This window comes from Bradyrhizobium sp. JYMT SZCCT0180, assembly GCF_018130165.1.
GTDB lineage: Bacteria > Pseudomonadota > Alphaproteobacteria > Rhizobiales > Xanthobacteraceae > Bradyrhizobium.
Genome location: NZ_JAFCLZ010000003.1, coordinates 277,627 through 334,055, shown reverse-complemented (window position 1 = coordinate 334,055; position 56,429 = coordinate 277,627). Strand labels below are relative to the sequence as shown.

Annotated in this window: 51 protein-coding genes and 2 tRNA genes (2 of these 53 only partly in view); 23 read left to right on the top strand and 30 right to left on the bottom strand. The window is 62.7% G+C overall.

What is annotated here, in order from left to right; genetic code table 11:
* The 3 genes in view from JQ641_RS06665 to JQ641_RS06655 are tightly spaced (at most 10 nt apart) and all read right to left on the bottom strand, a layout consistent with a single transcriptional unit that may run on beyond the window.
* On the bottom strand, nt 1-883 hold the start of the coding sequence (locus JQ641_RS06665; protein WP_211995174.1) for an efflux RND transporter permease subunit. 2,264 nt of this gene lie to the left of the window's left edge; only the first 883 of its 3,147 coding nucleotides appear in the window; its start codon is at nt 881-883; the stop codon falls past the left edge of the window.
* A gap of 10 nt (nt 884-893) precedes the next feature.
* On the bottom strand, nt 894-2,333 hold the full coding sequence (locus tag JQ641_RS06660; protein ID WP_211995171.1) for an efflux RND transporter periplasmic adaptor subunit: 1,440 nt from the start codon (nt 2,331-2,333) through the stop codon (nt 894-896).
* Nucleotides 2,323-3,807, bottom strand: coding sequence for an efflux transporter outer membrane subunit (locus JQ641_RS06655; protein WP_211995273.1), 1,485 nt, complete (start codon nt 3,805-3,807; stop codon nt 2,323-2,325). Before JQ641_RS06655 ends, JQ641_RS06660 begins: the two co-directional genes overlap by 11 nt.
* Nucleotides 3,808-4,522: 715 nt before the next feature.
* Here JQ641_RS06655 and JQ641_RS06650 point away from each other — a divergent pair.
* Nucleotides 4,523-5,563, top strand: coding sequence for a cysteine synthase A (locus JQ641_RS06650; protein ID WP_211995169.1), 1,041 nt, complete (start codon nt 4,523-4,525; stop codon nt 5,561-5,563).
* Nucleotides 5,564-5,686: 123 nt separating this feature from the next.
* Here JQ641_RS06650 and JQ641_RS06645 read toward each other — a convergent pair whose 3' ends face one another.
* The 4 genes from JQ641_RS06645 to JQ641_RS06630 are packed head-to-tail and all read right to left on the bottom strand — an operon-like array spanning nt 5,687 to nt 10,205.
* Nucleotides 5,687-6,430, bottom strand: coding sequence for an amino acid ABC transporter ATP-binding protein (locus JQ641_RS06645; RefSeq protein WP_192735833.1), 744 nt, complete (start codon nt 6,428-6,430; stop codon nt 5,687-5,689).
* A 10-nt stretch (nt 6,431-6,440) separates the two neighbouring features.
* Nucleotides 6,441-7,964: an amino acid ABC transporter permease gene (locus JQ641_RS06640; protein ID WP_192735832.1), complete on the bottom strand. Its 1,524-nt coding sequence runs from the start codon at nt 7,962-7,964 to the stop codon at nt 6,441-6,443.
* Nucleotides 7,964-9,166, bottom strand: coding sequence for an amino acid ABC transporter permease (locus JQ641_RS06635; RefSeq protein ID WP_211995166.1), 1,203 nt, complete (start codon nt 9,164-9,166; stop codon nt 7,964-7,966). The genes JQ641_RS06640 and JQ641_RS06635 overlap by 1 nt, the downstream gene beginning before the upstream one ends.
* Nucleotides 9,167-9,188: 22 nt before the next feature.
* On the bottom strand, nt 9,189-10,205 hold the full coding sequence (locus JQ641_RS06630; RefSeq protein ID WP_211995164.1) for an amino acid ABC transporter substrate-binding protein: 1,017 nt from the start codon (nt 10,203-10,205) through the stop codon (nt 9,189-9,191).
* A gap of 861 nt (nt 10,206-11,066) precedes the next feature.
* Between JQ641_RS06630 and JQ641_RS06625 the strand changes: the two genes are divergently transcribed.
* The 4 genes from JQ641_RS06625 to JQ641_RS06610 are packed head-to-tail and all read left to right on the top strand — an operon-like array spanning nt 11,067 to nt 15,086.
* A complete protein-coding gene (locus tag JQ641_RS06625; RefSeq protein ID WP_211995162.1) occupies nt 11,067-11,516 on the top strand; it encodes an RcpC/CpaB family pilus assembly protein in 450 nt (149 codons plus the stop codon).
* Between the two features lie 17 nt (nt 11,517-11,533).
* On the top strand, nt 11,534-13,030 hold the full coding sequence (locus JQ641_RS06620; protein WP_502754932.1) for a type II and III secretion system protein family protein: 1,497 nt from the start codon (nt 11,534-11,536) through the stop codon (nt 13,028-13,030).
* A 38-nt stretch (nt 13,031-13,068) separates the two neighbouring features.
* The gene (locus JQ641_RS06615; protein ID WP_211995160.1) at nt 13,069-13,806 is read left to right on the top strand and encodes a CpaD family pilus assembly protein; all 738 of its coding nucleotides are present in this window, start codon (nt 13,069-13,071) and stop codon (nt 13,804-13,806) included.
* The gene (locus JQ641_RS06610; RefSeq protein WP_211995159.1) at nt 13,803-15,086 is read left to right on the top strand and encodes a CpaE/TadZ family protein; all 1,284 of its coding nucleotides are present in this window, start codon (nt 13,803-13,805) and stop codon (nt 15,084-15,086) included. The genes JQ641_RS06615 and JQ641_RS06610 overlap by 4 nt, the downstream gene beginning before the upstream one ends.
* Before the next feature lie 50 nt (nt 15,087-15,136).
* Here JQ641_RS06610 and JQ641_RS06605 read toward each other — a convergent pair whose 3' ends face one another.
* Together JQ641_RS06605 and JQ641_RS38645 are read right to left on the bottom strand one after the other, a co-directional pair.
* Nucleotides 15,137-15,967 (bottom strand): tetratricopeptide repeat protein, encoded by an 831-nt coding sequence (locus tag JQ641_RS06605; protein WP_211995158.1) that lies wholly within the window; start codon nt 15,965-15,967, stop codon nt 15,137-15,139.
* Between the two features lie 163 nt (nt 15,968-16,130).
* A complete protein-coding gene (locus JQ641_RS38645; protein WP_192735824.1) occupies nt 16,131-16,379 on the bottom strand; it encodes a PilZ domain-containing protein in 249 nt (82 codons plus the stop codon).
* A 314-nt stretch (nt 16,380-16,693) separates the two neighbouring features.
* Here JQ641_RS38645 and JQ641_RS06595 point away from each other — a divergent pair, with 314 nt between their 5' ends.
* Nucleotides 16,694-18,385 carry a Na/Pi cotransporter family protein gene (locus JQ641_RS06595; RefSeq protein ID WP_211995157.1) on the top strand — a complete coding sequence of 564 codons (1,692 nt, stop codon included), beginning with the start codon at nt 16,694-16,696 and terminating at the stop codon, nt 18,383-18,385.
* On the opposite strand, the gene JQ641_RS06590 is transcribed toward JQ641_RS06595, so the two are convergent.
* From JQ641_RS06590 to JQ641_RS06565, 6 genes are all read right to left on the bottom strand, one after another.
* Nucleotides 18,382-18,720, bottom strand: coding sequence for a lipid-A-disaccharide synthase N-terminal domain-containing protein (locus JQ641_RS06590; protein ID WP_192735822.1), 339 nt, complete (start codon nt 18,718-18,720; stop codon nt 18,382-18,384). The genes JQ641_RS06595 and JQ641_RS06590 overlap by 4 nt on opposite strands.
* Nucleotides 18,720-19,463, bottom strand: a complete 744-nt coding sequence (locus JQ641_RS06585; protein WP_502754931.1) for a glycosyltransferase family 2 protein — start codon at nt 19,461-19,463, stop codon at nt 18,720-18,722. The genes JQ641_RS06590 and JQ641_RS06585 overlap by 1 nt, the downstream gene beginning before the upstream one ends.
* 119 nt (nt 19,464-19,582) lie before the next feature.
* On the bottom strand, nt 19,583-20,428 hold the full coding sequence (locus tag JQ641_RS06580) for a phosphatase PAP2 family protein (RefSeq protein WP_211995153.1): 846 nt from the start codon (nt 20,426-20,428) through the stop codon (nt 19,583-19,585).
* 1 nt (nt 20,429) lies between these two features.
* Nucleotides 20,430-22,172 carry an ArnT family glycosyltransferase gene (locus JQ641_RS06575; protein WP_211995150.1) on the bottom strand — a complete coding sequence of 581 codons (1,743 nt, stop codon included), beginning with the start codon at nt 22,170-22,172 and terminating at the stop codon, nt 20,430-20,432.
* 96 nt (nt 22,173-22,268) lie between these two features.
* Nucleotides 22,269-24,380 carry a penicillin-binding protein 1C gene (pbpC, locus tag JQ641_RS06570; protein WP_349628512.1) on the bottom strand — a complete coding sequence of 704 codons (2,112 nt, stop codon included), beginning with the start codon at nt 24,378-24,380 and terminating at the stop codon, nt 22,269-22,271.
* 80 nt (nt 24,381-24,460) lie between these two features.
* A complete protein-coding gene (locus JQ641_RS06565) occupies nt 24,461-29,668 on the bottom strand; it encodes an alpha-2-macroglobulin family protein (RefSeq protein ID WP_211995145.1) in 5,208 nt (1,735 codons plus the stop codon).
* A 295-nt stretch (nt 29,669-29,963) separates the two neighbouring features.
* Between JQ641_RS06565 and JQ641_RS06560 the strand changes: the two genes are divergently transcribed.
* Nucleotides 29,964-30,040: transfer RNA gene (locus JQ641_RS06560), tRNA-Arg, on the top strand.
* A gap of 1,355 nt (nt 30,041-31,395) precedes the next feature.
* Here the strand turns inward: JQ641_RS06560 and JQ641_RS06555 are convergent.
* From JQ641_RS06555 to JQ641_RS06535, 5 genes are all read right to left on the bottom strand, one after another.
* Complete coding sequence (locus JQ641_RS06555; protein ID WP_211995142.1) at nt 31,396-31,677, bottom strand: DUF2934 domain-containing protein; 282 nt, start codon at nt 31,675-31,677, stop codon at nt 31,396-31,398.
* Between the two features lie 1,603 nt (nt 31,678-33,280).
* Nucleotides 33,281-33,457: a hypothetical protein gene (locus JQ641_RS06550; protein WP_211995141.1), complete on the bottom strand. Its 177-nt coding sequence runs from the start codon at nt 33,455-33,457 to the stop codon at nt 33,281-33,283.
* Entirely contained in the window at nt 33,454-33,669 is a 216-nt protein-coding gene (locus JQ641_RS06545) for a hypothetical protein (protein ID WP_211995139.1), read from the bottom strand. The genes JQ641_RS06550 and JQ641_RS06545 overlap by 4 nt, the downstream gene beginning before the upstream one ends.
* On the bottom strand, nt 33,666-33,959 hold the full coding sequence (locus JQ641_RS06540; RefSeq protein ID WP_211995137.1) for a hypothetical protein: 294 nt from the start codon (nt 33,957-33,959) through the stop codon (nt 33,666-33,668). The genes JQ641_RS06545 and JQ641_RS06540 overlap by 4 nt, the downstream gene beginning before the upstream one ends.
* Nucleotides 33,956-34,153, bottom strand: coding sequence for a hypothetical protein (locus JQ641_RS06535; RefSeq protein WP_211995135.1), 198 nt, complete (start codon nt 34,151-34,153; stop codon nt 33,956-33,958). The genes JQ641_RS06540 and JQ641_RS06535 overlap by 4 nt, the downstream gene beginning before the upstream one ends.
* An 81-nt stretch (nt 34,154-34,234) precedes the next feature.
* On the opposite strand from JQ641_RS06535, the gene JQ641_RS06530 reads away from it, so the two are divergent.
* From JQ641_RS06530 to JQ641_RS06515, 4 genes are all read left to right on the top strand, one after another.
* Complete coding sequence (locus tag JQ641_RS06530) at nt 34,235-34,408, top strand: hypothetical protein (protein ID WP_211995133.1); 174 nt, start codon at nt 34,235-34,237, stop codon at nt 34,406-34,408.
* 12 nt (nt 34,409-34,420) lie between these two features.
* Nucleotides 34,421-35,053, top strand: a complete 633-nt coding sequence (locus JQ641_RS06525) for a hypothetical protein (protein ID WP_211995131.1) — start codon at nt 34,421-34,423, stop codon at nt 35,051-35,053.
* A gap of 34 nt (nt 35,054-35,087) precedes the next feature.
* Nucleotides 35,088-35,155 (top strand) — tRNA-Ser (locus tag JQ641_RS06520).
* A gap of 169 nt (nt 35,156-35,324) precedes the next feature.
* Nucleotides 35,325-35,480: a hypothetical protein gene (locus tag JQ641_RS06515; protein ID WP_211995129.1), complete on the top strand. Its 156-nt coding sequence runs from the start codon at nt 35,325-35,327 to the stop codon at nt 35,478-35,480.
* A gap of 135 nt (nt 35,481-35,615) precedes the next feature.
* On the opposite strand, the gene JQ641_RS06510 is transcribed toward JQ641_RS06515, so the two are convergent.
* From JQ641_RS06510 to JQ641_RS38440, 3 genes are all read right to left on the bottom strand, one after another.
* A complete protein-coding gene (locus JQ641_RS06510; RefSeq protein ID WP_211995128.1) occupies nt 35,616-35,762 on the bottom strand; it encodes a bacteriocin in 147 nt (48 codons plus the stop codon).
* Between the two features lie 195 nt (nt 35,763-35,957).
* Nucleotides 35,958-36,161, bottom strand: coding sequence for a hypothetical protein (locus JQ641_RS06505; protein ID WP_211995127.1), 204 nt, complete (start codon nt 36,159-36,161; stop codon nt 35,958-35,960).
* 1,051 nt (nt 36,162-37,212) lie between these two features.
* A complete protein-coding gene (locus tag JQ641_RS38440; RefSeq protein ID WP_283815168.1) occupies nt 37,213-37,335 on the bottom strand; it encodes a hypothetical protein in 123 nt (40 codons plus the stop codon).
* 15 nt (nt 37,336-37,350) lie between these two features.
* Between JQ641_RS38440 and JQ641_RS06500 the strand changes: the two genes are divergently transcribed.
* From JQ641_RS06500 to dctP, 4 genes are all read left to right on the top strand, one after another.
* Nucleotides 37,351-37,695, top strand: a complete 345-nt coding sequence (locus JQ641_RS06500; protein ID WP_249150225.1) for a hypothetical protein — start codon at nt 37,351-37,353, stop codon at nt 37,693-37,695.
* 608 nt (nt 37,696-38,303) lie between these two features.
* Nucleotides 38,304-38,528 (top strand): hypothetical protein, encoded by a 225-nt coding sequence (locus tag JQ641_RS06495; RefSeq protein WP_211995126.1) that lies wholly within the window; start codon nt 38,304-38,306, stop codon nt 38,526-38,528.
* A gap of 258 nt (nt 38,529-38,786) precedes the next feature.
* Nucleotides 38,787-39,143, top strand: coding sequence for a DUF6481 family protein (locus JQ641_RS06490; RefSeq protein WP_211995125.1), 357 nt, complete (start codon nt 38,787-38,789; stop codon nt 39,141-39,143).
* A gap of 518 nt (nt 39,144-39,661) precedes the next feature.
* Entirely contained in the window at nt 39,662-40,684 is a 1,023-nt protein-coding gene (gene dctP, locus JQ641_RS06485; protein WP_211995124.1) for a TRAP transporter substrate-binding protein DctP, read from the top strand.
* Between the two features lie 10 nt (nt 40,685-40,694).
* Here dctP and JQ641_RS06480 read toward each other — a convergent pair whose 3' ends face one another.
* Nucleotides 40,695-41,393, bottom strand: a complete 699-nt coding sequence (locus JQ641_RS06480; RefSeq protein WP_192735812.1) for a GntR family transcriptional regulator — start codon at nt 41,391-41,393, stop codon at nt 40,695-40,697.
* Between the two features lie 188 nt (nt 41,394-41,581).
* Here JQ641_RS06480 and JQ641_RS06475 point away from each other — a divergent pair, with 188 nt between their 5' ends.
* The 4 genes from JQ641_RS06475 (at nt 41,582) to JQ641_RS06460 (ending at nt 45,483) form a co-directional block, all read left to right on the top strand.
* The gene (locus JQ641_RS06475; RefSeq protein WP_211995122.1) at nt 41,582-42,205 is read left to right on the top strand and encodes a TRAP transporter small permease; all 624 of its coding nucleotides are present in this window, start codon (nt 41,582-41,584) and stop codon (nt 42,203-42,205) included.
* Nucleotides 42,205-43,470, top strand: a complete 1,266-nt coding sequence (locus tag JQ641_RS06470) for a TRAP transporter large permease (RefSeq protein ID WP_211995120.1) — start codon at nt 42,205-42,207, stop codon at nt 43,468-43,470. The genes JQ641_RS06475 and JQ641_RS06470 overlap by 1 nt, the downstream gene beginning before the upstream one ends.
* A 26-nt stretch (nt 43,471-43,496) precedes the next feature.
* A complete protein-coding gene (locus JQ641_RS06465; protein ID WP_211995119.1) occupies nt 43,497-44,480 on the top strand; it encodes a TRAP transporter substrate-binding protein in 984 nt (327 codons plus the stop codon).
* A 76-nt stretch (nt 44,481-44,556) separates the two neighbouring features.
* Nucleotides 44,557-45,483, top strand: a complete 927-nt coding sequence (locus JQ641_RS06460) for a dihydrodipicolinate synthase family protein (protein WP_211995117.1) — start codon at nt 44,557-44,559, stop codon at nt 45,481-45,483.
* Between the two features lie 5 nt (nt 45,484-45,488).
* Here JQ641_RS06460 and JQ641_RS06455 read toward each other — a convergent pair whose 3' ends face one another.
* From JQ641_RS06455 to JQ641_RS06445, 3 genes are read right to left on the bottom strand one after another with little or no spacing between them, the layout of a single operon-like run.
* Entirely contained in the window at nt 45,489-46,397 is a 909-nt protein-coding gene (locus JQ641_RS06455; protein ID WP_211995115.1) for a hydroxymethylglutaryl-CoA lyase, read from the bottom strand.
* A complete protein-coding gene (locus tag JQ641_RS06450) occupies nt 46,394-48,400 on the bottom strand; it encodes an acetyl/propionyl/methylcrotonyl-CoA carboxylase subunit alpha (protein WP_211995270.1) in 2,007 nt (668 codons plus the stop codon). Before JQ641_RS06450 ends, JQ641_RS06455 begins: the two co-directional genes overlap by 4 nt.
* A 14-nt stretch (nt 48,401-48,414) precedes the next feature.
* Entirely contained in the window at nt 48,415-50,019 is a 1,605-nt protein-coding gene (locus JQ641_RS06445) for a carboxyl transferase domain-containing protein (RefSeq protein WP_211995112.1), read from the bottom strand.
* A gap of 330 nt (nt 50,020-50,349) precedes the next feature.
* Between JQ641_RS06445 and JQ641_RS06440 the strand changes: the two genes are divergently transcribed.
* On the top strand, nt 50,350-50,997 hold the full coding sequence (locus JQ641_RS06440; RefSeq protein WP_211995110.1) for a TetR/AcrR family transcriptional regulator: 648 nt from the start codon (nt 50,350-50,352) through the stop codon (nt 50,995-50,997).
* Nucleotides 50,998-51,030: 33 nt separating this feature from the next.
* Complete coding sequence (locus JQ641_RS06435) at nt 51,031-51,525, top strand: Lrp/AsnC family transcriptional regulator (RefSeq protein ID WP_211995107.1); 495 nt, start codon at nt 51,031-51,033, stop codon at nt 51,523-51,525.
* A gap of 64 nt (nt 51,526-51,589) precedes the next feature.
* On the opposite strand, the gene JQ641_RS06430 is transcribed toward JQ641_RS06435, so the two are convergent.
* A complete protein-coding gene (locus JQ641_RS06430) occupies nt 51,590-51,895 on the bottom strand; it encodes an ETC complex I subunit (protein ID WP_211995105.1) in 306 nt (101 codons plus the stop codon).
* 269 nt (nt 51,896-52,164) lie between these two features.
* Here JQ641_RS06430 and JQ641_RS06425 point away from each other — a divergent pair, with 269 nt between their 5' ends.
* Nucleotides 52,165-53,316: an OpgC domain-containing protein gene (locus JQ641_RS06425; RefSeq protein WP_211995103.1), complete on the top strand. Its 1,152-nt coding sequence runs from the start codon at nt 52,165-52,167 to the stop codon at nt 53,314-53,316.
* 42 nt (nt 53,317-53,358) lie between these two features.
* On the opposite strand, the gene JQ641_RS06420 is transcribed toward JQ641_RS06425, so the two are convergent.
* Entirely contained in the window at nt 53,359-55,167 is a 1,809-nt protein-coding gene (locus JQ641_RS06420; protein WP_211995102.1) for a carbamoyltransferase family protein, read from the bottom strand.
* 381 nt (nt 55,168-55,548) lie between these two features.
* On the opposite strand from JQ641_RS06420, the gene JQ641_RS06415 reads away from it, so the two are divergent.
* Complete coding sequence (locus tag JQ641_RS06415) at nt 55,549-55,854, top strand: hypothetical protein (protein WP_211995101.1); 306 nt, start codon at nt 55,549-55,551, stop codon at nt 55,852-55,854.
* 343 nt (nt 55,855-56,197) lie between these two features.
* Here the strand turns inward: JQ641_RS06415 and JQ641_RS06410 are convergent, their stop codons facing one another.
* A protein-coding gene (locus JQ641_RS06410) for a cyclase family protein (RefSeq protein WP_211995100.1) crosses the window boundary here: on the bottom strand, nt 56,198-56,429 show its 3' portion. Its footprint extends 545 nt past the window's final position; only the last 232 of its 777 coding nucleotides appear in the window; its start codon lies beyond the right edge, outside the window — the gene reads right to left on this strand; its stop codon occupies nt 56,198-56,200.

Sequence of the window (56,429 nt, the reverse complement as noted above, 5' to 3'; positions counted from 1 at the left end):
CGATCACATTGGCGCCGGGCTGCCGCTGGATGTCGATGATGACGGCCGGCGTGCCCTGATACCAGCCGCCGGTACGATCGTTCTCCAGCCCGTCGATGATGATGGCGACGTCGCCGATCGTGACCGGTGCGCCGTTGCGATAGGCGATGATGATCGGCTTGTAGGCGTCCGCCGCCGCGATCTGGTCGTTGGCGGCGATGGTGTAGGCTTGCTGCGCGCCGTCCAGCGATCCCTTCGGGCCCGAGACGTTGGCCCCGGCAATGGCGGCGCGCAGGTCCTCCATCGCAATGCCGTAGGCAGCGAGCCGCGCCAGATCGGCCTGCACCCGGATTGCAGGCTTCAGCCCGCCGAGCACCGCGACGCGGCCGACGCCGGAAATCTGGCTGAGCCGCTGTCCCAAAATCGTGTCGGCGATGTCGCTCATCGCGCGCAGCGAAATGGTCTCCGACGTCAGCGCCAGCGTCAAGACCGGCGCATCCGCCGGGTTGACCTTGGCGTAGGTCGGTGGGTACGGCAGGTTTTTCGGCAGGATGCCGGCCGCCGCGTTGATCGCGGCCTGCACGTCCTGGGTGGCGCCGTCGATGTCGCGGTTGAGATCGAACTGCAGCGATATCTGGCTGACGCCGAACGAGCTGGTCGATTGCATCGACGACAGCGACGGGATCTGGCCGAGCTGACGTTCCAGCGGCGCCGTGATCAGCGACGCCACCACGTCGGGGCTGGCGCCGGGCAGTTGCGTCGTGACCTGCACGGTCGGGAAATCAACCTGCGGCAGCGCCGACACCGGCAACGCCCAATAGCCGAGCGCGCCGCCGATCAACAGCGCGATCCCGAGCAACGAGGTCGCGATCGGCCGGCGGATGAACGGTTCGGAGACGCTCATGGTTGCGTCCTCATGGCTGCGATTTCGCAGGCCCGCCCGACTGTTGGCCGGCCGGTGCCGGCCCGGTCTGTCCTTTTTGATCGCCCTCGCCGCGTTCGCGCCTGCCGCGGTGTTCGCCGTCTTTGGCTTGACCTTCCTTGGCCTGGCCTTCTTTGGCTTGGCCGCTCTGACCGCCCTGACCGCCCTTGCCGTCGGGGCTGCGGCTGCGCTTGCGCGGCGCGAGGTCGGCGGTCGGCGCCCGGTCATCGGTGCCGATCAGAACCTTGGCGCCATCGGACAGGTTGGCAAAGCCCGTGGTGACCACGCGGTCGGAGGTCGAAAGCCCGCTCGCGATCACGGCATCGTGCTCGTTCTGCTGCGTCACCACGACAGGCTTGGCGGTTGCGATATCGCCAGGGCCGATCACGTAGCTGAACGTTCCGGCGGGACCGCGCTGGACCGCCGAAGTCGGCACCACGATCGCCTTGTCGAGCGTTTCGACCTTCAGGCGCACATTGACGAATTGTCCCGGCCAGAGCTGGAATTTGGCGTTGGGAAATTCCGCCTTGAGTTTCAGCGTTCCCGTCGTCGGATCGACCTGGTTGTCGATGCCTTTCAGCGTGCCGGTGTCGACCACGGTGACGCCATCATTGCCGAACACGTCGACGGCGAGTACGCCCTTGGCGGCGGCGGCATTGACCCGCACGATCTGTTGCTGCGGCAGGCTGAACTGTACCGCGATCGGCTGCAGCTGGGTGATGATGACGAGACCGGTCGCATCCACCGCCTTGATGATGTTGCCCTGGTCGACCTGGCGCAGGCCGGCGCGTCCCGACAGGGGTGCGGTGATCTTGGTGTAACCGAGGGTGGCTTGCGCATTGTCGATCGCGGCCTGGTCGGCCTTCACAAGTGCTTCCTGCTGGGCCACCAAGGCGCGCTGCGTATCGGCCTGCTGCTTCGATCCGGCGTTGGACGCCGCGAGCTGCTGGTAGCGGGCGAGATCGAGCTTCTGGTTGGCGAGCTGGGCTTCGTCCTGCGCCTTCTTGGCAACCGCCTGATCATATTGCGCCTGATAGATCACCGGATCGATTTCGCCCAGCACGTCGCCCTTCTTGACGTCCTGGCCTTCGGTGAAGTTCACCGAGATCAACTTGCCGTCGACCTGGGCGCGCACGAGAACGTTGTTCAGCGCGCGGACGGAGCCGACGCCATCGAGATAGACCGGCACGTCCTGGATGCGCGGCGTCGCCGCCAGCACCGGCACCGGAAGATCGAGACGCGCGCCGCCGCGGCCACCGCCGCCGCCGTTCGGTTTGGGCTGAAACGCGTACCAGCCGATGTAAGCCAGACCGCCGAGGATCACGAGCGTCACGGCCAGCGAGACCATGCGCTTGAGCACGCGCGACCAGAAACCCGGCTTGCGCACTTCCGGGGGTTTGGTGTCTTCCTCTGACTCCGGCTTAAAGAGCATCGACCGGCCTTTCCATCCTAGGCTCCCAGCCGCCCCCCAGCGCCTGATACAGGCTGACGATCGCGAGCAGCCGGGCCAATTGGGCCTGCGACAGCGAATCTTCCGCCTGGAATAACGTCAATTGCGTATTTAGCACAGTTACGATGTCGGCAGTTCCGGCCCGCAATTGCTGCTCGGACAGTTGAAACGCCCGCCGCGAGGACGCCACCACCTCGCGCTGCAACCGCAGCCGCTCCGTGGTCTGGCGGATCGACATCAACGCATTGTCGACATCGGCAAAGGCCTGCACCACCGTCTTGCGGTAGGTCTGCAGCAGTTCATCCTGCCGGGCCTTGGTGAGTTCGAAATTGCCCAGAATCCTGCCGCCGTCGAAGATCGGCTGGGTCAGGCTGCCGACCATGCTGAAGAACGCGGCGTGCGGCTGAAACAGCGACGTCAGCGCGGAGCTCTGATAGCCACCCTGCCCGGTCAGTTGAATGCTCGGGAAAAACTGCGCACGGGCGTTGCCGACATTGGCGGTGGCGGATGCCAGCTGCGCTTCCTGGCGCCTGATGTCGGGGCGTTGCGTCAGGAGCTCCGACGGCAGTCCGGGCGTAACGCGGGGCGAGGCTATCTGGTTCAGCGTGCCGCCGATGACGCGCACCGATTCCGGTGGCCGCGATACCAGGGTCGCCAGCGCGTTGATGTTCTGGTCGAGCGTTTGCCGCAGCGGCGGCACCAGCGCGCGCTGGTTGGCCACGACGGTTTCCTGCTGGGCGACGTCGAGGTCGTTCCCGGTGCCGGCCTGCAGCCGCTGCTTGATCGCATCGAGGATGCGGATCGCGCTGGCGATATTGCGCTCTGCGGTGCGAATCCGGTCCTGCGCCGCGAGCACCTGGAAATAGGCGTTGGCAACCGTGGTCAGCGTGGTCAGTGCGATGACGTCGCGGTCGAAGCGGTTGGCAACGGCGGTCTCTTCCGCCGCCTGGGCGGCGTCGCGATTCTTGCCCCAGAAATCGAGTTCATAGCTGGCGCTGAGCGAGGACGAATAATTGACGACCTCGCGGCCGCCATTGGTCAGGCCGCTCGCGCTCGAGCCGGAGGTGCGGGAATAGCTTTCCGAACCGGAGCCGCTCAGATTCGGCAGCAACGCCGCGCCGGTAATCCGGGCCTGCGCATCGGCCTGCACGAAGCGCGCGGTGGCGGCGGCGATGTCCAGATTGACGGTCTGGGCCTCTTCCATCAGCGTCGTCAGCTCCCGCGAGCGGAAACCGCGCCACCAGTCGAGCGTCGGCGGTGCGTCCTGCGGCTTGGTCAGGCGGGCGGCCTTGTAGCCTTCGGGGACGTCGAGCGCGGGATCAGGCAGATCCTTGGTCAGGATGCAGCCCGCGGAACTGGCGACCAGCCCGAGCACCGCGACTGAGCGCGCAAAGCGGCTCACCCGGCGACTTGCACCTGGAAAGCGCGCCCGCCAGTCTTCAGCCACAGTCCCCATTATTCGCTGGGTCACACCCGTTCTCCACGGGACAAATTCCAGCGTGGCCCGCGATGAACGTTTGTTTGGGTAGTCTGCGACACGTTCACGGGGGTGATGCTTCCGTTGGAACCGAGCGCTCATACTAGCCTTGCGATCAGGGCGCGGACAGTCCCGGACCATCCAGACGATCGCTTGCGCCAGCGCGCCAATCGGCGATCAAAAATGCAAGTTAGCCTTATTTCATCGGCCTTGGACGCGGTCAGGATGATGCCGGACCGGCGAAACCTTACGAAGATTTCACGGGTTTTTTCCCCATTCCCACGGCCCGAATCCGTCTGCGCGGGTGAAAACGCGCCTGCGGCCGATTCGAAATCCCGGGAACCCCGGCGTAGCCGTCCCCACACCGTCCATGATCGCGAATCTTGCGCCGGCGAACACGTCATCATCGACGATGAGAACTTGTCGCCTGCTTCAGCAACCATCAGCAACCATTCGGCGTTCCCGCCATCCGCGAGCGCATTTCCGGGCAAGATTATGCCAAGGCGCCCGCGATCTGGCGAAGCAATTTCCGCGCCCTGGCCGAACCTGATGCCCGTCAGGGAAATATCGAGGCGCGTCAGGTGGTGTTCGCAAATCCGGATGACCGGCTGCGACTTAAGCGCTGGCTTGTATGCCCAGCGGCGGTCCTTTAGGGTTCGCTCAACGAATAGGCAAAGCAAACCGGCAATTCCAAATGACCTTCAACAAAGACGTCATCGAAGCGATTGGCAACACGCCGCTCATCAAGCTCAAGCACGCTTCCGAAGCGACCGGCTGCACCATTCTCGGCAAGGCTGAATTCATGAATCCCGGCCAGTCGGTGAAGGACCGCGCCGGCAAATGGATGATCCTGGAAGCCGAGAAGCGCGGCGATCTCAAGCCCGGCGGCCTGGTTCTGGAAGCGACCGCGGGCAATACCGGTATCGGTCTTGCCGTCGTGGCGAGCGCGCGTGGGTACCGGACGATGATTCTGATCCCGGAAACCCAGAGCCAGGAAAAGAAGGACATGCTGCGGCTATGCGGCGCGGAACTGATCGAAGTGCCGCAGCTGCCCTACTCCAATCCGAACAACTACCAGCATCTCGGACGACGGCTCGCCGCCCAGCTGCGCAAGAGCGAGCCGAACGGCGTGCTGTTCGCCGACCAGTGGAACAACCTCGATAACGCCAAGGCGCACTACGAATCGACCGGCCCCGAGATCTGGCAGCAGACCGGCGGCAAGATCGACGGCTTCATCTGCTCGGTCGGCACCGGCGGCACGCTGGCCGGCACCAGCCGCTATCTGAAGGAGAAGCATCCGGGCATCGTCAACGCCTGCGCCGATCCGCACGGCTTTGCGATGTACGAGCTGTTCAAGAACGGCACCGCCAAATCGACCCCGGGAGACTCGATCACCGAAGGTATCGGGCTCGGGCGCGTCACGCCGGTCATCGAGACCGCAAAGGTCGACGACGCGTTCCTGATTTCGGACGAGGAAGCCGTAAAGGTGATCTACGACCTGACCGAGCACGAGGGCCTCTGCCTCGGCGGTTCGACCGGCGTGAACATCGCAGGTGCGATCCGGCTCGCCAAGCAGCTTGGGCCCGGCAAGACCATCGTGACCATCCTTGCCGATTCCGGCGGCCGCTATCAGTCCAAGCTGTTCAATCCGGCTTTCATGCGTGCGAAGAATTTGCCGGTGCCGGAATGGCTGGAGAAGCGCCCGAAGGTCGATCTGCCGTTCGAGAAGGTGTGAGGCGGCAGATGCCAAACCCTCATGGTGAGGAGCGCGGTTTCGCGCGTCTCGAACCATGAGGCCCGTGGCCCATCCTTCGAGACGGCGCTTTGCGCCTCCTCAGGATGAGGTCGCTGGGTTCGGCTAATGCCGCAAGATCTGGCTGAGGAACAGCTTCGTCCGCGCATGCTGCGGGTTAGCAAAGAATTCCTGAGGCGTGTTGGATTCGATCACCTGGCCGGCGTCCATGAACACGACGCGATTGGCGACTTCGCGCGCAAATCCCATTTCGTGCGTGACGACCAGCATGGTCATGCCTTCATTGGCGAGATCGACCATGGTGTCGAGCACTTCCTTGACCATTTCCGGATCGAGCGCCGAGGTCGGCTCGTCGAACAGCATGACCTTGGGGTTCATGGTCAGCGCGCGGGCGATCGCCACGCGCTGCTGCTGACCGCCTGACATCTGCCCCGGATATTTGTTGGCCTGGTGCGGGATCTTGACCCGCTCCAGATATTTCATCGCGGTCGCCTCGGCGTCCTTCTTGGGGATATTGCGCACCCAGATCGGCGCCAGCGTGCAGTTCTCCAGCACGGTCAAATGCGGAAACAGGTTGAAGCTCTGGAACACCATGCCGACTTCGCGCCTGACTTCGTCGACACGCCGCAAATTGGGGCCGAGTTCGATGCCCTCGACGACGATCTCACCTTCCTGGAATTCCTCCAGCGCATTGATGCAGCGGATCAGCGTCGACTTGCCCGAACCCGAGGGACCGCAAATGACGATGCGCTCGCCCTTGGCGACACCGAGGTTGATGTCACGCAGGACGTGAAAATCCCCGTACCATTTGTTGAGCGCCTTGATGCCGACGATCTGATCTGTGCTCATGCCCGTTCACTCAATTGCGGCGATGCGCGTTCAGCCTGTTCTCGACGAACAGCGAATAGCGCGACATGCCAAAGCAGAAGATGAAGTAAATGATCCCGGTGAACGCAAAGCCGGTGAATAGTGTCGTCGGCGTCGCCCAGTTTGGATCGGAAAACGACGCGCGCAACGATCCCAACAGATCGAACAGCGCGACGATCGAAACCAGCGAGGTGTCCTTGAACAGGCCGATGAAACTGTTGACGAGGCTCGGGATGACGTGGCGCAACGCCTGCGGCATCACGATGAGCCCGGTGGTCTTGGCCCAAGACAGGCCGAGCGCGCTTGCCGCCTCGCCCTGCCCGCGCGGGATCGCCGCCAGGCCGCCCCGGATGTTTTCCGCCTGATAGGCGCCGGTGAACAGCGCGATCCCGATCAGGGCGCGCACCAATCCGTCGATGGTGAACCCGGTCGGAACGAACAGCGGCAACATATAGGTTGCGAAGAACAGCACCGTGATCAGCGGAACGCCGCGCCAGAACTCGATGAAGGCGATCGAGAAAATCCGGATCAGCGGTATCGACGAGCGCCGGCCGAGCGCGAGCGCAACGCCGATCGGCATCGATGCGACGATGCCGGTGACCGCCACCACCAGTGTGACCAGCAACCCGCCCCACAGCCGCGTATCGACCACCGGCAAGCCGCCACGGTCCAGTCCCATGACCGCGATGACGATGCCAATGCCGGCGAAGGTCGCAAGGCAGGTGATCAGCGGACGGGAGCCCGCGCGCAAGCCGCCAGTGAACCAGAACACCAGGGCGCAGACGATGATGGTGGTCAAAGCAAAATCGGCCCACAGCGGACTGCCGAAAGCCTGAACCTGATCGCGCAGCCAGGTCAGCGGCAACAGCAGCCACGAAACCATCGTCGAGAGCAGCACGATCAGTTGACCGAGCAGCCAAAGCAGCGGTCCGATCACCGCCGTCGCCCCGCCCGCAGCCGCCAGCTTGCGCCCGCTGTCGCCGATGCTGTCGTTGAACCCCGACAAAAGCCCGGCGGTCCAGCTGACACCGAGGCCGCGCAATCCGCCGCCATGCAGCAGGAAGAACGCGATGACGGGCAATGCGATGAAGAACAGTCCGGCGTTGAGGCCCTTGGCCGGCGCCTTTGGAATCAGCAGCGGCAACAGCAGGATCGCGGCCATGAGGAAGACCAGATTGACCCGCCAGCGCTCCGGCTCCGGATAGAAGCCGTAGATGAACTGACCGATTTTCGCCTGAATGAACGGCCAGCAGGCGCCAACCACGTCTCCGGCGTTCTTGGCGAGGCACGCGGTGCGGTCGTTGCCGGTCCAGACCGCATCGATCAGCACGAATCTCAGCGCGGGCACGGCGATGAACCAGAGCAGCAGCGCGCTGACGATGGTGATCAGGATGTTGGTCGGCGAATTGAACAGCCGCGTGCGCAGGAAGCCGATAAAGCCGGTGGTCTTGATCGGTGCCGGACGCTCGCCGACGAGTTCGCCGCGCACGAAAACGGATGGTGTGGTCTCGCTCATCACCCCATACTCCGGCCGATACGCCATCCGTAGAAACTCATGATCGCGCTCGTGACCAGCGAGATCACGAGGTAGACGCCCATGGTGATGCCGATGATTTCGATCGCCTGCCCGGTCTGGCTCAGCGTGGTGCCGGCAAACACCGAGACCAGGTCCGGATAGCCGATCGCCACCGCCAGCGTGGAGTTCTTGGTCAAGTTCAAATACTGGTTGGTCAGCGGCGGCAGGATCACGCGCAAGGCCTGCGGGATCACGATCAGCCGCAGCACCGAGCCGCGCTGCAGCCCGAGCGAGGAGCCGGCTTCCATCTGTCCCTTGTGAACGGACAAGATACCGGCGCGCACGATCTCGGCGATGAAGGCGGCGGTGTAGGTCGACAGCGCCAGTGTCAGGGCGACGAATTCCGGAATGACCCGTGAGCCACCGGAAAAGTTGAAGCCCTTCAGGGCCGGTATTTCAAACTTTACGGGCGCGCCGAAGATTTGCGTCGCGAGGAGCGGAAGAACGATCACCAGGCCCAGCGCATAGGGCCAGACCTTGATCACCTTGCCGCTCTCGAACAGCAGACGCCGGGAATAGCGCCACAACGCGATCGCAACGACGATCGCGATCAGCAACGCGATGACGAACGGTTCGAAACCCGGCTCGCCGATCGGCTTGGGGATGACCAAGCCGCGATTACTGAGAAAGAACGTGTCGAGCACCGAGATGCTCTGCCTGGGATTGGGCAGCGCAGCGAGCACCGCCAGATACCAGAACAGGATCTGGAACAGCAGCGGCAGGTTGCGGATCAGCTCGACATAGCCGCCGGCGATGCGCGACAGCAGCCAGTTCGGCGACAGGCGGCCGAGCGCCACCAGGAAACCAATCACGGTGGCGAAGAAGATTCCGATCACCGAGACCAGCAGCGTATTGAGCAGGCCGACCAGGAAGACGCGGATGTAATTGTCGGACCCCGAATACGCAATCAGGTTCTGACTGACGTCAAAACCTGCCGTGTTGACCATGAAGCCGAAGCCCGCGGTGATCCGCTGCGCCTGCAGATTGGCGCGGGCATTGGCGACGATCTCGTAGGCGATCCAGGCCAGGGCGGCGACGAACACGAGCTGGATGACAAAACCGCTCCAGCCCGCGCTGCCACCAAGCGCCCTCTGCAGTTTTGGGAGCAACTGCGACGGTGGTTTTCGGGGTTCGATGGCCATCGCCGCAGCCCTCCGCTGGCGATCAGCGGATCGGCGGCGCGTACTGGATACCCCCCTTGCTCCAAAGCGCGTTGATGCCGCGGGCAATGCCAAGCTTGGAGCCGGCGCCGACGTTGCGCTCGAAGGATTCGCCGTAATTGCCGACCGCCTTCACGATCCGCGAGACCCAGTCCTTGGTAAGCCCGAGCTGTTCGCCAAGATTGCCGTCGGTGCCGAATACCCGCTTCATCTCCGGCTTGTCCGATTTCGCCATCTCGTCGGCGTTCTTCTGGGTAATGCCGAGCTCTTCCGCAGTGATCATCGCGTAGAGCGTCCATTTCACGATATCGAACCACTGGTCGTCGCCATGGCGCACCATCGGGCCGAGCGGCTCTTTCGAAATCACTTCCGGCAGAACCACATGATCGGCCGGGTTCGCGAGTTTCAAACGATCGGCGTAAAGGCCGGACACGTCTGTCGTGAAGACGTCACAGCGTCCGGACTCATAGGCCTTGACGGCCTCGTCGTTGGTGCCGAATGCGATCACCTCGTACTTCATGTTGTTGCCCTTGAAGTAGTCGGCGAGATTTTGCTCGGTGGTCGTGCCTTGCTGCACGCAGACCGACGCGCTGTTCAATTCCAGCGCTGAATTCACCTTCAGCGCCTTCTTCACCATGAAGCCCTGGCCGTCGTAATAGGTCACGCCGGTGAAATTGGCGCCAAGCGAAGTATCGCGCGACAGCGTCCAGGTGGTGTTGCGCGACAGCACGTCGATTTCGCCGGACTGCAGCGCGGTGAAGCGATCCTTGGCCGACAACGGCACGAACTTGATCTTGCTCGGATCGTTGAAGACCGCAGCTGCGATCGCTCGGCAAATATCAACATCCAGCCCGGTCCAGTTGCCCTTGTCGTCCGGAGACGAGAACCCCGGCAATCCCTGGCTGACGCCGCAGGAAAGCATGCCACGGTCCTTGACCGTTTTGAGGGTTTGCGCCGAGGCGGCCTGGGCCGAAAGGCCGGCGGCAACGGCAAGGGTGAGAACCAGGGATACGCGTTTCATGGGCAAGGCCTTTCAGGGGTCGTGCGGGAACGTTGGCTTGTCGTCCTCGAACGCAGTTGGGCCAACCCGATGATCCCCCACCGAAAAAAGCGCCAATCTGACCCGGCAGTTTGACACGCAATACGGTCGGACAGGGATCGTAGGTCGCGGCAGGCCCCTCAACGTGCGGCGACTGGTAGTTGTGCCGTATCACAATCCGACTGGCGAGCCGGGTCAAGGGGTTGACGGCCGACTTCTGCATTCTGTGAGTAACTAAACCGACCCCGCCCCCACCGTCCGGCGGTGTTTTGGCGATCTGTCGTGGCTGCGGCAAAACGTCTTTGATGGCGCGAACGCCTGAGTTTTTCGAACGTCAGACCGTCCAACCCGAAAAAACCCCAACCAGACCAGTCACCTCAGGCCGCGACGCCAAGGCCCTGGAGCACTACGAAAGTCTGGTCATTCCGCGCGAGTGCGCGAGTTTATTGCACCGCGACCAAATCGGCGGCAGGCAGCCTGAGGCTGCGGCTTCCCATCGGGCCCGTGAATGTCGATGACCTCAAGGCCGATCGCGACGGCAGCTTCGCGGTGTTGCAGGCCGTTGGCCAGCCCCGCGACTTCTCCAAACCATCTCGCGATCTGCTGTTGCACAGCGACCGATGACGGCGTGAGGCGCGGCGACCTCATCCGTAGAAACCCGTATTTTGCAGGCACGGACACTAACCGCACGTTCACCATGACGGCGAATGCCGCCGTTCTGGCCTCCAAATCATTGACCCCTCAAGTTCCCTTATACCATTGCCCCGTTAGTCATGGCGGGTGGGACGGCCATTGATGCCATGCGGATGATGGCGCCCGGCGTAAGAGTAGACAGTAAAGCGTATGAATGCTGCACGTATCTTAGTTCCAGCCATCGCTCTCAGTGCGGGCGGTGTTGCGGCCTATCTCGGCCGCGGATGGGGCGAGAACTCCGCCGCTGCCGAGCCGGTCGCGCAGCTGCCGACCGCGGAGATTCTGGTCGGCAAAAGCCTGCCGAACAACCGGGTCAAGGTGATCCTTTCCCGGCGCGAGAAAGGCCCGGACCGCGGCGGTCCCGAAATCATCAATTCGGAAATCATCCCGACCAACATCCGCATGCTGGCGATCGTCCATGCCCCCAAGGACAAAGAGGGCATGAACGCGCTGGTCGGCAAGGCCGGCACGCCGTCGCTGCGCAGCATCACCGACGTCAACTTGGTCGTGGGTGGATCCGACGACCAGGCCCCGAAGCGGGGCTCAAGCAACAACGTGGTTCGCTACGGCATTGCGAGCCAATCGACGGCACAGAAGTGACCGAAAGGACGCGGGGAATGAAGTTCGGGGGTAATCAGTCAGCGATGCGAACGGCTGCGGTCGGGGCCTTGTTGTTTTCGGCCATCGCCACGCTGGCGTTCAGCCCGTTGGCATCTGTCGTGGCGGCCGAGCTCGACAGGGATCTGGCCAGGGAGCTGTCCAGGGATTCGGGCAACGATCCGGTGACGACTTCTGCGATGGGCCCGGTCAAGCAACGCTTCCTCTCCCTCGGGGTCGGCAAGTCCGTGGTAGTCGACCTGCCGCGCGACGTGAAGGATGTACTTGTCGCCGATCCCAAGATCGCCAACGCCGTCATTCGTTCGGCGCAGCGCGCCTATATCATCGGCGCTGCGGTCGGCCAGACCAACGTGGTGTTCTTCGATGCCGACGGCCAGCAGGTCGGCTCCTACGACATCGCGGTCAAGCGCGACCTCAACGGTGTGCGGGCGGCGCTCCGGCAAACGCTACCGGGGATCAATATCGAAGGCGTCGGCGAAGGCGTCATCCTGACCGGCTCGGTATCGAGCCCGATCGAGGCCCAGCAGGCCGGCGACCTCGCCGCGCGGCTGGTCGGCGGTGCCGACAAGGTCGTCAATTCCATCGCGGTCCGCGGCCGCGACCAGGTGATGCTGAAGGTCAACGTTTCCGAAGTGCGACGCGACATCATAAAGCAGATGGGCGTCGATCTCAGTGCCAGCATGAATTACGGCACCGCGGTCGTGAACTTCAACAACAACAATCCCTTCACCGCCTACGGCCGTCCGCTGGTGGCTGACAATGGCCTCGCCGCCTCGAGCATCCTCAAGGGGCTGCCGACGGTCACCGCGACCATGCGCGCGATGGAATCCGCCGGCGTGGTCCGCACGCTGGCAGAACCGAACCTGACGGCGATATCCGGCGAGTCCGCGACCTTCATCGCCGGCGGCGAATTCCCGATCCCCGCCGGTTATTCCTGCGATCCCATCACGCGCGTCTGTACGACCCAGATCCTGTACAAGAAATTCGGCATCTCGCTCAACTTCACACCTGTCGTGCTGAGCGAAGGACGCATCAGCCTGAGGGTGATGACCGAAGTCTCCGAACTGTCGACCGACCAGGCCATTACCCTCAACCAGAACGGCACTGCGCTGACAATCCCCTCGATCAGGACCCGCCGCGCCGAGACCACGCTGGAAATCCCCTCCGGCGGTTCGATGGCAATGGCCGGCCTGATCCAGCAGCAGACCAAGCAGGCGGTCAACGGATTGCCGGGTGCGAACCAGATCCCGATACTCGGCGCCCTCTTCCGCAGCCAGGACTTCGTCAACAACGAGACCGAATTGATGGTTCTCGTCACGCCCTATGTGGTCCGCGCGGTTGCCCAGAAAGAATTGTCACGCCCGGACGACGGGTTTGCACCGGCGTCCGATTCCCAATCGACGCTGCTGGCCCGCATCAACCGGATCTATGGCCTTGCCGCCCGCGTCGGGCCGGTCGGCGCCTATGAGGGCAATTTCGGCTTCATCATTGACTGAGACGGCACGGCTCCACGGACGGGGATGAGGACAGAACGATGACAACCCAAACGAAGGTCGATCGCGGTCACGGCTGGCGACTGCTCGGCGCGCTGCTCGGCCTGTCCGCTGCGCTGGGGGCCTGCCAGCAGACCGGCGAGATCGTGACTGCGACCGTTCCCACCGATTACCGCCAGCGGCATCCGATCGCCGTTCAGGAAGGTAACCGCTCGATCGTCATTTTCGTCGGGCAAGGCCGTGGCGGCCTCTCGGCCCCGCAACGCAACGACGTCATGGGGCTGGCCCAGACCTGGGCCCGCGAAGGTACCGGCGCGATCATCGCCGACGTGCCGGTCAACACCGCCAATGCCCGCGCGGCCGAGGCAACGTACCAGGAAATCCGCGCGATGCTGGCCGCAGGCGGCGTGCCGTCAAGCGCGATCAGGCTGCGTCATTATCAACCGGATAGCCCACAAACGCTTCCGACCATCAAGCTGATCTATCCGAAGATCTCCGCCGTAGCCGGCCCCTGCGGCCTGTGGCCGGAGGACCTCGGGCCGAACATCTACGACACCGGTTACAATGAAAACCGGCCGTACCATAATTTTGGTTGCGCCACCCAACGCAACCTCGCCGCCATGATCGACAACCCGGCGGACCTCGAGCAGCCGCGGCCCGAAACCCCGGCCTACACGATGCGGCGCAACGCGGCCTTCGACAAATACCGCAAGGGTGTATCGACCACGACCACCTATCCCGAATCCGACAAAGCCAAACTGAGCGATACAGGTAAATGATCAGCCGCTCCCGAAAAGACTCCGAAGAAGAGCACGGCCTTACGCCGCCCGCCGATGAATACATTTCGCCGGCGCCGCGCGTGTCGGTGCAGGCGTTTTGCGCGACGGTTGCGACTGCCGCAACGGTTCGGTCGGCCAGCGAAGACCGTCGCCTCGGCAAGGTCAATCTGTCCGTTCATATGGGCGGCATCGCCGCCGCCATCGATGCCTATCACAAGGCGCCGACGCCAAACGTGATCATGCTGGAAACCGAAGGCTCCAGCGACATGCTCGACGGCCTCGACGAACTCGCCACCGTCTGCGACGCCGGCACAAGGGTCGTCGTGATCGGCAGCGCCACCGATGTCACGCCCTATCGCGAACTGGTGCGGCGCGGCGTCAGCGACTACGTGGTCGGGCCGGTCGAAACCCTCGATGTTGTGCGCGCGATCTGCAGTCTGTTTTCCTCGTCCGAAGCCGTTTCGGTCGGCCGGATCGTTGCCGTCGTCGGCGCCAAGGGCGGCGTCGGCTCATCCACGGTGGCGCACAATGTGGCCTGGGCGATCGCACGCGACCTGGCGCTGGATTCCGTCGTGATCGACCTCGATCTGGCGTTCGGCACCGCCGGCCTCGACTACAACCAGGACCCAATACAGGGCATCGCCAACGCGCTGTTCCAGCAGGATCGGCCCGACAGCGCGCTGATGGAGCGCCTGCTCGCGAAATGCTCCGACCGTCTTAGCCTGCTGGCGGCCCCCGCGACGCTCGAACAGGTCTACGATTTCGGCGCAGATGCCTTCGATGCGATCTTCGACACGCTGCGCATGACCACTCCCTGCATCGTGCTCGATGTCCCGCATCAATGGTCGGCGTGGACCAAGCGCGCGCTGGTCGGCGCGGACGATATTCTGATCGTTGCCGAGCCTGATCTCGCCAACATGCGCAATGCCAAGAACATGTTGAACGTGCTCAAGGCAGCCCGGCCCAACGATCGGCCGCCGCTCTATTGCCTCAACCAGGTCGGGATGCACAAGCGCCCGGAGATCACCCCGCGCGAGTTCGCCAAGGCGATCGAGAGCCAGCCCATTGCGACCATCCCGTTCGATTCAAAGATGTTCGGCATGGCGGCCAATAACGGCCAGATGATCCAGCAAATCTCCGCCGGTCATCGCACCACCACGATGTTCCTGCAGATGGCGCAACGCCTGACGGGTCACGCCGTGACCAAGAGATCACGCGGTTCGCTGCTGGCGCCGATCATGCCGATCATCAACAAGCTGCGCGCCGGCGGCAGCCGCTAAGGCGCGGCGGGCAGCGGGACTGGCGCACGCCTCCGCCCGTTCGCCCGCGGTCAATTCGAGCGTCCGGACGCAGCGCCTGGTGTCCTGCCGCCCATCTCGGCGCGCGCATTCTCCTTGCGCGACAGCATCAGCTTCAACTGCGCGACGTTCGCGGCCGCTTCCTCGGGCGGAAGGTCGGCCTTCGCGATCTTTTCAGCCTCGGCCGTGTTGCCCCGCAGGCCGACCACCAGCGCCAGATTGGCCCTCACGCGCGCATCATTGCCCGCACGGCTATGGGCGCGGCGCAACGTCTCCTCCGCCTTCGGCAGGTCTTTTGAAAGCACGTATGACAGGCCGAGATTGGACAGCACCGACGGTTCGTCGGGCGTGATCTTCAGCGCGCTCGAATAATACTGCCGCGCTTCCTCGAAGCGGCCGAGCTGGTCGAGCACCGCACCTTGCGCGGAGAGTATCCGCCAATCCGGATTGTCGGGGGTGTGGGCGCGGCCGAGCACGTCGAAGGCCTGCTGGAAGTTGCCATTGTCGGCGAGCGCCCGGCCGTAGCCGGCGAGCAGCGCCTTGTTGCTGGAATGGGCGATCGTCGCCTGCTCCAGCACCGCGACCGCCTGCGCCTTCTGTCCGGTGGCGCGGAGCGCCTTGCCGTATTGCAGGGCCGCGTCGGCATCCTTCGGGTTGGCGCGATAGCGCGCCTCGAAAACCTCTACGTCGCGGCGCGGGCCGGGCGCGCGGCTGGTCTCGGCTTTCTCACCGAGCGAGCCCGTGACATCCGACGACGTCACCGCGGTCTGGCAGCCGCTAAGCCCCAGCGCGAGAATCGCCGCCGATGATGTACACGCAAGAAGTCGCGCGAATTCAGATGGTTGGAACAATTTGTGGAACATTTACTGGACCCGCCCCGGCGACTGTCCAGAATGCTCACAGCTTAACCCTAAATTCGGGTTAAGCAGGCCCTCTTTGCGGTAATGGGCGGCCGCAATGGCCTGTTTAGCATCGGCCATGCGGCTACGGGCCGGGCTCTGATCCCGGCCTCGCCGCATTCCTCTACTAGTCGACGAATTGAGCGCCGAGTTCGCAGCCGATCCGCCATGCGAGCTTGCACTGGCGCGGCCGCTGACCGGTCGAGAAAATCACGGTGAACTCGGGCGGAATCTCCGGATATTCGGCGATAATCTTCACGCCGCCGTCCGACACGTCCGTGATCATGCAGTCGCGCGGCAAACCGCCGGTCCCAAACTGTATCTTCGCAAAGTTTCTGCACACACGACGTTCGCTTCTGCGGCGATTCGCTAACATCTTTGCCCCTGGCCCTGATCGAGAAAATTGGTGTCTCTCGTTTACAGAAGAATTGTTGGAATTGGCCTAGCGGAACCGATCGCAATGTAATCGAAATGTAGCGGTTGTTTTCCAGCTCTGCTTACCCTGCGCTTGTGCAGACACGCTCGCGGGTTCGGCAACCACGCCGATCGCGCCATCGATAGCTGCCTTTGCCTCCTGCCGGCACTTCTCAGCCACGGCCACGCCAGCAATTTTCGGCAAATTAAAGGGTTGATCCGCGGCCTTTTGGCGATAGCCTGAACTTTCGACTCGCGCTGCGGGAAACTATTCGCATGGGAACCGTCGTTCTTCTCGACCTGATGGTTGGCGTTGCGCTGCTGCTGTGGGGCCTGCACATGGTCCACAGCGGAATCCTGCGCGCGTTCGGCCCTGACCTGCGTCAGTTGCTGGCGAAGGGGCTCAACAACCGCTTCACCGCCTTTGCGGCCGGCCTCGGTCTGACGGCTTTGCTCCAGAGCAGCACCGCGACCGCGCTGATCACAAGCTCGTTCACGTCGGAAGGCCTGGTCAGCCTGGTGCCGGCGCTTGCCATCATGCTCGGCGCCAATGTCGGCACCACGCTGATCGTGCAGATCCTGTCGTTCAAAATCGCCGCCGTGGCCCCCGTCCTGTTCATCATCGGTCTGGTCGCCTTCCGCACCGGGCCACGCTCGCGCATCAAGGATATCGGCCGCGTCTCGATCGGGCTTGGGCTGATGTTGCTGGCGCTGCACATCCTGCTCGACACGCTGGCGCCGGCCGAAAACGCGCCGGGCATGCGTGTGTTCATGAACGCCATCACCGGCGATCCCGTGCTCTGCATCGTCGTCGGTGCCATCGTCACCTGGGTGGTGCATTCCAGCGTCGCCAGCGTGCTGCTGGTGATGTCGTTGGCATTTGCGCATTTCATTACACCTGTAGCGGCGTTGGCGCTGGTGCTCGGCGCCAACCTCGGCAGCGCGATCAATCCGATTGTCGAAGGCGCCCGCCGCGACAACCCCGCCAGCTACCGCCTGCCGCTGGGTAATCTTGCCAACCGGGTGATCGGCATCGCATTGGTGGCGCCGTTCCTGAACCCGATCGCGGAGCTGTTGCAGTCGTGGCAGCCGGACCCCGCCAAGGCCACGGCCCAGTTCCACATCGCGTTCAACGTCGTGACCGCGATCGTCTTCATCGGCCTGCTCGACGGCACGGCGCGGCTGTTGAAAAAGCTGCTGCCGACGCGCGTCCGGGAGACCGACCCGCTCCGGCCGCGCTATCTCGACGAGAGCGCGCTCGAGACCCCTTCCCTCGCGCTGGCGGACGCCGCGCGCGAAACGCTGCATATGGGCGACCATGTCGAGGTCATGCTGCGCAAGGTGATGGCGGCGATGATGACCAACGACCGGGCGCTGGTCGACCAGGTCTCGCAGATGGACAACAACGTCGACAGCCTCGACGAGGCGATCAAGCTCTATGTCACCAAGCTGACCCGCGGCAGCCTCGACGAGCGCGAGGGACAGCGGGCAATGGAGATCGTCTCCTTCGCCATCAACCTCGAACATATCGGCGACATCATCGACAAGAATCTGAGCGAGCTTGCGACCAAGAAGATCAAGCGCCGGTTCCAGTTCTCGGCCGAGGGCGCCGACGAGCTCTCGGCCTTCCACAAGCGCACGATGGATTCGCTGCGGATCGCATTCGGCGTCTTCATGTCCGGCGACGTCAATGAGGCCCGCAAATTGCTGGCCGAGAAGGCCGCGCTGCGCAACACCGAGCTTGCCGCCACCGAGCGGCATCTCGACCGGCTGCGCGAGGGCCGGCCCGAGACCATCGAGACCACCTCGCTGCATCTCGATGTACTGCGCGATCTCCGGCGGATTCACTCCCATATCTGCTCGGTCGCCTACCCCGTGCTCGATGCCGCCGGTGAACTGGCGGCCTATCGTGCTACCGAAAGCGAAATGGCGGCGCTGCCCGCACCGGCCGCGGGACGCAGCGGTTAGCGATCCAGCGTCTTCGACGCGCTGGCGCGGTTCTTCACGATCAGCATGATGTTTCGGATGTAGATGATGGTGGCCAATGACTGGCCGAGGATAATGACGGGTTCGCGTTTGGCGACGCCGTAGACCAGCGTCATCATCCCGCCGCCCATCGAGAAGAACCAGAACGCCATCGGCACCACGCTCTGTCCGGCGCGCTCGCTCGAGATCCACTGCACCAGGAAGCGCGCGGTGAACAGCAATTGCGCGACCAGGCCGAACGCCAGCCAGAAATCGAACTTGGCGACGAAGACGTCGTAAAGGTAGTCGCCGAGCGCCTGCCCGTATTGAATCAGCATCAGGTCACCTCGGTCGCAACGGGCGTCGACTTCTTGCGGCGGATCAGCCACCAGACGCCGGCCAGATCCATGATCCCGATCCATAGCCGGTCAAAGAAACCGTAATTTGATACGCCGGAATGGCGCGGGCGGTCGATCACATCGACGTAAGCGATGTCAAAACCTTCGCGGCGCACCAGCGCCGGCAGGAAACGATGCAGCCCGTCGAAATAAGGCATCGACAGGAATACCTCGCGCGGAAATGCCTTCAGCCCGCATCCGGTGTCGCGGGTGCCGTCGCGCAAAATCCCGTTGCGCACGGCATTGGCGATCCGCGACTGCATTTTCTTGAAACCGGTGTCCTTGCGTCCGACCCGCTGGCCCGCGGCAAGGCCGATGCGGCCGCCGCCGCTCTCGACCGCCGAAATCAGTTCCGGCAGAAACGCCGGATTGTTCTGTCCGTCGCCGTCCAGCGTCGCCACGATGGCGCCGCGCGCCGCGCGAACGCCGCTGCGCACCGCCGCCGATTGTCCGGAGGATTTTTCATGCCGCAGCTGCCGGAGATTGCCGTGCACCTTCATCAGCGCTCTGAGCCGCTCGGCAGTGGCATCGGTCGAGCCGTCATTGACATAGATGATCTCATAGGCCCAGCGACCCTCCAGCGCGGCCGTGATTTCCGTAATCAGCGGCGCGACGTTGTCGGCCTCGTTGCGCACGGGCACAACGATGGAAACGGCCACCGCGGCTTGGTCGGAAGAAGGCAAATCGGCACTCATCGGTTGGGCTGGGGTTGGGTCGGCTTGCATAGTCCTGAAGCCACGGAACTGAAGCCTTGGAACTGAAGCTGGAACCGGTTCCGTCAGGCGCTTCGCGGCGTCCGCTTTTATGGGGCGAATGGGCCCCGGGCAACCCTTTTGAGGCGTCCCGACGAGGGTCCAACCAGTGCCACAATGGTGCCGTCCTGGTGGATCGCAAAGCCGAGTCTGCGGGCGGCAAACCAGTACCGTACGAACATCGCCCCGATCGTGCCAACCAGCGCGCCTGCGACCACGTCGCTTGGATGATGGGCCAGCAACACCAGACGGGTTGCACAGATGACGAGGGCGTAGACGAGCATCGTGGTCCGCGCCTGCGGCCACAACGCCGACACGGCAAAGGCCAGCGCGAAAGCGCAGGTCGCATGGCCCGAGGGGAAGCTTGAATAGGCCCCCGTTCCGTTGAAGTGCGAGAAATGGAACACGTTGCCTTCGCCGCCGACGAACGGCCGGCCGCGGCCGACGGCCCATTTGATGACTTCGGTAATCAGCGCGGACACCATCACGGCGCAGAACAAAAACTGCAAACGGGTGCCGAGACCGAGCAACAGGGACCGCTGAATGCCTCGGAACGCGGGTGCTGCTATCGCAACCAGGATCAACAGCGCGCCAAGCGCCGCCAGCACATATTCATCCTTGCCGAAATCGGTGACAATGCGCATCCACCACAGCGAGGGCGTGCCTCGCTTCGGCATCTGGCCGATCTCCCAGGCATCGAGCACGAACATCAACGCGATGATGGCGGCGCCAAGGCCGGCTGACAGCAGCAACGCGTGACGCGCCGCCCGGCGCCCCGCCTCGGCCCGCCGCGAGTGCGACGGCGTACGCACGAGCTGGGCCAGCGAGCGCCATCCGAGCACCACAAAGCGCGAAAGATAGTTTTGGGGTTCGGCGATGACGGTCGGCGCTGGCATCTTATTCTGTGCCTTCGGAACGGAAGATGGCGATTGAAACCGCCTTGCCCTGCGAGATGTTATAACCCTCGACACGCGTCGCCACGTTATAGCGCAGCCCGATCGCTTCGGCACGCTGGACAAAACCGCGCTCCGAGCGCGATTCCACCAACGCAAAGCGGCAGGTGCCCTGTCCCAGGAAATCCGCGGCGCCCGATCCGTCGGTCAAAAGCGTACTGGTTCCGGTCATGAAGACGAGACTTGGTTCGTGGAATCCTGCAGCCGCGGCCTTCGGTCCGACGCAGACGACGTTGCGCAGCGCTCGCGCGATGCCTGCGCTTGGAAACAGCGTAGTCAGCGACGGCAACACGATGCCATAGACGGCGATCGCCAGGCACATCGCTGCAAACACGGCATGCAACAGCGAGCGCTCGGCGCGGCTTTCCTCGAAAAGCCACCAGGCGAACAGGCCGAAGATCATCGCCGCCGCCAGCACCGGCCAGGCCGGAAACACCGGCTGATGCGTCAGCTTGATCGCCGCAACGATCGCGATCACGGCCGTACTCGCGGGGACTACGAACCACCAGGCCGCGCCGCGCCTCAGCCAGGAGCGCGACAACACGCGGCGCTCCAGCGCCCCGACGGTCAGGATGGCGATGGCCGGGTAGAGCGGCAGCACGTAGTGCGGAAGCTTGGTCATCACCAGTTCGAACACGATCCATGACGGCACCAGCCAAGCCAGCAGATACTGCGCGCCGGGCTCGCGCCGGGCCCGCCATACCGCCGGAGCCGCCATCCCCGCCAGCGGCGCACCGGGCCAGAACGTGACCCAGAACAGCAGCAGATACAGGCCGGGCGGCGCGCCATGCGACTCCTGCGCGGCGAGCTTGCTCAGCATGTCGCCGCCGAGCGAATTGGTGAAGAACGCATCGCCCGCGCGCCAGAAAATCGCGACGAACCACGGCAGGACTAGTACCAGCGTCCACATCAGGCCCCAGACCGGGCGCATGCGCCACAGCCAGACCGCCGAGCGGTCGAGGATCGCCAGCGCCGCGATGGTCAATCCCACGAACATCAGGATCAGCGGGCCCTTGAGCAGGATCCCGCCGGCCAGTGCGGTCCAGAAAATCGCCGGCGAACTCCAAGGCGGCCGCGCCGGATCCTCGCCACGCTGCCAGGACAGGTAGACCCGCGCCATCGCGCCCATCACGGCGATTACGGTGAGCAGCAGCATCGCGTCGGTCTTGGCCAGCCGCGCTTCGGCGCCGAGCAAGACGCAGCTGCACATCATCAATGCCGCCAGCGCGGCGCCGCTCCGGGTCACGAACGCGAGCGCCGTCCAGTAGGTCAGCAGGACCGCGCCGATCGCGCCGATAAGCGAGGGAACGCGATAGAGCCAGATGCGCAATTCGGCCCGCGGCAGACCGAGCTTTGAGGCGGTTTCGACCACGGCGGCCTGCATCCAGTAAATGCCGACCGGCTTCTTGTAGCGGACGTCGTCCTGAAAGCGGATGTCAACGTATTCGTCGCTTTCGACCATCTGCTTGGTCGCCTGCGCAAACCGCGCCTCATCGCGGTCGATGGCCGGAATCGTGAAGAAACCGGGCACGAAAAGCACGATGGCACACAGCGTCAGGAAGGTGATCGCGCGGAAATGGCTTGCCGTGGCGAAGTCAAACGCGGCGAGCAGCCTGCGGCTGGAATTCGCAGGTTTCACAGACTGTTGGCCTGCTCCAAATCGCCGGGGTTGCACGGTTTCAACCATCTTGTTCGCATACGATGAAACCGCACTGCAAACAACACCGCAGTTCCCGCTATTCGGCGGTGTCCCCGGCCCCCTGATCGGTCAAATTGTACCTGTTCATTGCACCCGGATCACCACCGTGTCGGCGGCGCCGGTCGCGTCGATCACCGTGAGGCGCGCAAAGCCCGGTCCGGGCGGCTCGACCAGGCGTTGACGCCGGCTGCCGATCTCGCCGACCGCGATACCGTTCACCAGCATGGTCAGCGGCAGCACGCCGCCGGCGACCTTGACCGGCATCGCCGAGAATTGCCCATCGTTGGAACGGTCGACGTCGATCCGTGAACCGTTCAGCGGAAACTGGATGCGCGGCGCCTGATCACTGCCGGTGCGGACCAGTTCTCCGACGGGGCGGAAGCGCCGGAGCGGCACCGGGAGCTTGGCGTTACCAGCGATCAGCGCGCCCTTCGGCGGTTTCGGCAATGCCGCCGGTATCTTTCCGGTGCGGGCGAAAGCGTCGAACAGGATCGGTGCGGCGGCGGTACGGCCGGCCAGCCCGGCCACCGGCGCGCCGTCGGGACGCCCGACCCATACGCCGATGGTGATGCGGCCATCGAAGCCGACCGACCAGGCGTCGCGATAGCCGTAGCTGGTGCCGGTCTTGAAGGCGATCCGGTTGTGCACGCCGTTTTCCGGCGGCGGCGTACCGATCAGGACGTTGCCGACCTGCCAGGCGGCGGCCTGATCCATCAAGCGCATCGGATCGCGCTCGTCCTTGTCGATCATGATCTCACGCAACGGCTTTGTGGTGCCGAGCCGCGCCAGCCCCGCATAGAGCTGCGCCAGATCCTGCAGGGTAACGCCGACGCCGCCGAGTCCCATGGCAAGGCCCGGCGCCTCGTCCTTCGGCAGCACCAGATTGCCGCCGGCCTGCTTCAGCCGCGACGACAGCCGGCTCGAGCCGACGCGGTCGAGCAGCGCGATCGCCGGCACGTTCAGCGACAGTTGCAGCGCCTTGCGCACGGGAACCGTGCCCTGAAACGTCATGTCGAAATTTTCGGGCGCGTAGGAGCCGAACCGGATCGGGCGATCGTCGATCAGGCTCTCCGGATGCACAAAGCCGTCTTCGAAGGCGAGACCGTAGATGAAGGGCTTTAGTGTCGATCCCGGCGAGCGAACCGCGCGGGTCATGTCGACTTGCCCGGCCCGCCGCTCGTCGAAATAATCGGACGAGCCGACCCGCGCCAATACGTCGCCGCTTTCATTGTCGACCGCAATCATCGCGACCGAAATGTTCGGCCCCTGCGCGATCGCGCGGTCGCGCGCCAGCGCTTCAAGGGTCTTCTGCAGACCTGCATCCAGCGTCAGCTTGATGACCGGCGTATCCTTCACGGTCGCGACCGCCTGATCGGAGGAATGCGGCGCCAAGATCGGCATCGGCTTGCGCAGCCGGGGCACGGTGACGGCCTTGGCCTGAACCGCATCCTCTTCGGTTACGCGCTGCTCATTCACCATGCGTTCCAGCACGCGATCGCGCGCGGCGCGGGCGACTTCGGGATGGCGGTCGAGGCGGCGCGTCTCCGGCGATTGCGGCAGCGCCACCAAAAGCGCCGCCTCCGCCAGCGACAGTCGCTTCGGCTCCTTGCCGAAATACGCGATCGATGCCGCGCGGACGCCCTCCAGATTACCGCCAAACGGCGCCAGCGCCAGATAGAGATCGAGGATCTGGTCCTTGTTCAATTGCCGCTCGATCTGGACCGCGCGCACCATCTGGCGCAGCTTGGCGTAGACCGAACGCTCGCGCCGCGGCTCCATCAGCCGCGCCAATTGCATCGTGATGGTTGAACCGCCTGACACGATGTGGCCGCGCGTCACCAGTTGAAGCGCGGCGCGGCCGAGCGCCAGCGGATCGACACCGCGATGGGAATGGAAGCGGCGGTCTTCATACGCCAGCAGCAGCTTGAGATATCCGGGGTCGACGCCGGTCCTGGCATCGACCGGCAACCGCCAGCGGCCGTCGGCCATCGCATAGGCGCGCAGCAATTTGCCGTTGCGGTCGACGATCGAGGTCGAGACCTTGCGCGCCTGCTCCAGCGGCAGCGGGCCGAGCGACGCGACCCAGCCGGCGAAGATGCCGGTCGTGGCGACGAGAACGACAGCCACCGCCGATACGATGCGAATGATGCGTCGTTTCCTCACTCCGTCATGGCCGGGCTTGTTCCGGCCATCCACGTCTTGCTTTCCGGCCACAGAAGTCGTGGATGCCCGGGACAAGCCCGGGCATGACGGAGAGTTTTTGCCGGACGAAGCACTCATTTGGCCGGACGCACCTCCACGGTGCCGGTGCCTGTGCGGCCATAGCGCGAGGGGTTGTACATGTCCTCGACATAGGCCTGCGGCAGCACGTATTTGCCGGGGGAAACCGCGCGCACGACATAGGCGACGGTGAACACCGCCGTATCGTCGCTGGCGCGATCGATGGCCGCGGTGAAGCGGTCATCACGGAACTCGGTATTCTCGGGCTCCTCGCCGTCCTCGGTCCAGTCCAGCGTACCTTTGTCGCCGGAAGACACCAGGCGCGGGTTGTCGATCTCGAGGCCGGCCGGGAGATAATCGGCCACCATGATGTGCCCGTATTCCGGCTTGGCCTCGGTGATCTTCAGGACGACCGCGAAGCGATCGTTCTGCTTGGCCTTGCTGATATCGGCGGGCTTGCCGTCGAGCGTGAAGTAATTGCGCTCGACCTTGAAGCCGTTCGAGGCCGCCGGCTCCGGCGTGACCGGCGAACCCGAGACCGAGACCACGGCCTGTACCGGTGCGTCGCCGGTATTGGTGATCTTGACCGGCTTGCCGACCATCTGCTCGGCCTTGTAGCTGCGATAGGCCGCCGTCTTAATGGGCGAACCATCGATATCGAGCGCCATCGTCTCCTTCGAGAGCGCGCGCGAGGCCAACACCAGCCAGGCGTTTTCCTGCGTCGAGGTGTAGGGCGAAAGTCCCCGCGCCACTTCGACCCGCTGCACCGCCTGCGTCAGCGTCGCCCGCGGCGCGTTGCCTTCGCTGGCGAGCGAGACCAAAGCTGCGGCATCGCGCAAGGCGCTGCCATAGTCGACCCGGCCGAACTCGATCACAGGCTTCGGTGCCAGTGCATCGAGCGCTGCGCCGTAGACGCGCTCCGCCCTCGCCTTGTCGCCGACCAACGCCAGCGCCGCCGCCAGTTGCGACTTCGCAATCGGCGTCGCCAGATTGTTCAGCTTGGTGTCGGCGAGATAGCGCAGGTCGCCGATCGGGGCGGCGCCGTTGCGGGCGAGCACGTAGAGGCCGTAGGCCAGGTCGCGGCCGCCGTCCTTTTCGGGCTCGTTGGCGTTGACCACGGAGTTGCGGATCCGGTCGAGCGCGCTCTTGAACAGCACATCCGGCACCGCAAAGCCCTTCTCACGGGCGCGGGTCAGGAAGTCCGTCACGTAGGCGTCGAGCCAGGCGTCATCGCCGCCCGCCGACCACAGGCCGAACGAGCCGTTCGAGCCCTGACGCGCCAGCAGCCGCTCGATCGCGTCCCTGATGCGCTGATCGACCGCGGTGTCCATCGCCAGATGGGCGCCCGCGGCGAGGTCGTTGACGTAGAGCAGCGGCAGCGCGCGGCTGGTGATCTGTTCGGAACAACCATGCGGATAGCGATCCAGCGCCTTGAGAATGGTCGCCGCGTCGAGTGCGGTGGACAGGCTGACGGAGAGCGACACGCTGCCCGTTCCCGACACCAGGTCGGTGAACATGTCCGAGGTCAGCGTCAGACTCTCGCCCTTGGCCAGCGTCCGGATCGAACGGCGCGCCAGGACCTGCGTCGCCGCCTTGACGTCGAGCGCATAATGCCGCGCCAGCGCCAGGCCGTTCGGACCCTTGATGTCGACATCGAATTTGGCGGTGCCGGCGCCGCCGCCGTCGATCGCCAGCGACATCGAGGTCCGCTGCTTGGCGGCGAGCTTCACCGTGGTGCTGGGATTACCCGACACCTTCACCGGGCCCGTCGTCTTGACGTTGATGGTGTAATCGCCGGGTGCACCTTCAACGTTGTCGAGATCAAAGCTCATGGTGCCGCGGTCGCCATTGAGCAGGAAGCGCGGCAATGTTGCGGTCAGCACCACGGGATCGCGCACGGTGACGTCGGTCGTGGCGCGGCCCAGCCTTGTCGCACTCCACGCCACCGCCATGACACGGGCGGTACCGGCGAACTCCGGAATGTCGAAGCTGATCTCGGCGGACCCGTCAGGGCCGACCGTGACGATGCCGGAATAAAGCGCGAGCGGTTTCTGGGTGGGCGGTGAGCCCTGCAGCTCGGCGCCGGCACCGTCACCGCCGGTCTTGAGCTGGCCGCGGGTGCCCTGCATGCCGTCGATCAATTGCCCGTAGAGGTCGCGGATCTCGGACGTGAGGCGGCGCTGGCCGAGATAGAAATCATCCGGCGCCGGCGGCTTGTAATTGGTCAGGTTGAGAATGCCGACATCGACGGCGGCGACGACGATCTTGGCGTCTTCGCCGGGGTTGAGCCCGCCGAGCTTGACTGGAATCTTCAGGGCGGTGCCGGGGCGGACCAGCGGCGGCGGCGAGAGCGCCACTTGCAGCGTCCGGGCCTTCTTGTCGATGCCGAACCATTTCAGGCCGATCGCCCGTCCGGGCATCCGCAGGGCTGCGGCGTCGAGCGGACGCCGTAGCGTCGCCAGCACATAGGCGCCGGTGCCCCAATCCTTGCCGACTGTCAGCTTGACCTGCTGGGTGCCTTCCCTGACGTCCACGGTCTGGGTGGTGAGCAGGCGGTCGCCCAGGACGTTGATGGTCAGCTTGCCGGCCGTGCGGACGTTGACCGACACCAACATGGTATCGCCGGAGGCGTATTCCGGCTTGTCGATCGAGGTTTCGAGCAGATCGGGGGTGTCGGCGCTGCCGTCCGAATACCAGCCGACGTCGAATTGGACCGAGGTGACCGGCCCGTCCGCCTCAGATGATTTGACGTCCAGGCGATAGCGGCCGGGCTGCGGCGCCAGCGACACCCGCGCCGCCTTGTCGGCTGACAGCCTCAGGTCGCCGTCGGCGACGCGCGAGGTCGATTTGACCGGCTCATATTCCCAGGACGAGTTCTGCCGGTACCACTGGTAGCGGGACTCCATTTTCAGGAGTTCGTAACGCAGGCCGTCGCGGGGCAATTGCTTGCCGTCGGGGGCGACGAACACCACGTCGAATTCGGCCTTGTCGCCCTCGGCGACGCTCTTGTCGCCAAACAGCGGCTTGATGCCGATCAAGGGCGTGGCGGGCGCCACCGGGAGCACCAGCTTGCGCTCGACGGCGCGGCCACCGGCCTCCGCCATCCGGACGAAGATTTGCGCCTCCTGCGGGCGGGTCGAAGTTGGCGCCTTGGCCAGCGACACCGGGAACGTCGCCACGCCATTGGCGTCGGCCTCCGGCAGGTTCTCGATCGGGGTCCGCTCGTTGCTGGCGGTCTCCTCGTCGGCGACGCCGAACTGGTAGCCGGGATAGCCCGGCCGCCCGGAAGCGGCCGAGGTGACCAGCATGTCGCCTTCGAGCTGCAGGCCGGAAGCCGGGGCACCGTAAAGGAAACGGCCATCGACCTTAAGTTCAACTGGAACTTCAGCTTTGATCATTTTCTCCTTGCTGGAGATGTTGAATTCGATGCGTTCGGGGATGTAGTCCTCGACCATGAAGGTGGTCTCACCGACCGCCGACCCCTTGGGGTCGGTGAAGGCGCGCACCCGCCAGGTCCCGGTCGGGACCGCGGAATTGAGCGGAACCACCATGCTCCGACCGCCGGCACCCTGATCCGGCAGCACGGCGCGGCGGAATTCGACGCCATCGGGCCGCTCAATCACCAGCGTCAGCGGCCCGCCGGTCATCGCGTTGCCCTGCCCGTCGCGCAGCAGCGCGGTGAGATAGACGGTCTCGGTGGAACGGTAGACGCCGCGCTCGGCATAGACGAAGGCGTCGGCGCCCGCCGGTACCACCCGGCCTGACACGCCGCGGTCGGTGAGGTCGAACGCATTGGTTTTGAGGCTGAGGAAAGCGTAGTCCGACTTGTCGCTCATGACCGTGAGCAAGGCCGGCGACAGCCCGCCCTCGCCGCGCGCCAGTCCCGCTTCGAACAGCACGTGGCCGGAATCGTCGGTCTTGCGGGTCGCTAGGATCTCGTTGTTGCGCGCGATCAGCCGCACCTCGGCCTTGCCGACCGCCTCGGTGGACGCCAGCGAATTGACGAAGACGTGGATGCCGTCATTGCCGGAAAACGCCGACAGCCCCATGTCGGAGACGATGAACCACTGCGTCGCCAGCCTTCCGTCATCATCGCTTCCGGGGCCTTTGGCTGACGCCGTCATCACATAGACGCCCGGCTGCAGGTCGCCCAGCGCCTGGTCGACCGGGAACGCGGTAATGACGTCCTGGTTGAGCGTGGTGGCGGTGGCGAGTTCGCCGGTCCAGACCTTGACGCCCTTCTCGTCTCCGAGATCGCTCAATTGGTAGCTCGACAGCGTCTTCTGGAAGTCGCTGTCGATCACAGTATTGATCAGGTTGCGGTCGCCGATCCGGAACACGTTGACGTTCACCGCAGGCGTATTGACGCTGACCAGCGGGATGCCGCGCTGGCCGGTACGCGGCAGCACATAGGCGCGCCCGGTAAAGCGCACGAACGGCTTGCGGTCGCGGACATAGATGTTGAATTCGGCCGATTTCGGCAGGGTTTCCTTGACCGTGGACGGCAGGCCGGCACGCAGATTGATGTTGTAGCGCTCGCCGTGCTTCAGGCCATCGACGCAAAGCTGCTTGCCTTCGGCCGACAGCGCCGGCTTGTCGGTGCCGGCCAGCGCCAGGAACGGCGCAAAATCGACCCGTTTTGCCAGATCTTCAGAGAACTGGAAGCACGCCCGCGGTGAGGCGCCGTCGGAGTCCACGGTGTAATCCAGAAGACGAAAACCGTGCTGATCGCGCATCTTCTCATATTGGCCGCGCACCTCGGCGACCTCGCGCATATCGAGCGACAGCCGTAAGCTGTCCAGCGCCGGGCGCCAGAGCTTGCGGTCGGACATCGCTCGGCCCAGCACCGCCAGTGCATCGGCCTCCTCGGCGGCGTTGCCGGCGCGCTGATAGGCGATGTAGGCCGCGGTCGAGGCGCGCTCGAGCAGGAAGGTCTGTTCGCTCGAGCTTGCGGAGCGGATCTGGAAGATGGTCTTGGCGAGTTTGAGCCAGTTGGCGCTGTCCTCGGGCGTGGTGGCAGCGATCTGTCCGAGGATTTGCAGGCCGGTGCGGAAGTCGGAACGCTTGAAGGCGGTGTCCGCATCAGTTCGCAGCGTCGCGCTGGATTTGGCGACCGGCCCCGCCTCGCTCTTGATCTGGGCCTCCAGCTTGACCGCGGAATCCGCAAGATCGTCGCGTTTGAAGGCTTTATCTGCTGCCTGCGCTGCTACCAGGCCAAGCGCCATCGTGGCGCAAACGACTGCGGCGCGAACCAAACCGATCATGATGGAGCTCCTTGGGCGGACGACCGCCTCGTAACGGACGAAAAGTGCGCGAAAAGGTGACGGACTGATGGCGATGGAGGAGGCTTGCGAAAAAGTCGCATGCGGCATGGCTCTGGCAGTCCAAGGTCCCGAAGATGCCGCGGCGGGGGGGTGTACCGGCGCAGCATTGATTGATGGGCGGACCGATGGCAATGGTCCGCCGTCTGGCTTTGTCGCAGCCTGAAGGAAAACGGTTCGGAACAGACTTGGCTCCGAAGCGGATTTTTCATATTGGCAGTGCTAGAAAGACTCCAACGGTCCCATAGCTCAACTGGATAGAGTAACGGATTTCTACTCCGTGGGTTGCAGGTTCGAATCCTGCTGGGATCGCCAGCAAAAACCCTTGCAAATAAAGGGTTTCTCGCAATTCCGGTTTGTTCTTTTGGCAAAATCCGTGCTGCTAAGTGCTGCTACCCGATGCAAGCAAAATCAGGTGGTTACAGATGGCTACCAATTGTTCCGAGCAGCACGGAAACAGCATGGCGCCTTCGTGGTTTGTTCTAGGTCCGGTGCCGATCCAACTCGCGTTTTCTAGGCTCTCGCCTATCTAGTCCGTGTACGGGCCAAAGTTGATCGTCTTGGCTGCTGGTTGTGATGGACCGGCCTGGCGTCTGCCTCGGAATCGGCGGGTTCCGACTTCACATTGATTAGATGCCGCTCAGTACGAAAACCACGGTGATGTTTGCGTGCCCCGAATGCAGCTGGGTTTACCGCGCCATGCAGCAACGGCGTTCGTCCAGCCCACTTGGGATTTTCAAATGCTGGAATTGCAGTGCCGAGATTTACCGATGGTCGAGCTATTACGATTACTTGGACTGGAACCAGGTTGAAACCAATCGACCGATTTGAGTAGCGGCTCAAGCTCCGCTTAGCGGATCACCGACAAAAAAATGAGCAACCCGATGCCGCCGAGGCCGACGGCAATGGCGCTGATAAGATGTTTGGGCCGGGGCGTTACTTCGAATTTCATGCGACCTCTCCACTAAACGGGATGCACGACAACGGGTCGATGAACGCAGTTGTTTCGTGACAAAACGATGAAGTTGACGGTTGAGGGGTTTCTCCGCTGTGGCCGAATGTCATCATTCCGTAATTTTACGTGGCCGAACCTTTTCCCGGTTCCTGCATTTGGGTAGAACGGGCGCCGGGCTATCAGTGGGGTGCGTAATTGACGGGACACACTCAGTTGGCAATAACACCGCGGGACCGCTTTCTTGAGGCGGCGCAAAAGGAGCTTGCGGCTTTCGAACAACGCGAGCGCGAGTTTTCCAAGAAGGAACGGAAAGAACGGGCTGCTGCGATGCAGATGCCCGTCGATAACATCCGACTTAGCAGTCAGGCGGGGGCGCCTGTAACAAAACGGTCACGAACCGGAAGTAACAATTGAAGCTCATCCCCCCGTGGATGGACATCAAAGGTTAAACTTAAAGCCGCCGTTCGAGGCGGCTTTTTCTTTTCGTTTCGAATGCCACCGCAAAGTAGCCGGGCGCACCACCATCTGGGGTAGGTGAAATAGCGGGGCCCGGCCACTCGGCCGCACGGCGGTTGCGGCACATCATCCAACGTTTCATTTCTAAATTTGTTGTAAAATCATCGTCTAAGTTGAATGATTTAATGTTCTATTTGAGGGTGCAAGCTGAGCCTGTGCACTACTGATGACCAATCGCGCAACATTCGAAGCAGGTGGGTTAGTCGTTTCTGCTCTCTCTCTGATGATCCCGTTCGGCCTGCAGCCAGAACTCCAAGTCTCGACCCACCGGGCGGCCCTGCTGCTCCCAGAGATCGTGGGCACGCGCCCTGATTTCCTCTTTGGTCCGTCTCACCGCCAGGCGCTGCCGTAGCTTCTGTCTAAGCTCTTCGACCCAGGCGGTAAGGCGCTGATAGGTAGTCTGGTCGGTTACCCTGGAGGCTATCCGGGTGGCCTGCTCGATCTTGCGTTCAAGTTCGCGGGGGTCCTCGGGCTGGTCCATGGCCATTCTCCGTCCAATATAAGACGGCGACTGGCGCAGATTGTTCATTACGCCCGGGGTGACGTTTCATTTGGTCAACCGCCCGGATAACATGCCGGCATAAAAACAGGTCGAGGCTCCGACATGCACGACTATCAAGCCCGCCTAGAAAAGCTCAGAACCGATGCGGCCGAATGCAAACTGATTAGCGACCTCGCCACGGACCCGGCAAAGCGGGATCTGTTTGACCGGCTGGCCCTGCATCTCACAACCCTTGCCGATCAGGTTGAACTGGCGATGATCGAGAAAGTAAAGTCCGCAAGGGGGGGTAGACCGCCTGCCCGCCATCACCACACAGGCGGGATCGGGTCCTTTAGTAACTCAGGGCCAAAACGACTGCTGTGGCGAGCGGGATGGCGCTCGTGGCGCTTAGAACCATGATTAGAAACTCGCGCTTGGTTTCTCTATCCATGTGAACCTCCGGTACACAATACGAACGAGAGCCAGAGCGTTCCGTTCCCAAATACCCCCCGCCGACAAATGAATGCAGGCGGGTTCGTGTTTTCATATATCGACGCCTGAGCACCATCGGCACAAACGGCCCCGGCGCTTAGAACGCGCTGCACCAAAGGCCGCCAACCCAATTGGGGTTTTCTCCCGGTCGGGGGCTAAGGAATCTACCGGGAGCGCAGAGTCGATTCCTGCGGCGCCGGATCGTTCCTAACGCCAAGAAAAAGCCCCTCCTTCACCCGGCGGGGCAAGTGCACGCCTCCTTGCGCCTTCAAGGCGCCGACTATCGGGCACTAGCCCGTTTCGACCCTCGGTGGCCTAAGCGCGCTTCGCGCCGGTGATTTTCTCTAGCGCACGGAAAAGAAGAGCGCACGGACGAACCCATGCTCGGGTCAAAACCCTGGTCTCTTTCTCAGCTATCGCAGCGAAGAATTGGGCCATGATCCCGGCAACGTAGTGAACGTCGCGCCGGAACCTACGCAGTACCAAGCGGTACCTTGTCCTTGCGGCGACCGGCTCAGTGTTCACGGGGCCTCATTCGGGTGATGTCCGTCATCCACAACGGACATGCCCCTCAACACCCCGTCATTGCCACTTGTTCCCGAACTTCGCACTTGATGTCGGGGCCGTTTCTTTTGGAGGGCATGAAAAAGCCCCGCCGGTAAGGGCGGGGCTAAGTGGGTCAGCATCCAATACAAGGCCCGCGTGAGGGCCGCTGGCAGCGTATCGGCTTGACGACGCCCCGCAAGAAGAACCCGCCGGCGTGAACCTGCCGGAGGGCGGAATCATGTGGGGCAGCCCCGCAGTCCAGGTGCCAATTGAGATCGACAAGGATGCCCCGGATCATCTGGACGTTCCCGCCGTGCCGTGGTCAGGCGCTGAATTCTCAGAGCAATGGTGGAGCGTGATCTACGGCTACACCGACGAACAATGGACCAAGTTCTTCCCAGACAAACCGCTGAGGACAGGGCCGCCGGCGCCGCGGAGGCCACTGGGGCCCGGGCGGGTGCTGCGATTCAGAAAGCGGTCGTAACCCAGGCAATCAGCGACATCGCAAACAGCGTCAGGCCAAACCAAAGCCATTGCTGAGACGCTGTCTCTGGCTCGAGTTCGTTCATGTACCCTTCGCCTTCAGCCCTATTTCACAAATATTGCCGGCGTCGACTTCCTCCGCGAGCTTTTGCCACTCTTCCGCTATTTTGAGCCAGTTTGCCTTATCGGCCGGCGTGCGGGCTTGTAACGAGCGCTGTCGGCAATCGTCGGCATTATTGCGATACAGTTCGGCGCTCATTTTACCGTCACCGTCGCGCATCCCTTCAGAATAGCTTCCTTGTAGACATCTTTCAGCAACGGATCGGTTAGGATTGCATCGCCAGCATTGAAAGTGACGTCCTCGGCCCACTCAGCACCTTTAGGCAGAGCAGCCCTACTGGTCGCATAGGCCACGCGCGCGGGAGGTTCACCGTGCGGCACTTTCTCATGGTAGCGCCGCAGCCTGTTCATTCGGGCATCCCGTCTAGTTCAACGAGATAGGCAAATAAAATCTCATCAGGCGCCTTCGCCTCTTTGGCGGCCTCCCGATACGCTGCCATCTCGTCTTCGTTCGCTATCCGCGTCTTGATCGTTGAACCGGGCAGACAGAGCGGATCTCCGTTTGAAGAGAGCTCGTTGAGGTCCGATCGAAACCACGCTTCCCTGCATAGCTCGGCGGCTTCCCGGGCGTGACCGTCAAATGCCAGGATTGGCTTACCGTCGACTTCGACAGTGTAAATGAGCGCCTGCTTAGCCATCATTTGCCCTTGGTCTTCAGCCCGATCTCGACAAGCCGGCGGATAGCCTCGGGGCGGCCGGGCAGGTCGTCCTGTTTCCGGCGCCAATCATCGATGTTTTGCAGTGCGTCAACAGCCATGCGGACGTTGACGGCCTCGCTCTCGACGGGGGGCCTGCCACGTTTGGATTTTTTAGCGCTATTTATTGTTGACTTCATGATTTGATGGTGCCATAAAATGACGAACCGAGCAAGTGCTGGAACACTTGCCCGGCTCTAACCCAAGCCAAGGAGTACCCCATGGCCCGAGCTACCAATCATATAAAACTATCCCAGCTCATTCGCGACCCCATCGTTAGGGCTGCATTCGAGGCCGCCGAGCGTGACGGGCTGGCCCCGTCGCTGGTCGATGTCGACCACCCGCGCACGCTGAATGGTGGCGCAGTCGCGTCTCCCGTCCTCGAGACGGCTTGAGGGAGGGATAACATGATGAACCCATCCCAAAGCCCCTCAGGGCTCGACAGGCGCGCTTTTCTCCAAGCTGGGGCAGCCGCCGTTGCGCTTCCCTCTGCAGCCGCGCTGGTGGCCGCCCCCTCTGTCGCGCTCGCATCTATGCCAAAGCTGGCCGAGCCCGATCCGATCTTCGCGCTGATTGAGGCACATAAAGAGGCGGAGAGAGACTACGACGAGCATTGCGTCCTCGATGATCACTGGTGCGCCATCATTCCGCAGGAGAAAAGGATGAGTACTCAGTGGGGCAATGAGTTAGAGCTCGTTGAGACCGATGATCCGCGGTGGATCGACTTCAACAAGGAATCGATCTGCCGTTGGCAGAGGACAGAAGAACTCACCTACAAGCGGTTAAGCACACCCAACCTGTCTTTGGGCGGTGCTGTCGCGCTACTTAGCTACGCTATCGAACATGAAGCCGAGGGAACTGCCTGGCCCGATTACGTGTCAGACGCCGAGGGTAACCTCCTTGGGAGTTGGTCTTCATATCTCCATCACGTCGTTCTCCGAGCGCTGGAGCGCGCCACCGGGTACGGCCACCTGTTCGCCGACGCTGAAGCTGATCAGCGCGCGGCCGAAGGGATCGAATTGCGCCTTTTGGGGTCGTAACGGCACACGAACAGCACGAATTCGCCAAGTCATTGATATCATTGGACCCGGAGCGGATTTCTACTCCGTGGGTTGCAGGTTCGAATCCTGCTGGGATCGCCAATGATTTCAAAGGGATAGACAGCCTCATTCTCGAAAAAATCGTGTCGCGTTCTCTGTTGAAGAAAACCATTTGATATCAAGCCTTCCCGCTTAGTCCCGTCCAGTCCATGCGACACGGAGGCGACACAGCGGTTTCAGTTTTTGGTCTGCTTGTAGGAGACTTCCGCGAATGAACGCAGAGGAACGCGATATCCTTCACGAGTATCTTGGCTACGAGATCGACATGGTCGCCGGAGCATTAGAGGCTATCGCGGCAGGCCATCCGGTTTGGTTTCGGAGGATGAGTGCCGTTGAAGCCTTCTGGCTGCACGCCAGGACCTCCTAGAGTTTTTTGAGGATCGAACCATGGCGCGGTCGAACTGCCGCGGCTGGGCACTTTACCAACGGGAAGATCAACTATCAGATACCGAGCCGCGAAAAATACGAGAAGCGGCCTTCCCAGGTTGCGGCGGCTTCGGGATCAAAGGCTATAGCTAGACACAAAGGCCTCTTTCATCTTCACAACGAGGAAGTCCTTCTGTCCTTCGCCGGCCTTGCGCCCTCCGGTGACGTTTTCGAGTTCTTTGTCGGAGATTTTGTCGCTCAATTGACCCTGCTCGGTCTTCATTGTCCCGCTCCGTGTTGTGGCGCTGTGCACCGTTGATGTCGAGCGAGTATGGCGAACGGAGAGCGGTCTAACCGTGAGGCGGCTCACATACGATAAACCCGCCGGCGTGACCCGGCGGGCCTTTTTCAAAAACATCCAGTAGCGCACCGGGGTAGCGTTGGATGGAGTTCGATCTGATGCGCTCGCCCACGCGGATCAGATGCAACCGCCGCCCACGCCCTTCAGCACCCCACAGGCATACCTCCCGATCGCGACACCGCCAACGCCGTTTATGTAGATGCCTAATGCGACACCGTTCTCGCCAATGTCGATACCAAGTCCACCGAGCTGCAACTTCAAGCCACCCGAGACCACGTCGAGTTCGAGTGCTGACAAGCTGACGTCGTTTAGCTCACTCATTGAAATCTCCTGTTTCCTGAGAAGAGACCATTCCCTTCTCAAGCCGAGTAGTCGCAGGAGTGTCGGTCGTGCCCCTGTTCCCTAGGTGACAGGTCACAGGTGCTAGTGTGAGCGAGATCACCGCACATGGACGAAACCAACCTGCGCGGCCACGCCCCAGGTGGTTAGCTACTGACCGGGTTGTGATTTGCGCGGCATGGCTTGTATGCCCCTTAATGGGCAGAACTCTGGCAGCCAGGTTGCATCAAAACATCATGACCACCCGAAAGTCTGTTAACGTCGCTGATGTTATCGCGAGGGAAGCGCTCCGCGCCCAGACTGAACGGCGTCGTTTCATCCATGTCGATCCCCTGGACAAGCCCCTTTTGAAGGAGGCTGAGCGTCGCTGGAAAAAAGCCCGAAGCGCATTGCTTGGTTTAGAGCGCAACGAGCCTACAAGCAAAGCGCGACGATAAGAAAACCAGCTGCCTGATCATTGGCATGCACGCTTCGGTCTCGCTCGGTACTAATACCAAGTTTTCCCGAATCTACTTCCCGGCAATAAACTCCGCTGTTAGGCTTTACGGTGGCGCTCATCAAAACGCCGCCGGGAGCGCTTTGGAATGACCCCGTCCGCGCTAGCCCCCCGGACGGGGTTTTTATTTGTCTACACTGCCATTTCAGTGTGACGTTGGGATCGGTTTACCGACTTGGGGTATGATCCACCGGATGAGCCAACCTCCCAAAGACCAACCATCGATGGCCGAGATACTGCACCGCATTAGGGAGCAGTACGCTGAGGAAGTCCGCGAAGCCGCGAACATACCGGAACATACCTACCCCTTTGGAGATACCCGCGCGCTCTAAACGGGAACGCTCGCGGATCATGGGTGGAACTTAAAGCGTCCTAAATTCGGCTTGCAAGTGTTCGAATTAGGACCGCACCAAACCCGCCGGCGTGAACCGGCGGGGCGTCCGACGGGACAAGCTCAGTTAGCCGGCTCTCAGATTTTCCGCGGACGCTTGCCCGGTTCTCGGTTTCTTCGCAGCCCGCCGGCGTGATCCGGCAGGGCTACGCAATAATCATCGCGTCGATAGCATCAGCGCCCAGCGTCTCATGGACCAGCAGCGCGGCCGCTACGCGCCCAATCTCCGCACGGTGACGCGCCACCAGCATTTGCGTCATCGCTCGCATACGAGGCTCCCTGCGATGCCAATGCTCGAACGCGAAGTCAGCGTCGGATTCGGACATCATGTCGATCTGGTACCGATCGTCGCGCGCGCGAGCCGGCGATCGCTGAAGCGCTCGGCTCGCTTGGCGCGGCCCGCCTACCAGTTCTGGGATGGTGGCTCAGGCGCCAGCAGCGGCTACTTCTGGACGCCTGCGAATTCCCACTGGGCCGCCGGTATCGCAATCGACGTTAGCGCCGCCGATCTCGACGATGTCTGGCTTCGTGGTGGCGCTGGCACCGGCACGGAGACCATGTATGCACGCAGTTTCGATGGAATCGACTGGAGCGCGTGGCACGCGTTTGTGCTCACGACCATCATCTAGACCGGCTTCGTAGTAGCTCAGCGTAGGTTCGCGCCTACGTCCGGATTCGCGTGCAGGCCGGTTCCCTCGTTACACGAACCGATGCAGATTTGGCGTGCGTCAGCCTCCTGCAGGTGGTCCAGACAAACGCCATCCGGCTGCACTGCCAATCCGGCCCGAGCGCGGCGCTGGACACCGGCTCCGGATACGCCATTCCGATCGCGACACCGCCCGCGACGCAGGCGAACAAAACGATCGCTGCGGCAAGAACGACATTCTTAAGGGTGCACCAATTCGGGATCATGGCGGTCACTCCTTTCAGGACCTGCCGCAACATAGGCTCGCGCCGGCCGTCCTAATGTGAGCGAACTCACAGATTTTCAGCTTTCGGGTGCGACCGATTGCACCCGGCAGGTTCCGGCCCCAGCCGGGACGGCGTTACCGATCGTATCGGGCTCCTCTCCTGACATCCGACCGCGCCACAACCTGTGCGCTATCTGCCGGATCAATTCTGCAACACTCGCACGCCAAGATGCGCGGCAAGGGTATAAGTCCCGCAAATCCGTTGCGCGCGCCGAGCGGTTGATCAACATTGTTGGTTTGGGGAAAGCGCGTGTGCGGAGCGTGCCATGAGCGAGCAGGAAGTGGGCTACGACTACGATCGCTATCGAAAACTACTGGCTGAAGCGACCGACGATGCCAAGCGGCTCGAACTCATCGATCTCATGATCAAGGAGAGAGCTCGCGACAGGCTGGAAGCCCAGCGGACTTCCGATCGCGTGGCGATGACGGCCGTTACGGTTGCGAAAATTCTCGGTCCGGGCGGCCGCCGCGACCAATTCAGGGACGATTAGAACAGCCACTGCCTGGCTCGGCTCGGAACCGGTTTTAGCCGGCGCTGCTGCCGCCTGTGTCGAGGCACACGCCATCGGCGCTCCGGCCAGGGCGGCCAGCGCGCTCACTGGCATCGGTCGACCAACCGGGCCGTTCACGGAAATCTCCCTGTTTGCCCCCTTCGGCGCTGGCATTTTGTCGCCGGTTCACCTACTGAAGCGCAAACCGCCAATCCCCTGCGTTTCACAACCAATCAAGAAAACGACAAGGCCCCTTTTATGAGTGGATTCAAGGAACCCAGCTTCGCCGACCGCCAGAAGGCCGCCCAGCAAGCGAGACAGAACATCCTGAACAAGTTCAAGGCCCAGCCCGGCCCTGACGATCCGGAGGTGAAGCAGCGTCAGGCCGAGCGCGAAGCGCAGGCGGCCGCCCGCGCCAAGGCCAAGGAAGCCCGCGAAGCCGCCAAGGCCGAAGCCAGGGCGCTCGAGGAAGCAGCTGCGGCCGCGGCTGCCGCCCAGCTCGCCCGCGAAAAGGAAGAAGAGGCCGCCAGACAGGCAGCCCTCGAGGCCGAAGCGAAGGCCAAGCGCGATGCGCGCTACGCGGCCCGCAAGGGCGCCAAAGGCAAGAAGCGGTAACGCGCTCGTTCGGGCGAGGGCATCCGCGCCGGAAATCGCAAGACTCCGCGCGGGCGAGCCCGATTGAAAAAACAAACGACGGCTTGGCTATTATTCATGCCGTCTTTCGCCATCCGGCCGTCGCTTGATGGCATCTGCCTTCATCATGTCCTGTCCTTCTTAGTGGCACTCCTCGGCGTGTTGAGCAGCGAGTCGTTCTTCGAGGGTCCGTCCTTGCGCTTATTGTCCTGGACGGCGGCAGGAGAGGCGTTACCGCCATAGCGGATAATTGAAGCAGGCCAGCGCACGCGTCCCGAGAAACGGAGGCGAACGCATGGTTGACGAGCCCACAAAACCCTCCCCATCCTCGTGTGCACTGCGGCAGACCTTGAAGTCTGGCTCTGGAATCAGCCACTGCTGCCTTGAGCGACAGGCTGGCTCGAACGATCAGAACAGGAAATCAACGCACGGCAGCCGGTTAAGCTGCGCTCAAGGCCGGCTTGGTCACGTCGATCAAGGATGGAATTCAGGGGAGAACCATGCTCACACGCCGCCATGTTCTCGGATCCGCGCTCGCCGCGCCTGCCATCCTTCGCTTCGGCACGGGTACCGCACACGCCACAACGAGGCTGAAGATTTCGCATCAATTTCCGGGCGGCAGCATCGACAAGGGTGATTTCCGCGACCGCCTGTGCCGTACGTTCGCGCAGGAAGTCGCCAGGCGCAGCGGCGGCGAGATCGCGGCCGAGGTTTATCCGAACTCATCACTGATCAAGCCCAACGCGCAATTCTCGGCGATGCGTAAAGGTGATCTTGATCTGAGCCTCTATCCCCTTCCCTATGCCGGCGGCGAATTGCCGGAAACCAATATCGGCCTGATGCCTGGACTGGTTTCGACCTACGATCAGGGCTTGCGCTGGAAAACGCACGCCGTCGGCAAGGCGCTGACCGACTTCCTGGCCGACAAGGGCATCATCTTGCTGAGCTGGGTCTGGCAGGCCGGTGGCGTCGCCAGCCGTTCCAGGCCGATCGTCGCTCCGGAAGACGCCAAGGGCCTCAAGGTTCGCGGCGGTTCGCGCGAGATGGACATGGTGCTGCTGACCGCGGGCGCAGCGGTGCTTTCGGTACCGTCCAACGAACTCTATGCGGCGATGCAGAGCGGCGCCTGCGATGCCGGAATTACTTCGTCCACCAGCCTGATCTCGTTCCGTCTGGAGGAGGTCGCACAATCGCTGACCTCGGGCGCGGGCGCCTCCTACTGGTTCATGCTGGAGCCGTTGTTGATGTCGAAAGCGCGCTTCGACAAGCTGCCGAAGAACCAGCAGGACATCATTCGCGCGGTCGGCGCTGACCTCGAAGCCTTCGGCAAGACGGGTGCGCAGGACGACGACATCGAAGTCGCCAAGGTGTATGAGAAGGCCGGCGCCAAAGTCACCGCGCTCGATGCGGCAACCGTCGCCATGTGGCGCGACATCGCGCGCGATACCGCGTGGAAGGACTACAGTGCCGCGACGGCGACGTCGGCCAATCTGCTGAAGCTCGCAAGCGACGTCGCAGCCTGATGCGTTCGCACTATTCGCCTGCCCGCGTTCCCCGCTTGGAACGAACTGCGATCGAGCCGCCGCCGACGACGTGCAACAGATCCGCTCTCACGGATTCGATATGCTGCTCCAGAAACCGGCATGCCTCGTCGATTTGCTGCGCCCGGCACAGCGCGATCAGATGGGCGTGCTCCTTTTCAGCGATGCCCATCGCCTTGGTGTTGGATAGTTGCAGGCGTGTGTAGCGGTCGCTGGTTTGCAGCAGCGCGATGACGATCGCCTTGGTCCGCGGCTGGCGTGCCTGCGCGTAGAGCGCCATGTGAAACTCGGCATTGAGCTGCCCCCATTCGCTGACGTTGCGTGCCTTGATCGCCTTCTCGAAGCGCTTCTGGATATCGTCCAACCCGTCGAGGTCCTTGGCGGCAAAGCAAGGTGCGGATTGCGCCAGCAGCCGCGGCTCCAGGATCCGGCGCAGATCAAACACGTCGTTGATTTCGTCGAGCGACAGTTCCGAAACGATCGCCCCCTTTTGCGGGACGATCCGTACCAGGCCTTCGGCTTCGAGCTGAAACAGCGCTTCACGAACCGGAATGCGGCTTACGCCATAGGCGTCGCCCAGCGCGTCCTGCCGCAGTTGGGATCCCGCCGGATAGGTCCCGTCGAGAATCGATTGCCTGAGCTGGTCGACGATCGCAGCCGACAAGGTCCGGTGCTTGAGCGGGACTTTCATTTGATCTTCCGTCTTCATCGCCGGCCCTCCAGTCGAGGCGGTCTTGTTTCGCACGTTGAAGTGGTTCGCCCCAGCACAAAGCCGGTGGAAGGCCCACGATTCGCCCTGCAATCTCCATTGACAGCAAGATTGTATAAATTATACATTTTGCGAATGCACGGCAAATTTCGCGGGCTGCGGGGCTCCCCATGACCGAACAAGCGGCTTCCGATGCGCCGGCGTTCAGCGCCCGCAGCGTCGCGGTCAGGGCCTCCGGCGCCCTGCTCGCATGCGAGCGCCTTGCCCTGATGGGCTTGATGTATCTGCTGACGGCCCTGATCCTGGTGAACGTCGTCACCCGCTATTCGCATTTTCCGATCTACTGGATCGATGAATCGGCCGTCTATTGCGTGGTCTGGCTGACATTTATCGGCGCCTCCGCGATGACCCGGCTGAGACTCGATTTTGCCGTCACCATGCTGACCGAACGGCTTTCGGCGCGAACTCAGAAGCTTGCCAAGGTGATCGCAACCGGCATGGTCGTGGTGTTCGGCGTGTCGCTGATCGCCACCTGCTGGCTCTGGATGGACCCGGTTGGCCTCGCCCGCGCCGGCTTCGACGCCCGCAAATTTGCCGGCGAGACCTTCAACTTCCTCTACACCGAGCGCACCCAGACGCTGAATTGGCCGACCTGGGTGGTTTATCTGACGCTGCCGATCTTTGCCGTGTCGATCACGATCCACGGCATCGCCAATTTGCTCGAGGACCTCGAACTCGTGCCACGAACGGCCTTGAAGGGCTTCCAGCTCTCCGAGCTCGACGGGGTCAACTGATGATCACGTCGGCCGCCTTCATGGTGATCATGCTGGTCGGCGTGCCGATCGGTCTATGTCTCTGTCTCGCCGGCTTCGTCTACATCATCGCGTCGGGCAATCCGGTGCTGTTTCAATCCTATCCGCTGCAATTGTTCGGCGGCGTCGACAGTTACGGACTGATCGCGATACCGCTGTTCATCCTGATCGGCGAAATCATGAATGGCGGCGGCATTACCCGGCGCATCGTCGACATGGCGATGGCGTTTGTCGGCTCGCTGAAGGGCGGGCTGGCCTACGTCAACATCCTCGCCAACATGTTCATCTCCTCCATCCTCGGTTCGGCGACCGCGCAGGTCGCGATCATGGCGCAGATCATGGTCCCGGAAATGGAGAAGAAGGGCTACGACAGGACCTTTGCGGCGGGCCTGACCGCCTATGGCGGCATGCTCGGGCCGATCATTCCGCCATCCGTGATGTTCGTGGTCTACAGCGTGCTGGCGCAGGTCTCGGTCAGCGACATGCTGATCGCCGGCATCGTGCCCGGCGTGATCCTCACGGTGATGTTCTGCCTCGTCATTGCGCTGATGGGTTACGTCTACAACTACCCGCGCGCCGAATATCAGACGCCGCGGCAGCGCGTGGCGACGATCCTGCGCACCTGTCCGACACTGCTGATTCCGATCGTCATCGTCGGCTCGATCCTTGGGGGCCTCGCCAATGCGACGGAGTCGGCGGCCGTCGGCGCAGTCGCGGCGGCCCTGATCGGAAAATACTGGACCAGGGAATTCGAATTCTCGCAGTTGCCGCAGATGATGCTGCGCTCCGGCATCTATTCGGCCATCGTGCTGTTTCTGGTGGCGGCCGCGGCCGTGTTCTCCTGGGTGCTGATCTTCGGGAAGGTGCCGCAGGAAACCGCGGCGTGGATCCAGTCGGTTGCCAAGGATCCGATCAGCTTCATGCTGCTTTGCAACGCCATCCTGCTGGTGATCGGCACGGTGATCGACGGAATTCCCGGCCTGATCATGACGGTGCCGATCCTGCTGCCGGTCGCCACCGAGATCTATCACATCGATCCCCGGCATTTCGGCGTGGTGGTGGTGATCAATCTGGTGCTCGGCCTGCTGTCGCCGCCGGTGGGCCTGTGCTTCTTCGTCGCCGCCGCCGTCACCGGCGCCAAGCCGGGCAAGATGTTCATCGTGACGCTGCCCTTTTTCGGGATCTCCTGCGTCCTGCTGGTGCTGCTCTCGCTCTATCCCTTCCTGTCCCTCGTCCTCATCAAGTGAAAAGCCCAAATCAAAGGAGCCTTGCCATGTCCATTTCACGTCGTCGATTTCTTGCCGCCGGCGCGGCCGTGCCGTTGTTCGCGCCTTCGCTCGCGCTGGCCCAGGCCAAGGAGTTTCGCCTCGGCCTCATCACCCCCAACGGGCATTCCTGGAACAAGGCCGCGCTCAAGCTCGGCGAGGACCTGAAGGCTGCCACCAGCGGCCGCCTGACCATGACCGTGTTTCACTCCGGGCAGCTCGGCAACGAGCCGGCCATGATGCAGCAGCTGCAATCCGGCGCACTCGACATGGGCTTCATCCAGGCCGCCGAACTCGGTTCGCGCGTGCCGCACATCGCCGCGATCAATGCGCCCTACATCGTGCGTTCGACGCCATCGGTGGCCAAGTTCGTCCGCCATCCCGCGGCGGTCAAACTGTTCGACGTGCTGCCGCAGGAAACCGGAACCATCGGTTTGGGCTGGGGCATCACCGGCATGCGCGCGATCTTCTCGGCCAAGGACCTGACTGGTCTGGCCGATATCAAAGGCATGAAGCTGCGCATCAATCCGACGCCGGTCTATCGCGACTTCTATTCTTCGCTGGGTGCTGCGCCGACACCGATCCCGACGCCGCAGGTGTTCGACGCCATGTCGAACGGCCAGGTCGATGGCCTCGAGGCCGACCTCGAATTCTCCTGGAACCAGCGCTTCGACAAGGTCGCCAAGGTCATCCTGCAGATGAACGCCGTCTTCATGCCGATGGCAGCCGTCGTCTCCGGCCGCGTGTGGCAGTCGCTGCCGGCAGCCGACAAGGAGCTGATCGCCAAGACCGTCAAATCGACGCTCGATGCCCAGATCGACGAACTCGCCGGCAACGAGCCCAAGCTGATCGAGAACTTCCGCAACGCGCCGATCCCGATCCGGCAGGTCGCGACGGCGGATACCGAGGCTGTCATTGCCGAGTTCGACAAGATCTGGCTGCCCAAGGCGCCGGTTCTCGCCGAGCTGCGCAAGGTAGGCGCGACGCTCTGACCCTTACCATCGTTCTTCCAGTCAAATCTCGGCGGATTCAGCGAATCCGCCGGAAAAATCCAATCGGAGCGAAACAATGAGCCCACGCATTTCCTGGGAAGGCGTCTTCCCGGCCGTTACCACGCAATTCCATGACGACCTGTCGCTCGACATCAACGCAACGGCGAAGGTGATGGACGGCCTGATCCGCGACGGCGTCTCCGGACTGATCATCTGCGGCTCGGTCGGCGAGAACACCTCGCTCGAGCGCAAGGAAAAAATCGCCATCATGGAGACGGCAAAGTCGGTCGCGGCCGGTCGAGTTCCTGTGTTGTGCGGCATCGCCGAGTTCACGACGGCCTTTGCGGTGGAAACCGCCAGGGAAGCCGCGCGGGTCGGCATCGACGGCATCATGGTGATGCCGGCGCTGGTCTATTCGTCCAAGCCGCACGAGACCGCCGCGCACTTCAGGTCGGTCGCAACGGCGACCGATCTGCCCGTCATGCTCTACAACAACCCGCCGATCTACAAGAACGACGTGACGCCGGATATTCTCGCCACGCTCGCCGACGTCGAGACGGTGGTGTGCTTCAAGGATTCTTCCGGCGACACCAGGCGTTTCATCGACACTCGCAACATGGTCGGCGATCGCTTCGTGCTGTTTGCCGGGCTCGACGACGTCATCGTCGAGAGCGTGGCCATGGGCGCGGTCGGCTGGGTATCCGGAATGTCGAATGCCTTCCCGCGCGAAGGGGAAACCTTGTTCCGCCTCGCCAAGGCCGGACGCTACGCCGAAGCGATGCCGCTCTACGAATGGTTCATGCCGCTGCTGCATCTCGATGCCCGTCCGGACCTCGTTCAGTGCATCAAACTTTGCGAGCACATCATTGGCCGCGGCACCGCGCTGACCCGTCCGCCGCGGCTGGCCCTGCTGCCGCACGAAAAGGTGGAGGTCGAAGCCATCATGGCGAAGGCGCTGAAGAACCGGCCGATGCTGCCGAATGTCGGCTTGAAGGCCGCCTAGGCGGTCTATTTCGCGGCGCGCGTCTTTGCGTTCAATGCCGACGCGACGCGGCTAACTGGAGGCCTGCCGATCAAGCGGCTGACCTCATTGGTCGCCGCGAGCAGCTTTGTCATGTCGACGCCGGTCCTGATCCCCATGCCCTCGAGCAAATAGACTACGTCCTCGGTCGCGACATTACCGGTCGCGCCGGGGGCGTAGGGGCAGCCACCGAGACCGCCGGCGGCGGAATCGATCACGCGAACGCCCTCCTCCATGCCGGCGTAGAGATTGGCCAGCGCCTGGCCGTAGGTGTCGTGGAAATGCATCGCGAGCTTGTCCGTCGCCACTTCCGCGGCGACCGCACGCAACATCTGCTTGGCCTTGAGGGGCGTGCCGACCCCAATGGTGTCGCCAAGCGATATCTCGTAGCAGCCGAGATCCCACAATGTCCTGGCGAGATCGGCGACCGCCTTCGGCTTGATCTCGCCGTCGAACGGACAGCCGAGCACGCAGGAAATATAGCCGCGCACCTTCACGCCATCCGCCTTGGCTCGCGTCAGCACCGGCTTGAAGCGCTCGATCGACTCCGCGACCGAGCAGTTGATGTTGGCGCGTGAAAAGCCTTCAGATGCGGCAGCAAATACGGAGACGACCTCAGCTCCTGCGGCACGCGCGGCGTCATAGCCCTTCTCGTTCGGGACCAGGACGTGGAATTCGGTGTCCTTGACATGGCTGACACCGCGCAGCACCTGATCTGAACCCGCCATTTGCGGGATCGCTTTCGGCGAGACGAAGGCGCCAACCTCGACGGTCGAGAGCCCGGCAGCTACCAGCGCCTCGACAAAGGCGATGCGCGCCTCGACGCTGACCGGCGCCTTCTCGTTCTGCAGGCCGTCGCGCGGCCCCATCTCGATGATGCGGACCGAATTGCTCATGACGCAACCGGTTCGACTTCGGCCAGTTCGACGCCCTCGCCGACGATATCGCCGACCTTGCATTTGATCTTCTTCAATACGCCGGCAAACGGCGCGCGCAGGGTCTGCTCCATCTTCATGACTTCCAGCGTCAGGATCGCAGCCCCCTTCTCCAGCGTCGCGCCCTCCTCGGCCAGCAGAGCCACCACGGTGCCCGGCAACGGCGCCACGATCTTGTCCTCGCCGACATGCTCCTCGGTCTCACCGCCGAACGGATCGACCCAATGCAGGTCGAAACGGCCGTTGCGGGTGCGAAGATACAGTTCGTGACCCTCGATGACCGCGACGACATGGGATTTCATCCCGTCGAGCGTCAGATCAAAACCACCATCATCGGCAAGCGACGTCGTGAAAACGAAATGGCGATCGCCGATCGACAGCGTCGACGCTCCGTTGCCATAGTCCAGGGTGACCTTCTGCTCGGCGCCCTGGCCCTGGCGAAGCGCGAACACCCGCTGCCGCTGGCCGACCGGCTGCCAGCCAAAGGCCTGCCACGGCGAATGGCCCTCCTTGGCTGCGACCTTGCGCTCTTCGACGACGATAGCGGCGACCGCTGCACAGAGTTCAAGATTGCCGCACGCGTGTTTCGGGTCCGTCAGGCCCTTCAATTCGCGTTCAATAAAACTGGTGTCGATGGTATTCGCCCGAACCTGCGGGTGCGTCACCAGCGCCGACAGGAACGGGATGTTGGTCACGATGCCGCGGACGTCGGTCTCTTCCAGTCCGCGGTTGAGCCTCTCAATCGCGGCCTGCCGCGTCGGCGCCCACGCGATCACTTTCGCGAGCATCGCGTCGTAATAGGGCGACACCGCATCGCCGCTGCGATAGCCGGCATCGATGCGGAGGCCATCGACAGCGTCGGGCGTGCGCCAGGTCTTGATCCGGCCGACCGAGGGCATAAAATTCTTCTGCGGATTTTCCGCATAGACCCGCGCCTCGATGGCATGGCCGTTCAGTTTGATCTCATTTTGCGCCAGCGGCAGCTTCTCGCCGAACGCCACCCGCAACTGCCATTCCACAAGGTCAACGCCGGTGATCAGTTCGGTCACGGGATGCTCGACCTGCAGGCGCGTGTTCATCTCGATGAAGAACACCTCCTTGCCGTCAGAGACGAATTCGATGGTGCCGGCGCCGACATAATTGACCGCCGCAGCCGCCTTGCGCGCCGCGGCGCAGACCGCCTCGCGCTGGGTGGCGTCCAGCGTCGGCGACGGCGCTTCCTCGATCACTTTCTGATGCCGCCGCTGCAGTGTGCATTCACGCTCGAACAGCGACAGCAGATTGCCGTGGCTGTCGCCGATGATCTGCACCTCGATGTGGCGAGGATTGAGGACAAATTTTTCGATCAGCATGCGATCGTCGCCGAACGCCGCTTTTGCTTCGCGCTTGGCACTGACGATGGCCGCCGCCAATTCACCGGCCGAATTGACCACGCGCATGCCGCGCCCGCCGCCACCGGCGGAGGCCTTGACCAGCACCGGGAAGCCGATCTTGTCGGCGGCATTTGCCAGAACAGCCTCATCCTGGGCTTCGCCGTGATAGCCGGGCACCAGCGGCACGCCGGCCTTTTCCATCAAGGCCTTTGAGCCGGATTTGGAGCCCATCGCCGTCATCATCGCGGCGGTCGGACCGACGAACACCAGGCCGGCGTCGAGGCAGGCTTGCGCGAACTCGGCATTTTCGGACAGGAACCCGTAGCCGGGGTGCACCGCTTCGGCGCCGGTCTGGCGCGCGGCCTCAATGACCCGCTCGACGTTGAGGTAGCTGTCACGGGCCCGCGCCGGCCCGAGCAGCACGGCCTCATCGGCCATGGCGACATGCATGGCGTCGCGGTCGGCCTCGGAATAGACGGCCACGGTGCGCAGCCCCATGGCGCGGGCGGAGCGGATCACGCGGCAGGCGATCTCGCCGCGGTTGGCGATCAACAGCGTGCGAAAACGCCGGTATAGTTTCGAGCGGTCCATCATGAGTTCCTGCATCACATCCTGAACAGGCCGAATTTCGTCGGTTCGATCGGCGCGTTGGCAGCCGCGGACAATCCAAGGCCGAGCACCAGCCGCGTGTCGGCGGGATCGATAACCCCATCGTCCCACAGCCGCGCGGTGGCATAATACGGACTGCCCTGGCTCTCATACTGGGCGCGGATCGGCGCACGAAACTTCTCGTCCTCTTCGGCCGACCAGGTGTCGCCTTTGGCCTCGATACCGTCGCGCCGCACCTGGGCCAGAACCATCGACGCCTGCTCGCCGCCCATCACCGAAATGCGGGCGTTCGGCCACATCCAGAGGAAGCGCGGGCTGTAGGCCCGCCCCGACATGCCGTAATTGCCGGCGCCATAGGAGCCGCCGATCACGACAGTGAATTTCGGCACCCCGGCGGTCGCCACCGCCGTCACCAGCTTGGCGCCGTCGCGCGCGATGCCGCCGGCTTCGTATTTCTTGCCGACCATGAAGCCGGTGATGTTCTGCAGGAACACCAGCGGGATATTACGCTGGCAGCACAATTCGATGAAGTGCGCGCCCTTCAGCGAGCTCTCGCTGAACAGGATGCCGTTATTGGCGATGATGCCAACCGGATAGCCCCAGATATGGGCAAAGCCGCAGATCAGGGTCGTACCGTAAAGCTTCTTGAACTCATCGAACTCGGAACCATCGACGATCCGCGCGATGATGTCATGAACGTCGAACGGCTTGCGGCCGTCGGCGGAAACCACGCCGTAGATTTCCTCCGCCGGAAACAGCGGCTCGCGCGGTTCGCGCATGTTGAGCGTGGCGCGCGTCGGCGGCTTCAGCGTGGCGACGATGCGCCGCGCGATCCCGATCGCATGGGCGTCGTTCTGCGCGTAATGGTCGGTGACGCCGGATTGCCGCGAATGCACGTCGGCGCCGCCGAGCTCTTCGGCCGTGACCACCTCGCCGGTCGCGGCCTTTACCAGCGGCGGTCCGCCGAGAAAGATCGTGCCCTGGTTGCGCACGATGATGCTCTCGTCCGACATCGCGGGCACATAGGCGCCGCCGGCCGTGCAGGAGCCCATCACGATGGCGATCTGCGGAATCCCTTGCGCCGACATCTGCGCCTGGTTGTAGAAGATGCGGCCGAAATGCCGCTCGTCGGGAAATATCTCGTCCTGCAGCGGCAGGAACGCGCCGCCGGAATCGACCATGTAGACGCAGGGCAGATTGTTCTGCCGCGCGATGTCCTGCGCGCGCAGATGCTTCTTCACCGTCATCGGATAATAGGTGCCGCCCTTGATGGTGGCGTCGTTAGCGACGATGACGCATTCGCGGCCCGAGATGCGCCCTACCCCGGTAATGACGCTGGCGGAATGGACGTCGCCGCCATAGAGGCCGTGGGCGGCCAGCGGCGACAATTCGAGGAACGCGGTCCCGGGATCGACCAGCAGGTCGACACGCTGGCGCGCCAGCATTTTGCCGCGCGAGGTATGCCGCGCGCGCGAGGTTTTGCCGCCGCCGCCGGCAACCACCTTGAGTTTTTCTCTGAGGTCGGCGACGAGGCCGCGCATCACTTCGGCGTTGCGGGCAAAATCGGCGGACGTGGGATCGATCGTTGAATGAAGCGACATGGCCTATCGTTTCTTTGAGTGACGGGCGGTGGTGCGTAGCCTCTAGGACTGACGGGACAAGACCTCTCGCGAAACGGCGCGACAGGCTGTACCATCTTTGCGGCGAAGTGTCCCGGCAGCCGGGATTGTCGGCCCGTTTGCACGATCACGTCTCCTCCGAATTAAAAACGATCATACGTTTTTTTAATGGAGCTGCAAGAGGATGGTCATCGTTTTCGATTTTCCGCCAAAATGGCACGTTATGCCGTTGAAATTCCTCACATCTCATGCAATAAACATACGGTCGTTTGTATCTTTACAGGCGACTTATTCGACCGCCCGGGGACCAAAATGGCACGCACGATCGGCTCTTATGGCCCGAAGACGCTGGAAGCGATCCGCAAGGCCGGGCTGCGCCTGATCTTCGAACAGGGCTATTCCGCGATGAGCCTGCGCGACCTCGCCGCCGAGGTCGGGATCCAGGTGGGGTCGCTGTACAATCATATCAGCACCAAGCAGGAACTGCTGTTCGAGCTGGTGCAGGACCACGTCAACGAGCTCATTCGTCAGCTCGATCTCGCGCTGGAAGGAAAGCAAAGTCCGGAGGAAAAGCTCCGCACCTTCGTCGCATTCCACGTCACCTACCACATGAGCCGCAAGCGCGAGGTCTTCATCGCCAATTCCGAGCTGCGCAGCCTTGAGCCGAAGAACTATGAGGCGATCGTGGCGCTGCGCAGCGCTTATGAGGCGCGGCTGGCGCGTATCCTCTCGGAGGGCGTTTCCGAAGGCGCCTTCGAAGTCGTTGACGTCAAGGTGGCGACGTTTGCGATCCTGGCGCTGCTGACCGGCCTTTGTACCTGGTACCGGCCGGGCGGACGCCTGACCAGGGACGCGATCATCGCCGCCCATGAGAAACTGGTGCTGTCGGGCGTGTCGCCGCAGGCCGCGAACGCCCCTGCCCGCAGCATCCGCAAGCCACGGCGTGTTGCAGCTGTCTAGCAGCGGCGGACTCTTGAGCGCGGACGAGCAGCCATGACAGCCAATCACAAGCTCGACGACATCGACCTGAAGATATTGTCCGAGCTTCAGAGGGATGGACGCATCCGGATCAACGAACTGGCCAGTCGTGTCGGCCTGTCCCTGCCGCCTTGCCTGCGGCGGGTGCGGTCCCTGCGCAGCCGCGGCGTGATCAAGGCGATCCGCGCCACGATCGACGAGAAGGTGCTCGGCTACGAGGTCGTGTCGTTCGTATCGATCCAGCTGGCGAGCCAGGCCAAGGCGACGCTGGAAGCGTTCGAGGCCTCGATTGCGGCCCTGCCGCTGGTTCTGCAAAGCTGGCGCATCTCGGGAGAAGCGGACTTTTTACTCAAATGCGTCGCGCCCGACGTCGAGGGGATGCATCAGCAGCTTCGGCAGTTCGCCGCCATGCCCGAGGTCCGGACCATCAGAAGCCTGCCGGTCCTTGGCGTCGCGAAGGATGCGCCCTTGCCAATCCCGGGGGATCCGAACCCAGCAAATAGTCCCTGAACCGATCCCTGGCGCTTCAATGGGTTCAGGACTCGGTGGGTTCAGAACTTAGTGGGTTCAGAGCTTAGTGGGTCCAAGGCTCGCCGCGCCGGAACGCGAAATTGTCGGCATAGGCGACCTGGCGGTGCAGGGAGTCCTTGGGTTCGATCACCTGATAGGGAATGCCCTTGCGCTCGCAATAGGCCACCGCGTCTTCCTTGCTATCGAAATGCAGCGTGAGCTGCTGTTTCATGTCTCCGGAAGAGGTCCAGCCCATCAACGGTTCGATGGCCCGGGGCTGCTCGGGTTCGTAATCAAGCTGCCATTCCCGGGTCTTGGCCCTGCCCGATTGCATCGCGTTTTTGGCGGGCTTAAAAATGCGTGCGGTCATGGATGGTCGAACCTTCACAGATGTGCGACTTAAAGACACGAGACTTGCAGACGTTTGGCGCAGACGGCCGGGATAGTATAGAGACACCTTTCAGGGATTTGATCGGTGATTCCATAACCCCGGATGTACCATTTCCGGACCGGTATAGTCATTATGCTGCACTGTGACAATCTTCGTCCGCCCTGCGGCCAGCGTATGGTTCGAGGCCTGATTCAAGGCTTGGTCCGGCGGCGCGATCGTCCCGACAGCATCACATCGAAGCGGCTCCCATGAAAATCAACGCCACCCTGCCCGAAAAAGGACGCGACCTCCGGCTCGACCTGTTTCGCGGGGTTGCGAACTGGGCGATCTATCTGGATCACATCCCGGACAACGTGGTGAACTGGATCACGACCCGCAACTACGGCTTCAGCGACGCGGCCGACCTGTTCGTTTTCATTTCCGGATATACCGCCTCCTTCGTCTATGCCCGGATGATGCTCGACCGCGGCTTCATCGTCGGCGCCACGCGGCTGACCAAGCGCGTCTGGCAGCTCTACGTCGCCCACATCATCCTGTTCGTGATCTATATCGCCTCGATCAGCTACCTCGCGCTGCGGTTTGGCGATTCCGAGCTCGTCAACGAGTTCAACGTCGTCGGCCTGGTCGACAACGCGACCGAAACGTTGCGCCAGGGCCTGTTCCTGAAATTCAAGCCGGTCAATCTCGACGTGCTGCCGCTCTACATCGTGCTGATGGGGCTGTTCCCGCCGGTGCTGTGGATGATGCTGCGCCAGCCCAACTGGACCATGGTCGCCGCCATCGTGCTGTGGCTGGTGTCGCGGCAAACCGGCTGGAACCTGGCGGCCTATCCCGCCGGAACCTGGTACTTCAACCCGTTCGCCTGGCAGGTGCTGTTCGTGTTCGGCTCCTGGTGCGCGCTCGGCGGCGCGCGGCGGTCGGCGGCGGTGATCAATCACCCGCTGACGCTGTATTTCTGTATCGCCTACATGCTGTTGGGGCTGGTCATGACGATGGCCGGCAGGTTTCCGGATTTCGGAAACATGTTCCCGCACTGGCTCTATTCGATGTTCAATCCGAACGACAAGACCAATCTGGCGCCCTACCGCTTCATCCATTTCGTGGTGATCGTGATCCTGGTGATCCGTTTCATCCCGAAGGATTGGCCGGCGCTGGAATGGAGGATATTCGATCCGCTGATCGTCTGCGGTCAGCAGTCGCTCGCGGTGTTCTGCGTCGGCGTGTTCCTGTCGTTCGTCGGGCACTTCCAGCTGTCGCTGAGCTCCGGCTCGCTGTTCGCGCAGATCTTCGTCAGCGTAACCGGCATCGCGATCATGACCATCGTCGCCTATTACATTTCCTGGTCGAAACGGCAGGACAAGCCGCTGCCCAAGCCGGCGGCGCCGAAAGCCGCCGCCTGAACGAGGCGGCTTGATCAAGGCTGCTTCAATCCCTCACGGCCCTCAGGCCGGCCGGGCGGTCGCCGACACCAGGTTCGTCACGTCGTAGTAGGTATCGACCAGCGGTCCGACGATCTTGTGCATGGCGGTCTTCGATACCACCGTGTCGTGCATGATCAGGTGGTCGACCCCCGTGGTCAGGAAGCAGGCCACCGCGTCGCGGGGCGTTTCCACGATCGGCTCGCCCTTGATGTTGTAGGACGTGTTGATCAGCACGGGAACGCCGGTCAGCGCGTCGAACTCCTTCAGCAACTGGTACAGCCTCGGATTGGTCGCTTCGCGCACGGTCTGGACGCGGGCCGTTCCGTCGACATGCACGATCGCCGGAATCTTGTCGCGCCATTCAGGGCGAACCGGCTTGGCGAGCAGCATGAACGGGGAATCCGCGTCGCCCTCGAAAACGTCCTTCATCCGCTCGGCCAATACGATTGGCGCGAACGGGCGGAACGCCTGGCGGTGCTTGACGCGGCTGTTCAGGATGTCCTTCATCTCGGGCTTGCGAGGATCGCCGAGCAGACTGCGGTTGCCGAGCGCCCGCGGGCCGAACTCCGAGCCGCCCTGAAACCAGCCGATCACCCGCTGATCGGCGAGCAGCTTCGCAGTATCGCGGCAAACATTGTCGCTGCGTCTCGCGTCGATCTGGATGCGCACCAGAAACCGCTGCAGCGCAGCCGCGACATCCGCATCGCTATAGGGCCTGCCGATATAGGAATGCTCCATGACGAAGTTGCGGCGCTGCTTCAGGATCTCGAGCCAGCCGTAATAGGCGCAGCCGATCGCAATGCCGTCATCGCCGGTCGCCGGCTGGATCCAGATATTGTCGAAACCGGCTTCACGGGCGAGCCGGCCATTGGCCACGCAGTTCAAGGCGACACCACCGGCCATCGTCAGGTTCTTGGCCCCGGTGGTTTCGCGAAGCCAGCGCGCGCGGGCAAGCAGCACGTTCTCGGTATCGTCCTGCACCCGCCAGGCCAGATCCTCCCAGTGCCGCATTGCCGGGCTCTTTTCCCAGTTGCTGCCGTCCTGGACGTAGGGCTGCTTGAGATCGGTGGTCCAGTGCGGTACCTGCAGCGTGCCGTCGGTCAGCCCCATCAGGCTCTTGACCTGGTTGTGGCGGCCATAGGGCGCAAGCCCCATCAGCTCGCCGCATTTATTCCAGTCGCCGAAGATGTAGGTCGATGCCCGGCTGTAGAGCGCGCCCATCCCCGGCATGTTGTAGAATTCATCGCTCAGGAAGCCGCGGTCCGGCTCCATGAAAACCTTCTTGAGGCATTCGAGCGTCGATCCGTTGAACTTGTAATAGCTCTCGGATTCGCGCGCGAGCGGCGTTGCGGTGTCGCTCGAGGGATAGGACTCCATGACGTCGGACTGATAGCTGCCTACGCCATCGACGATCATCACCACGCCTTCCTCGAACGGCGATACCGCGAACGCACTGTAAGCGTGCGCCAGATGGTGGGAGATCGTCACCACCTTGTCCGAGTGAGACAAATACAACGGGTGCTTGGCCGCATCGTCCCGTTCAAATTCGGGAAGGAAGCCCGGCGCGTCAAAATAGACCAGCCGTTCTTCCATTTCCCCTACCGGCATGATGTAGCAATTGCGAACGATCAGATCGACGTCATCCAGCGTGATGCCTTCTGCCTCGAGGCAATAATCGATCACCTCCTTGTAGAAGCCGGACGCGTGCTTGACCCGCGTGATCCGCTCCTTGGCGATCGCGAACGCGATGGCGCCGTCGCGCAACAGGCAGGCGCTCACGTCATGGTCGTAGGTGTTCAGGCCGAGGACATAGGTGTGCTGTTTGGGCATGGATACTCTTTAAGGCGGGGGACCGTCGTGCGCGAGATCGTGTCGACTTCAAGTTGTTGGCTTGGGCTTGCCTGGTTTTTCTTGCCTGGTTTTACGGCTGGTTTGTCTTGCCGAGTTTTCGTTTCGGTAATTCTGCAGTGCACAATTGTCGTACGGAAAGATGAACGAAGATGAACAAAGATGAACGGCGCAACGCGAGAATTCGTCGCAAGCCGGAGTGTAACTTGACCTTATCTTTCCGTCTTAATAAAGTCCCGAATTGCCTGAAGAACCTTAGTAAAGATATTATCTTAGCTCATCTGAACCAAAAGCATTTTCGAGCGTCTAAGTTTGATAGTGCGGAAGTCCAGGTGGTTTAGAAAGTGACCAGGAGATTCTAGAATGGCTAAACGCTACAATATCCTGACGCGTTGTCTTGCAGCGCTCGCCTTGTTGTTCGTCTACGTCGCCAGCACGTCTGCCGTTCTGGTAGGTGCAACGACCTCGCCGGCGGAAGCCCGCGGTGGACGAGGCCGTGGCGGCGGGTGGGGTCGCGGCGGAGGTCGTGGTTTCTATCGCGGCGGCGGCTGGGGTCGCGGCCGTGGTTATTATGGCCGGGGCTACGGCTACTATGGCGTTCCCGTGGTGCGCGGCGGACCGCGCTGCTGGTGGAATGCCTACGGCGTTCGCGTCTGCAGGTATTACTGATACCGGACTGATCGGCGAAAGTTTACGCACGGTCTAATCAACAATCAGGTGTGCCGGACAACCGGCACGCCTTTTTCTTTGGCGCAAATTTGAAACTTCTACCGCGCAACAGGTGGCTTGGCTTGACCTCAGGTCTGGCATGAGCGCGCTGCGCTCAATCGACATGCGCAGTGTCCGCGTTGCGGCACGCGCCCGCTGTGGTCAGTACCAGTGCCCCACGAGGTTGGAGCCGCGGCGCGGGCTTAGCTCGACAAAGCGGACTCACTCCCGCAGACGCATCTGCCAACAGGCTGGAGGCATTCCATCATGAAATTCCTCTCGGCCTTTCTCGCTGGCGATCGAGCTACTCGTCGAGAATAGCGACGGCCCGCGTCCAGCCCGCCGAGGCACGTTCGATTTTCACCGGGAAACAGGACACCATGAATCCGGTCGATGGCAGTTGCTCGAGGTTGTGCAACTTCTCGATGTGGCAATAGCCGATGTGACGGCCGGCCTTGTGGCCTTCCCAGATCAGGCTGGCATCCTTGGTCTCGGCATATTTCTTTGCGGTGTAGACGAACGGCGCATCCCAGCTC

Bases quoted from the DNA above. Each gene is read 5' to 3' on its own strand.
- JQ641_RS06660 (WP_211995171.1), bottom strand. From the start codon at position 2,333: ATGCTCTTTAAGCCGGAGTCAGAGGAAGACACCAAACCCCCGGAAGTG.
- JQ641_RS06655 (WP_211995273.1), bottom strand. From the start codon at position 3,807: ATGGGGACTGTGGCTGAAGACTGGCGGGCGCGCTTTCCAGGTGCAAGT.
- JQ641_RS06650 (WP_211995169.1), top strand. From the start codon at position 4,523: ATGACCTTCAACAAAGACGTCATCGAAGCGATTGGCAACACGCCGCTC.
- JQ641_RS06645 (WP_192735833.1), bottom strand. From the start codon at position 6,430: ATGAGCACAGATCAGATCGTCGGCATCAAGGCGCTCAACAAATGGTAC.
- JQ641_RS06640 (WP_192735832.1), bottom strand. From the start codon at position 7,964: ATGAGCGAGACCACACCATCCGTTTTCGTGCGCGGCGAACTCGTCGGC.
- JQ641_RS06635 (WP_211995166.1), bottom strand. From the start codon at position 9,166: ATGGCCATCGAACCCCGAAAACCACCGTCGCAGTTGCTCCCAAAACTG.
- JQ641_RS06630 (WP_211995164.1), bottom strand. From the start codon at position 10,205: ATGAAACGCGTATCCCTGGTTCTCACCCTTGCCGTTGCCGCCGGCCTT.
- JQ641_RS06625 (WP_211995162.1), top strand. From the start codon at position 11,067: ATGAATGCTGCACGTATCTTAGTTCCAGCCATCGCTCTCAGTGCGGGC.
- JQ641_RS06620 (WP_502754932.1), top strand. From the start codon at position 11,534: ATGAAGTTCGGGGGTAATCAGTCAGCGATGCGAACGGCTGCGGTCGGG.
- JQ641_RS06615 (WP_211995160.1), top strand. From the start codon at position 13,069: ATGACAACCCAAACGAAGGTCGATCGCGGTCACGGCTGGCGACTGCTC.
- JQ641_RS06610 (WP_211995159.1), top strand. From the start codon at position 13,803: ATGATCAGCCGCTCCCGAAAAGACTCCGAAGAAGAGCACGGCCTTACG.
- JQ641_RS06605 (WP_211995158.1), bottom strand. From the start codon at position 15,967: ATGTTCCACAAATTGTTCCAACCATCTGAATTCGCGCGACTTCTTGCG.
- JQ641_RS38645 (WP_192735824.1), bottom strand. From the start codon at position 16,379: ATGTTAGCGAATCGCCGCAGAAGCGAACGTCGTGTGTGCAGAAACTTT.
- JQ641_RS06595 (WP_211995157.1), top strand. From the start codon at position 16,694: ATGGGAACCGTCGTTCTTCTCGACCTGATGGTTGGCGTTGCGCTGCTG.
- JQ641_RS06590 (WP_192735822.1), bottom strand. From the start codon at position 18,720: ATGCTGATTCAATACGGGCAGGCGCTCGGCGACTACCTTTACGACGTC.
- JQ641_RS06580 (WP_211995153.1), bottom strand. From the start codon at position 20,428: ATGCCAGCGCCGACCGTCATCGCCGAACCCCAAAACTATCTTTCGCGC.
- JQ641_RS06575 (WP_211995150.1), bottom strand. From the start codon at position 22,172: ATGGTTGAAACCGTGCAACCCCGGCGATTTGGAGCAGGCCAACAGTCT.
- JQ641_RS06565 (WP_211995145.1), bottom strand. From the start codon at position 29,668: ATGATCGGTTTGGTTCGCGCCGCAGTCGTTTGCGCCACGATGGCGCTT.
- JQ641_RS06555 (WP_211995142.1), bottom strand. From the start codon at position 31,677: ATGGACCAGCCCGAGGACCCCCGCGAACTTGAACGCAAGATCGAGCAG.
- JQ641_RS06550 (WP_211995141.1), bottom strand. From the start codon at position 33,457: ATGAGCGCCGAACTGTATCGCAATAATGCCGACGATTGCCGACAGCGC.
- JQ641_RS06545 (WP_211995139.1), bottom strand. From the start codon at position 33,669: ATGAACAGGCTGCGGCGCTACCATGAGAAAGTGCCGCACGGTGAACCT.
- JQ641_RS06540 (WP_211995137.1), bottom strand. From the start codon at position 33,959: ATGATGGCTAAGCAGGCGCTCATTTACACTGTCGAAGTCGACGGTAAG.
- JQ641_RS06535 (WP_211995135.1), bottom strand. From the start codon at position 34,153: ATGAAGTCAACAATAAATAGCGCTAAAAAATCCAAACGTGGCAGGCCC.
- JQ641_RS06530 (WP_211995133.1), top strand. From the start codon at position 34,235: ATGGCCCGAGCTACCAATCATATAAAACTATCCCAGCTCATTCGCGAC.
- JQ641_RS06525 (WP_211995131.1), top strand. From the start codon at position 34,421: ATGATGAACCCATCCCAAAGCCCCTCAGGGCTCGACAGGCGCGCTTTT.
- JQ641_RS06515 (WP_211995129.1), top strand. From the start codon at position 35,325: ATGAACGCAGAGGAACGCGATATCCTTCACGAGTATCTTGGCTACGAG.
- JQ641_RS06510 (WP_211995128.1), bottom strand. From the start codon at position 35,762: ATGAAGACCGAGCAGGGTCAATTGAGCGACAAAATCTCCGACAAAGAA.
- JQ641_RS06505 (WP_211995127.1), bottom strand. From the start codon at position 36,161: ATGAGTGAGCTAAACGACGTCAGCTTGTCAGCACTCGAACTCGACGTG.
- JQ641_RS38440 (WP_283815168.1), bottom strand. From the start codon at position 37,335: ATGCGAGCGATGACGCAAATGCTGGTGGCGCGTCACCGTGCGGAGATT.
- JQ641_RS06500 (WP_249150225.1), top strand. From the start codon at position 37,351: ATGCCAATGCTCGAACGCGAAGTCAGCGTCGGATTCGGACATCATGTC.
- JQ641_RS06495 (WP_211995126.1), top strand. From the start codon at position 38,304: ATGAGCGAGCAGGAAGTGGGCTACGACTACGATCGCTATCGAAAACTA.
- JQ641_RS06490 (WP_211995125.1), top strand. From the start codon at position 38,787: ATGAGTGGATTCAAGGAACCCAGCTTCGCCGACCGCCAGAAGGCCGCC.
- dctP (WP_211995124.1), top strand. From the start codon at position 39,662: ATGCTCACACGCCGCCATGTTCTCGGATCCGCGCTCGCCGCGCCTGCC.
- JQ641_RS06480 (WP_192735812.1), bottom strand. From the start codon at position 41,393: ATGAAAGTCCCGCTCAAGCACCGGACCTTGTCGGCTGCGATCGTCGAC.
- JQ641_RS06475 (WP_211995122.1), top strand. From the start codon at position 41,582: ATGACCGAACAAGCGGCTTCCGATGCGCCGGCGTTCAGCGCCCGCAGC.
- JQ641_RS06470 (WP_211995120.1), top strand. From the start codon at position 42,205: ATGATCACGTCGGCCGCCTTCATGGTGATCATGCTGGTCGGCGTGCCG.
- JQ641_RS06465 (WP_211995119.1), top strand. From the start codon at position 43,497: ATGTCCATTTCACGTCGTCGATTTCTTGCCGCCGGCGCGGCCGTGCCG.
- JQ641_RS06460 (WP_211995117.1), top strand. From the start codon at position 44,557: ATGAGCCCACGCATTTCCTGGGAAGGCGTCTTCCCGGCCGTTACCACG.
- JQ641_RS06455 (WP_211995115.1), bottom strand. From the start codon at position 46,397: ATGAGCAATTCGGTCCGCATCATCGAGATGGGGCCGCGCGACGGCCTG.
- JQ641_RS06450 (WP_211995270.1), bottom strand. From the start codon at position 48,400: ATGGACCGCTCGAAACTATACCGGCGTTTTCGCACGCTGTTGATCGCC.
- JQ641_RS06445 (WP_211995112.1), bottom strand. From the start codon at position 50,019: ATGTCGCTTCATTCAACGATCGATCCCACGTCCGCCGATTTTGCCCGC.
- JQ641_RS06440 (WP_211995110.1), top strand. From the start codon at position 50,350: ATGGCACGCACGATCGGCTCTTATGGCCCGAAGACGCTGGAAGCGATC.
- JQ641_RS06435 (WP_211995107.1), top strand. From the start codon at position 51,031: ATGACAGCCAATCACAAGCTCGACGACATCGACCTGAAGATATTGTCC.
- JQ641_RS06430 (WP_211995105.1), bottom strand. From the start codon at position 51,895: ATGACCGCACGCATTTTTAAGCCCGCCAAAAACGCGATGCAATCGGGC.
- JQ641_RS06425 (WP_211995103.1), top strand. From the start codon at position 52,165: ATGAAAATCAACGCCACCCTGCCCGAAAAAGGACGCGACCTCCGGCTC.
- JQ641_RS06420 (WP_211995102.1), bottom strand. From the start codon at position 55,167: ATGCCCAAACAGCACACCTATGTCCTCGGCCTGAACACCTACGACCAT.
- JQ641_RS06415 (WP_211995101.1), top strand. From the start codon at position 55,549: ATGGCTAAACGCTACAATATCCTGACGCGTTGTCTTGCAGCGCTCGCC.